The organism is Algibacter lectus (genome assembly GCF_900112395.1).
Lineage (GTDB): Bacteria > Bacteroidota > Bacteroidia > Flavobacteriales > Flavobacteriaceae > Algibacter > Algibacter lectus.
On the sequence record NZ_FOLN01000009.1, the window covers coordinates 115,343 to 173,013 of the forward strand.

48 protein-coding genes (2 of these 48 running past the window's edge) are annotated in these 57,671 nt (G+C 33.6%); 23 read left to right on the forward strand and 25 right to left on the reverse strand.

The window, feature by feature from the left end:
• Together BM246_RS15215 and BM246_RS15220 are read right to left on the reverse strand one after the other, a co-directional pair.
• On the reverse strand, window positions 1-652 hold the beginning of the coding sequence (locus tag BM246_RS15215) for a RagB/SusD family nutrient uptake outer membrane protein (RefSeq protein WP_074939010.1). Its footprint begins 914 nt before the window's first position; 652 of the gene's 1,566 nt are visible here — the first part of the coding sequence; it begins with the start codon at window positions 650-652; its stop codon lies off the left edge, out of view.
• Between the two features lie 26 nt (window positions 653-678).
• The gene (locus BM246_RS15220; RefSeq protein ID WP_083415824.1) at window positions 679-4,011 is read right to left on the reverse strand and encodes a SusC/RagA family TonB-linked outer membrane protein; all 3,333 of its coding nucleotides are present in this window, start codon (window positions 4,009-4,011) and stop codon (window positions 679-681) included.
• Window positions 4,012-4,736: 725 nt separating this feature from the next.
• Here BM246_RS15220 and BM246_RS15225 point away from each other — a divergent pair.
• The 7 genes from BM246_RS15225 to BM246_RS15255 all read left to right on the forward strand — a co-directional run bounded on the left by BM246_RS15225 (window position 4,737) and on the right by BM246_RS15255 (window position 16,307).
• The gene (locus BM246_RS15225) at window positions 4,737-5,264 is read left to right on the forward strand and encodes an RNA polymerase sigma factor (RefSeq protein ID WP_262481204.1); all 528 of its coding nucleotides are present in this window, start codon (window positions 4,737-4,739) and stop codon (window positions 5,262-5,264) included.
• A 142-nt stretch (window positions 5,265-5,406) separates the two neighbouring features.
• A complete protein-coding gene (locus BM246_RS15230; protein ID WP_074939014.1) occupies window positions 5,407-6,600 on the forward strand; it encodes a FecR family protein in 1,194 nt (397 codons plus the stop codon).
• An 88-nt stretch (window positions 6,601-6,688) separates the two neighbouring features.
• Window positions 6,689-10,354: a SusC/RagA family TonB-linked outer membrane protein gene (locus BM246_RS15235; RefSeq protein ID WP_083415826.1), complete on the forward strand. Its 3,666-nt coding sequence runs from the start codon at window positions 6,689-6,691 to the stop codon at window positions 10,352-10,354.
• A gap of 4 nt (window positions 10,355-10,358) precedes the next feature.
• A complete protein-coding gene (locus BM246_RS15240; protein ID WP_042505192.1) occupies window positions 10,359-11,813 on the forward strand; it encodes a RagB/SusD family nutrient uptake outer membrane protein in 1,455 nt (484 codons plus the stop codon).
• A 21-nt stretch (window positions 11,814-11,834) separates the two neighbouring features.
• On the forward strand, window positions 11,835-12,782 hold the full coding sequence (locus tag BM246_RS15245; RefSeq protein ID WP_042505190.1) for a substrate import-associated zinc metallohydrolase lipoprotein: 948 nt from the start codon (window positions 11,835-11,837) through the stop codon (window positions 12,780-12,782).
• A gap of 33 nt (window positions 12,783-12,815) precedes the next feature.
• Window positions 12,816-14,129 (forward strand): DUF4302 domain-containing protein, encoded by a 1,314-nt coding sequence (locus tag BM246_RS15250; RefSeq protein ID WP_042505189.1) that lies wholly within the window; start codon window positions 12,816-12,818, stop codon window positions 14,127-14,129.
• Window positions 14,130-14,330: 201 nt separating this feature from the next.
• Complete coding sequence (locus tag BM246_RS15255; RefSeq protein ID WP_074939018.1) at window positions 14,331-16,307, forward strand: putative porin; 1,977 nt, start codon at window positions 14,331-14,333, stop codon at window positions 16,305-16,307.
• Between the two features lie 40 nt (window positions 16,308-16,347).
• On the opposite strand, the gene BM246_RS15260 is transcribed toward BM246_RS15255, so the two are convergent.
• From BM246_RS15260 to BM246_RS15280, 5 genes are read right to left on the reverse strand one after another with little or no spacing between them, the layout of a single operon-like run.
• Complete coding sequence (locus BM246_RS15260) at window positions 16,348-17,838, reverse strand: cellulose synthase family protein (RefSeq protein ID WP_042505187.1); 1,491 nt, start codon at window positions 17,836-17,838, stop codon at window positions 16,348-16,350.
• Entirely contained in the window at window positions 17,835-18,527 is a 693-nt protein-coding gene (locus BM246_RS15265) for a glycosyltransferase family 2 protein (protein WP_074939020.1), read from the reverse strand. The genes BM246_RS15260 and BM246_RS15265 overlap by 4 nt, the downstream gene beginning before the upstream one ends.
• A complete protein-coding gene (locus BM246_RS15270; protein WP_074939022.1) occupies window positions 18,524-19,000 on the reverse strand; it encodes a toxin-antitoxin system YwqK family antitoxin in 477 nt (158 codons plus the stop codon). The genes BM246_RS15265 and BM246_RS15270 overlap by 4 nt, the downstream gene beginning before the upstream one ends.
• Window positions 19,000-20,622 carry a 4Fe-4S binding protein gene (locus BM246_RS15275; protein ID WP_074939024.1) on the reverse strand — a complete coding sequence of 541 codons (1,623 nt, stop codon included), beginning with the start codon at window positions 20,620-20,622 and terminating at the stop codon, window positions 19,000-19,002. The genes BM246_RS15270 and BM246_RS15275 overlap by 1 nt, the downstream gene beginning before the upstream one ends.
• A 3-nt stretch (window positions 20,623-20,625) precedes the next feature.
• Window positions 20,626-21,969 carry an NAD(P)/FAD-dependent oxidoreductase gene (locus BM246_RS15280; RefSeq protein ID WP_074939026.1) on the reverse strand — a complete coding sequence of 448 codons (1,344 nt, stop codon included), beginning with the start codon at window positions 21,967-21,969 and terminating at the stop codon, window positions 20,626-20,628.
• A 204-nt stretch (window positions 21,970-22,173) separates the two neighbouring features.
• On the opposite strand from BM246_RS15280, the gene BM246_RS15285 reads away from it, so the two are divergent.
• The 6 genes from BM246_RS15285 (at window position 22,174) to BM246_RS15310 (ending at window position 27,427) form a co-directional block, all read left to right on the forward strand.
• Window positions 22,174-22,890: a DUF547 domain-containing protein gene (locus BM246_RS15285; RefSeq protein WP_074939028.1), complete on the forward strand. Its 717-nt coding sequence runs from the start codon at window positions 22,174-22,176 to the stop codon at window positions 22,888-22,890.
• A gap of 24 nt (window positions 22,891-22,914) precedes the next feature.
• On the forward strand, window positions 22,915-23,829 hold the full coding sequence (locus tag BM246_RS15290; protein ID WP_074939030.1) for a hypothetical protein: 915 nt from the start codon (window positions 22,915-22,917) through the stop codon (window positions 23,827-23,829).
• A gap of 37 nt (window positions 23,830-23,866) precedes the next feature.
• Window positions 23,867-24,874: a glycoside hydrolase family 113 gene (locus BM246_RS15295; RefSeq protein ID WP_074939032.1), complete on the forward strand. Its 1,008-nt coding sequence runs from the start codon at window positions 23,867-23,869 to the stop codon at window positions 24,872-24,874.
• The gene (locus tag BM246_RS15300) at window positions 24,858-25,607 is read left to right on the forward strand and encodes a hypothetical protein (RefSeq protein ID WP_139221906.1); all 750 of its coding nucleotides are present in this window, start codon (window positions 24,858-24,860) and stop codon (window positions 25,605-25,607) included. Before BM246_RS15295 ends, BM246_RS15300 begins: the two co-directional genes overlap by 17 nt.
• Window positions 25,607-26,866, forward strand: a complete 1,260-nt coding sequence (locus tag BM246_RS15305; RefSeq protein WP_042505182.1) for a POTRA domain-containing protein — start codon at window positions 25,607-25,609, stop codon at window positions 26,864-26,866. The genes BM246_RS15300 and BM246_RS15305 overlap by 1 nt, the downstream gene beginning before the upstream one ends.
• A gap of 156 nt (window positions 26,867-27,022) precedes the next feature.
• Window positions 27,023-27,427: a DUF8192 domain-containing protein gene (locus BM246_RS15310; protein WP_042505181.1), complete on the forward strand. Its 405-nt coding sequence runs from the start codon at window positions 27,023-27,025 to the stop codon at window positions 27,425-27,427.
• A gap of 295 nt (window positions 27,428-27,722) precedes the next feature.
• Here BM246_RS15310 and BM246_RS19835 read toward each other — a convergent pair whose 3' ends face one another.
• Window positions 27,723-27,923, reverse strand: a complete 201-nt coding sequence (locus BM246_RS19835) for a hypothetical protein (RefSeq protein WP_139221907.1) — start codon at window positions 27,921-27,923, stop codon at window positions 27,723-27,725.
• A gap of 53 nt (window positions 27,924-27,976) precedes the next feature.
• Here BM246_RS19835 and BM246_RS15325 point away from each other — a divergent pair, with 53 nt between their 5' ends.
• Together BM246_RS15325 and BM246_RS15330 are read left to right on the forward strand one after the other, a co-directional pair.
• Window positions 27,977-28,426 carry a hypothetical protein gene (locus tag BM246_RS15325; RefSeq protein ID WP_074939038.1) on the forward strand — a complete coding sequence of 150 codons (450 nt, stop codon included), beginning with the start codon at window positions 27,977-27,979 and terminating at the stop codon, window positions 28,424-28,426.
• A 98-nt stretch (window positions 28,427-28,524) separates the two neighbouring features.
• Entirely contained in the window at window positions 28,525-29,118 is a 594-nt protein-coding gene (locus BM246_RS15330; RefSeq protein ID WP_074939040.1) for a hypothetical protein, read from the forward strand.
• 415 nt (window positions 29,119-29,533) lie between these two features.
• Here BM246_RS15330 and BM246_RS15335 read toward each other — a convergent pair whose 3' ends face one another.
• A complete protein-coding gene (locus BM246_RS15335; RefSeq protein ID WP_074939042.1) occupies window positions 29,534-32,986 on the reverse strand; it encodes a pyruvate carboxylase in 3,453 nt (1,150 codons plus the stop codon).
• 195 nt (window positions 32,987-33,181) lie between these two features.
• On the opposite strand from BM246_RS15335, the gene BM246_RS15340 reads away from it, so the two are divergent.
• A complete protein-coding gene (locus BM246_RS15340) occupies window positions 33,182-33,913 on the forward strand; it encodes a metallophosphoesterase family protein (RefSeq protein ID WP_074939044.1) in 732 nt (243 codons plus the stop codon).
• A gap of 230 nt (window positions 33,914-34,143) precedes the next feature.
• Here the strand turns inward: BM246_RS15340 and BM246_RS15345 are convergent, their stop codons facing one another.
• From BM246_RS15345 to BM246_RS15420, 16 genes are all read right to left on the reverse strand, one after another.
• Window positions 34,144-35,667, reverse strand: coding sequence for a carboxypeptidase-like regulatory domain-containing protein (locus BM246_RS15345; RefSeq protein ID WP_074939046.1), 1,524 nt, complete (start codon window positions 35,665-35,667; stop codon window positions 34,144-34,146).
• Window positions 35,668-35,858: 191 nt separating this feature from the next.
• Window positions 35,859-36,566 (reverse strand): TIGR04283 family arsenosugar biosynthesis glycosyltransferase, encoded by a 708-nt coding sequence (locus BM246_RS15350; RefSeq protein ID WP_074939048.1) that lies wholly within the window; start codon window positions 36,564-36,566, stop codon window positions 35,859-35,861.
• Window positions 36,559-37,455, reverse strand: coding sequence for a DUF547 domain-containing protein (locus BM246_RS15355; RefSeq protein WP_074939050.1), 897 nt, complete (start codon window positions 37,453-37,455; stop codon window positions 36,559-36,561). The genes BM246_RS15350 and BM246_RS15355 overlap by 8 nt, the downstream gene beginning before the upstream one ends.
• A complete protein-coding gene (locus BM246_RS15360; protein ID WP_074939053.1) occupies window positions 37,452-38,333 on the reverse strand; it encodes a sterol desaturase family protein in 882 nt (293 codons plus the stop codon). Before BM246_RS15360 ends, BM246_RS15355 begins: the two co-directional genes overlap by 4 nt.
• A 71-nt stretch (window positions 38,334-38,404) precedes the next feature.
• Window positions 38,405-38,608 (reverse strand): hypothetical protein, encoded by a 204-nt coding sequence (locus BM246_RS15365; protein ID WP_042505168.1) that lies wholly within the window; start codon window positions 38,606-38,608, stop codon window positions 38,405-38,407.
• Between the two features lies 1 nt (window position 38,609).
• Window positions 38,610-39,422, reverse strand: coding sequence for a purine-nucleoside phosphorylase (locus BM246_RS15370; RefSeq protein ID WP_042499228.1), 813 nt, complete (start codon window positions 39,420-39,422; stop codon window positions 38,610-38,612).
• The gene (locus BM246_RS15375) at window positions 39,415-40,044 is read right to left on the reverse strand and encodes a TIGR04282 family arsenosugar biosynthesis glycosyltransferase (protein ID WP_074939056.1); all 630 of its coding nucleotides are present in this window, start codon (window positions 40,042-40,044) and stop codon (window positions 39,415-39,417) included. The genes BM246_RS15370 and BM246_RS15375 overlap by 8 nt, the downstream gene beginning before the upstream one ends.
• Window positions 40,037-40,531: a rhodanese-like domain-containing protein gene (locus tag BM246_RS15380; RefSeq protein WP_074939059.1), complete on the reverse strand. Its 495-nt coding sequence runs from the start codon at window positions 40,529-40,531 to the stop codon at window positions 40,037-40,039. Before BM246_RS15380 ends, BM246_RS15375 begins: the two co-directional genes overlap by 8 nt.
• A gap of 52 nt (window positions 40,532-40,583) precedes the next feature.
• The gene (locus BM246_RS15385) at window positions 40,584-41,414 is read right to left on the reverse strand and encodes a metallophosphoesterase family protein (RefSeq protein WP_042505162.1); all 831 of its coding nucleotides are present in this window, start codon (window positions 41,412-41,414) and stop codon (window positions 40,584-40,586) included.
• Entirely contained in the window at window positions 41,399-42,742 is a 1,344-nt protein-coding gene (locus tag BM246_RS15390; RefSeq protein ID WP_394363852.1) for an SLC5/6 family protein, read from the reverse strand. Before BM246_RS15390 ends, BM246_RS15385 begins: the two co-directional genes overlap by 16 nt.
• Window positions 42,735-44,177 (reverse strand): SusD/RagB family nutrient-binding outer membrane lipoprotein, encoded by a 1,443-nt coding sequence (locus BM246_RS15395; protein ID WP_074939062.1) that lies wholly within the window; start codon window positions 44,175-44,177, stop codon window positions 42,735-42,737. Before BM246_RS15395 ends, BM246_RS15390 begins: the two co-directional genes overlap by 8 nt.
• 40 nt (window positions 44,178-44,217) lie before the next feature.
• On the reverse strand, window positions 44,218-47,409 hold the full coding sequence (locus BM246_RS15400) for a SusC/RagA family TonB-linked outer membrane protein (RefSeq protein WP_074939065.1): 3,192 nt from the start codon (window positions 47,407-47,409) through the stop codon (window positions 44,218-44,220).
• A 55-nt stretch (window positions 47,410-47,464) separates the two neighbouring features.
• Entirely contained in the window at window positions 47,465-48,154 is a 690-nt protein-coding gene (locus BM246_RS15405; RefSeq protein WP_074939068.1) for a TIGR04282 family arsenosugar biosynthesis glycosyltransferase, read from the reverse strand.
• A gap of 3 nt (window positions 48,155-48,157) precedes the next feature.
• A complete protein-coding gene (gene arsS, locus BM246_RS15410; RefSeq protein WP_074939070.1) occupies window positions 48,158-49,213 on the reverse strand; it encodes an arsenosugar biosynthesis radical SAM (seleno)protein ArsS in 1,056 nt (351 codons plus the stop codon).
• 172 nt (window positions 49,214-49,385) lie between these two features.
• Complete coding sequence (locus BM246_RS15415; RefSeq protein WP_042505157.1) at window positions 49,386-49,721, reverse strand: arsenosugar biosynthesis-associated peroxidase-like protein; 336 nt, start codon at window positions 49,719-49,721, stop codon at window positions 49,386-49,388.
• 133 nt (window positions 49,722-49,854) lie between these two features.
• Window positions 49,855-50,997, reverse strand: coding sequence for an acyl-CoA dehydrogenase (locus BM246_RS15420; RefSeq protein WP_042499239.1), 1,143 nt, complete (start codon window positions 50,995-50,997; stop codon window positions 49,855-49,857).
• Between the two features lie 96 nt (window positions 50,998-51,093).
• Here BM246_RS15420 and BM246_RS15425 point away from each other — a divergent pair, with 96 nt between their 5' ends.
• The 7 genes from BM246_RS15425 to BM246_RS15455 all read left to right on the forward strand — a co-directional run.
• The gene (locus tag BM246_RS15425; RefSeq protein ID WP_042505155.1) at window positions 51,094-52,149 is read left to right on the forward strand and encodes an anhydro-N-acetylmuramic acid kinase; all 1,056 of its coding nucleotides are present in this window, start codon (window positions 51,094-51,096) and stop codon (window positions 52,147-52,149) included.
• A 176-nt stretch (window positions 52,150-52,325) separates the two neighbouring features.
• Complete coding sequence (locus BM246_RS15430; protein WP_042505154.1) at window positions 52,326-53,552, forward strand: Glu/Leu/Phe/Val dehydrogenase dimerization domain-containing protein; 1,227 nt, start codon at window positions 52,326-52,328, stop codon at window positions 53,550-53,552.
• Between the two features lie 25 nt (window positions 53,553-53,577).
• Window positions 53,578-55,014, forward strand: a complete 1,437-nt coding sequence (nhaD, locus tag BM246_RS15435) for a sodium:proton antiporter NhaD (protein WP_074939072.1) — start codon at window positions 53,578-53,580, stop codon at window positions 55,012-55,014.
• A 176-nt stretch (window positions 55,015-55,190) separates the two neighbouring features.
• Window positions 55,191-55,880: a MotA/TolQ/ExbB proton channel family protein gene (locus tag BM246_RS15440; RefSeq protein WP_074939074.1), complete on the forward strand. Its 690-nt coding sequence runs from the start codon at window positions 55,191-55,193 to the stop codon at window positions 55,878-55,880.
• Between the two features lies 1 nt (window position 55,881).
• On the forward strand, window positions 55,882-56,274 hold the full coding sequence (locus BM246_RS15445; RefSeq protein WP_042499243.1) for an ExbD/TolR family protein: 393 nt from the start codon (window positions 55,882-55,884) through the stop codon (window positions 56,272-56,274).
• Between the two features lie 27 nt (window positions 56,275-56,301).
• On the forward strand, window positions 56,302-57,192 hold the full coding sequence (locus tag BM246_RS15450; RefSeq protein WP_074939077.1) for an energy transducer TonB: 891 nt from the start codon (window positions 56,302-56,304) through the stop codon (window positions 57,190-57,192).
• Window positions 57,193-57,195: 3 nt separating this feature from the next.
• A protein-coding gene (locus tag BM246_RS15455; RefSeq protein WP_074939079.1) for a bifunctional folylpolyglutamate synthase/dihydrofolate synthase crosses the window boundary here: on the forward strand, window positions 57,196-57,671 show its beginning. The gene runs 742 nt beyond the window's last position; only the first 476 of its 1,218 coding nucleotides appear in the window; it begins with the start codon at window positions 57,196-57,198; its stop codon lies off the right edge, out of view.

Below are 57,671 nucleotides of genomic sequence, written 5' to 3' on the forward strand. Positions count from 1 at the left end.
CATTAGCAGCTCTCACATTAAAATGATAAGACGGTACATCGTAAATAGAATCGTCAATTAAAGGTAGTCCATTTTCAATATCGGCATTTATTTTTTCATAAACTTCGGCTACAGTTCCTCTTTCGTAAGAAGGATTCAAGGTTGTTTCCGGATCTTCTAGAAAAGGAACTCCTAAATCGGTTATGCTTGATTGTTCGTTATAATGTTTACAGAACACATTTACTAGTACAAAGTGACCGTAAGCTCTAGCTACTAATGCTTCTCCTTTTTCAGGCAAAAGATTGTCTGGAGTGCCTAGTTCTTCTATGGCTGCTAAAGCTTGATTGGCATGTGCTATAGCTAAATAAGCACTTTCCCAGGCTCCAAGTGGATCATCGTTACTAGTTTCAGTAACATCTTCCCAGTATGCCATTTGGCTATCGATTCTTTCTCCGTAAGGATTGCTTGTACCTGCATCATCGACATTATCTGAAGATAGCTCTGTGTACAAAGCATGTGTAGATTCTGGATATGCGGATACTAACAGCTTTCTAATCTTTGTAGCATTGTCAAGTTCTGCTCTATTATCTGGTAATTCATCTAAGAAATCATTACAAGACACCACAAACAGCGACAAAAGCAAAGCCTGAAATAGTATTTTAATATTTTTCATTATCTTAATATGTTTTCGTTATTTTATTATAGACCTAATCTAAGTGAAAAGGTAATTTGTTTTGCTAATGGTGAAGCAACACCACCTGAGTTGAAAAATTCAGGATCTTGACCGTTTAATTTTTTATCAGAATAAAGTAAGAACAAGTTGGTAGCATTTACACTCATAGATAAGCTGCTAATTTTTAGTTTTTCGATTAAACTTTGGTCAAATTGATAGCCTAAAGTTACTTGTTTAAGTCTAATAAAATCTCCCTTCGCTATTCTAGCAGTGGAGTAGTTGTAAGCATTATAAGCAATGTCTAACTCACTACCACCATAATTGTCAACTTGTCTTGCAGAAGCAATTCTAGGTATATCTGTAAAGTTTTCATCACCAGGAGTTACCCATCTGTTTTCAAATTCTCTAGGAAAAGCAGTTAAGTCTGTATACTCATCATTAAAGATAGGGTTAAGTCTCACTACATTACCAAAAGAGTAGGAAGCAAAAACATTTAAGCTAAAACCTTTATAAGTAAATGTATTCCCTAAACCTCCAATATCTGTAGGGTCAGCAGAACCTGAGTATTCTAAAAAGTCAATATTATCTCTTTCTTGAAAGTAAATATCGCTTACAGTGGTTTCACCGTTTTCATTAGTAAATGTAGGTAATCCTTCAGAGTTTAATCCTTCAAATGGAATTGAAAATATAGACCTTACAGGGTATCCTGTTCTTGCAAAACCATTTCCTGTAATTAAATCAATTACTCTAGATCTGTTTTCTAATTCAGTAACCTCATTGGTTGTTTTAGAGTAGATGAAGTTTGTTCTCCAAGAAAAATTATCAGTTTTTATATTGGTAGATGAAATCGATAGCTCAAGTCCTTGAGAAGTCATAGAAGCTACGTTACCAAATTTTGTTGCTTCACCACCGATACCTTGGGTGTTTACAATACCTATTAAATCATAGTTATCTCTTGTGTACCAATCGAAACCTACATTTATTCTGTTGTCTATAAAGCCAGCATCAAAACCAATATTAATCTCATTTTTCTTTTCGTAAGTTAAGTCGCTGTTTTCTAAAGATTCAATGGTTAAACCACTTTCTCTTACACCAGAACTAGGTCTCCACGGGTTTACACTTCTAATATCAACGGCTGAGTTTGTAACATCAAAAGGTCCGCTATCTGCAGTTAAACTGTACGATGCTCTAACTGTGAAGTTCGATAAAACAGGATTTAAAGCCTCAAAGAAATCTTCTTCATGAGCATTCCATGCACCAGATATATTCCAAGTTGGAAGCCATCTAGATTTTGTAGATTTTCCTAATCTATTTGTTCCTTCATAACGAACAGTACCATTTATAGTGTAACGTCTTTTCCAAGAATATGTAGCATTAGAAAAGAATGCAACACCTCTATTTTTTGTGTTATTTAAACCGTAGTATAGAGAGTTTTCTTCAACTTGTTTTTTGAATAATTCATATCCATAAAAAGGAATTTCTCCTAATGAATATTGTAATCCCCAACCTGTAAAATTAGTTCTGCTTCTATCTATAGAATTTAATTGCATACCAGAATAGAAGTTTACAGTATGAATGTTGTTAAATACATTCTTGTAAGAAAATGTAGAAGTTAAATCGTATCCTAAAGATTCATAATCTGTTTTTCTATAAATACCTCCTTCTGGTAACACGCTAATAGGTGTTGCAGAGGTGTCGTCTGGATCTGTGTATAAAAATGGATTAGCATCTCTAATAGTCGCGTTTTCTGGGTAAATACCAGCTCTATATGCATTTGCTTGATTAGAAAACTCTGTAGAGTGATGCTCTTGAGTTGACGTTTGGTATTTTAAAGCACCTAAAACACTAATCTCAGTTTTTTTAGTAGGCTTGTATTTTAATTGAGCCTGAAATCTTAAATCAGTCGATTTTAAATCGATGTAATTCTCTTCCAATTCATCTAGAATATTGAAATCTGTATAATTAGCAATATAAGATTGATTTGGATCTAATGTTCTTGAAGAGTTAATTGCAAAAGAGTAAGGGTTGATGTCAAAATCTCTTCGAACCTCACCAGTAACAACATCTGTTTCTTGTGCTAAAGTACCTGGAGCTTTTTGATTTCTAAAAGACACATTACTAATAGTATTTAACTCTAATTTATCAGATAATTTGTATGAAGAATTAAAGTTAGCTGTGTATCTATTTACGTTACTAGCTTTTGTCCATCCCGGATCTAATAAAGCACTTACCGATCCATAATAAGTAGATTTCTCTGTACCAGAAGACATACTAATAGAATGGTTTTGCATTAAGCTAACATCAAATAATTGTTTAAACCAGTTTGTGTTTCTGTATTCTGCCATTCTTAAAAATTCTGCAACACCAGAGGCATCGTTTTTTACAGCAAAATTTCCACTTGAGTCAACATCATAAAATGAGTTATAAAGTTTTCCGTAAACACCAGAACTAGCAGCTGTTGATACATCTGCAGGATTTAACCAACCAGATCTTCTCATTTCTTCATAAACAGACATTTGATCTTGAGAATTCATAACATTAAAGTCATTGTAAGAAGGAATTGTTCTAAACGTAGATTCAACGCTATAGTTAATTCTGCTTACGCCTGCTTTACCTCGTTTTGTTGTTATAACAATAACCCCACCTTTAGCACGTGCACCATAGATTGAAGTTGCAGAACCATCTTTTAATACATCAAAAGTGTCAATGTCTTCAGGGTTTAATCCTGCTATAGCAGAACTTATTAATGTTGTAGCATCACCAGACGATAAATCATCTGCTGTAATTTCTACGATATCTTCAATAATAACACCGTCAATTACCCATAACGGTCTTGAACTTCCATAAATAGAAGTAGCACCTCTAATTCTAATTTTTGGTGCTGCACCAAAAGTTCCGGAGACATTTTGCACAGTAACACCTGCAGATCTACCTTCTAGTGATCTACTAATATCTGGCGTACCAGCTAATTTGATTTCGGTTGCTTTAACCGAGGAAGCAGCACCAGTAAACAAACGTTTATCTGTTGTTGTAATTCCTGTAATTACAATTTCGTCTAGACTTTCAGAACTTTCTTTTAGAACGACATTAATTGTGTTTCCTTGTGTTACTGTTTTTTCAATGGTTTCCATGCCAAGGTATCTAAATACCAGCACGTCTCCGGGTTTTGCCGAGATGGCATATACTCCGTCAAAATCGGATGTAACCCCAGTTGCAGTGTTTTTTAAGATAACCGATACACCGGGAAGTACTCCACTAGCATCAGAAACCGTTCCTGATACCGTTTTCTTTTGTGCAAAAGACATCTGCATAAAAGACACCAGGAAAAGCGTAAAAATTAAGGTAGTTTTTAATTTCATTTATAATTGATTTGAATTAGTGTTGCAATAATATTAAATTTATGTTAATAACGGGTTTATTGGTGTGATAAAAATAGAGAAATATTGATTTTGGTGATTTTTTAACAGGTTTACGATGGTAATGGTATTAAATCGGTATTTTTTTGTGTTTTTTTGAGAATAATGTATTTCCAGTTAGGTATCTCGTTTTTGTCTCGTTTAAATGGTGTGTTAGTTGTGAAAATTGGATAAAAAAAGGAATGAAAAACTCTACTAGAGTTTTATTGTTATATATTTTTTTTGAATAAAAATTCGTACAATTTTTTATAACAGATTGTCTTTTGTGATTATTGAATAATCATTAATTGTGAAATTTTAGTTGTTTTATTTTATTAAATAATATAAAAATAAGGATATAATTTAAGTAAAATCATAAAATGGTGAATGATGTATCGTTAATTATTTGAATTTGTTTGTTTCTTTAGTATTAAATTAAGAGGTTTGTTTTTGTTAGTGAAACTGTCAATTCTTTTTTAATCGTAAAATGAATTGTGTTTTGTAAAATTTAAAACTTCAATTATTTTTTATAAAAATCAGGATTAATAAAGTTTTACTAATATCCAATATACGGCATGTAAATTTCACATTAGTAAATAATCATCATCATTAAACATCAATCTAAAATAGAAAAGGAAGAAGAAATATGGTCTAAATTTGTAAGAGGTGATAAGAGTGCTTTTTCATCTATTTACAGTCTACACATCGATTCTTTATTTTCTTACGGTATGCGATTGAAACCGGATAGAGATTTTGTTAAAGATTCTATTCAAGATGTTTTTTTAGATGTTTATGAACACAGGGAAAAACTCTCTAGACCAAATAATATTAATTTTTATTTATTTAGAGCTCTCAAACGAAATATATTTAAAAAGCTTAAAAAAGAAAGGAAAACAGACGATTTTAGTGCATTGAGCACCATGGATTTTGTTACTGAGTATAATGTTGAGCATGCAACTATCGATAAAGAAATTGATAAACGTAACAAAAAAATTATTACGCAAGTAATGAAAGAGCTTACGTTTAAGCAACAGGAAATATTGTATCTAAAGTTCACAAAAGGCTTTAGCTATATTGAGATTTCTGAAATAATTGGTATAGATCATAATTCTGTACGTAAACAAGTTTATCGAGCTATCAAAAAAATACGAGAAAATCCTGTTTTTAATGTGCATACCAATATCATATTCTTTATGTTATATCCTCGGTTAAGCTAATTAATTTCTTCATTAATTTAGTGCCTCTGATATTCTTTTCAAGTCTATAATTTCATAAAAAGAAGGCTTTATTAAAAAAAAACTTAAAAAAAGTGTCCACAAAAATAAAGTTTTGAGCCCTATGTGAATATAGACCTAAATTATGAAACCTTATTCTAAATATCTTGAAGACAGCTTTTTTATAGATTGGATATACAAGCCAACGCATGAAAGTGATGTTTTTTGGGAAACCTACATTTTAAATAATCCTCAAGAGCAACAGGTAATTTCAGACTTAAAAGAAGTTTTGTTAGCGATAAAAACAAACGATTTAAATCTAACGGAAGCAGAAAAAAAGGAAATGCTGGGGAAGATTTTGGATAAAATGATGTCGTCTAAAAAAACATCTACAGAATTTAATTTATTTAAAAAATATTTTAAATATGCGGCCATGTTGTTGGTTCTGCTGGGGGTAGGTCTTTTTTTAAAAAACATGTTTAGTCAACAAAATCCTACTCTAGTCAAAAATTTAGACATGATGTCTTTGGATTCGTTAACACATACGCAACTAGTATTTAAATCAGGAGAACCACTTTTAATAAATAAAAAGGAGTCTGAAATTAAATATACTAGCTCGGGTAAAGTTGTTGTGAATGCTAATGACACTATAACTAGTGTAACCGAAGAAAAAGAAAAAGAAACTTATAATAAATTATTGGTGCCTTATGGACAACGTAGTAAGATAACTTTATCCGATGGATCTGTTGTGCATCTTAACGCAGGAACAAAATTTATTTTTCCCGAAAAATTTCTTTTAAGAGAACGTACTGTCGTTTTATCAGGTGAAGCTTTTTTTGAAGTTAAACCTAATAAAGAACGTCCGTTTATTGTGAAAACAATGGAAGAGAATTTTTCGGTTGAAGTCTTAGGTACCAAATTTAATGTGTCAGCATACCCTGCAGACGGCTGCATCTTTACAGCTTTAACAGAAGGTAAGGTTAATGTAGTGGAAAAAGGTTTTTTTAACAATAAAAAAACAGTTTTAAAGCCAGGTCAATTGGCTACATGGTCTAAAAAGAATGGTAATGTCGAGGTGAAAAATGTCGATACCGATAATTACACCTTATGGACATCAGGGCTTTTATATTTTGAAAGTGAATCTGTGATAAATATAATTAGAAAGATTGAGCGTTTTTATAACATAGACATTGTGCTGGATGAAAAATTGGATATTTATAAAATAAAAATAAGCGGGAAATTAGATTTAAATGATAAGATAGAAAAAACACTTCAAAATTTAATGTTCATAACAAAATTTAAAATAGAATTAATAGATGATAAATACATTATAAAATAAAAAAAAACAGAGAATGCGCCAACATTCTCTGAATAGAAAACTGTTAAACTAACAGCTTATTTATGCTTAATTAAAAACAATCAAACTTATGAAAAAAAATCAAAATTCTTGTAACGCCTTATTGGATTTCAGGAATAAAACTCTATTTATTATGAAGGGGCTCAGTTTCTTTTTACTTCTGTTTACATTTTATTCTTTCTCAAATTCCTATTCTCAAAACGCCAAATTGAAAATAGAGATTCAGAATGCTACATTAATGAATGTAATTAAAACTATTGAAAACCAAAGCGAATTTGTTTTTATTTATAAAGATGAAGTTTTACCTGAGTTAAGAAAAGAACTAGGTGATGTTAAAATTAAAGATAAAACGATAAACAAAGTTTTAGAAAGAGTTTTAAATACAGATATATTTAGTTACTCTATTAACGAGCGCCAGATTATTTTGGATAAAAAGGAACAAGTGTCTATCGTTAAATTTCAGTCAAGAACAATTTCAGGAACTATTACAGATGCAAACGGGGTTCCTGTTGCAGGAGTAACTATTGTTGTCGATGGTACTAATCGAGGTGTTGTCTCTGATTTTGATGGTAATTATGCTATAAAGGCGGAAAAAGGTGAAGTTCTTAAAATGAGCTTCATTGGTTTGGAAACAAAATTTATCACTGTCGGCGCTTCAGATACTATCGATGTTGTGATGTCAGAAGATGTTGAAAGCCTAGATGCTGTAGTGGTTACCGGATATCAAAAAATTGATAGAAAACTATTTACAGGTTCTGCATCTACCGTTAAATTAGAAGATGTGAAACTTGAAGGAGTTCCAGATGTTGCAAGAGCTTTACAAGGCCAAGTAGCTGGTGTGGAGATTGAAAATGCATCTGGAACTTTTGGGACGGCTCCAGTAATTAGAATTAGAGGTAACTCATCAATTAATGGTATTAATAAACCTTTATGGGTTATTGATGGCGTTGTTTTAGAAGATGCTGTAGAATTATCAAATCAGGATATAACCACAGGGAATTTAGAAACTATTTTAAGCTCGTCTACAGCAGGAATTGGACCTAACGATATTGAATCTTTTACAGTATTAAAGGATGCTTCTGCAACGGCGCAATACGGGGTGAGGGCTTTGAATGGTGTAATTGTTATTACGACTAAAAGAGGAGAAACAGGAACTCCAAGAATTAATTTTTCTAGCAGTTTAACAACAAGAACAAAACCAACTTACGGTCAATTTAATATATTAAGTTCTGGAGATGAAATGGCGATTAACCAAGAACTTTACGAAAAGGGATGGATTGATATAGCTAACTCTAATACAGCTAGAAATCACGGAGTGTTTTCTGATATGTTTTACAAAATAAGAAATAACGAAATCAATTGGGGCCCAGGAGGAACGCCTAATTACGATTATTTGCAACGTTATGCCGATGCAAATACCGATTGGTTTGATGTGTTATTTAAAAATTCATTTGTTAAAACAAATAGTTTAAGTATTAGTTCTGGTACCGAAAAATCTAAATATAGAGCATCTATTAGCTATATGGATGATGAGGGACAAACTATAGCCGATGATGCTAAAAATCTAACGGCAAATTTAAATGCCGATTTTAAAATTGCTGATAATATAAGTGTTGGGTTTAAATTAACTGGTAATGTTAGAGATCAAAGGGTTGCCGCTTCTCAAGATCGAACATTTGATGCGCTTTCTGGAGTTTTTGAAAGAAATTTTGATATTAATCCATTTAATTTTGCTTTGTATACCAGTAGAAGCATGACGCCTTATGATGAAAGTGGGGATTTACAATATTACAGAAGAAACTGGGCGCCGTTTAACATTTTACATGAAGTAGAAAATAATTATGTAGACTTAGATTTAACAGATTTGTCTTTACAAACTAGTTTCAATTGGGAAATTAATGAAGATTTTACTTTTAATACCGTTTTACAAGGTAGATGGTATGGAAGTAGAGCAGTACAAACTGTGCATGAAAACTCTAATAATGCAGCAGCATATAGAGCGGATGATCCATTATTAGTTAATAGTAATATTTTCTTATTTGATGACCCTGATGCTCCCGAATTAGATCCTTACACAGTATTGCCTAATGGTGGTTTTAGAAATACAACTAATAACACGCTTGTAAATTATTTTATGCGTAATACTCTTAATTACTCAACGCGATTTGGAGACAACCATCAAGTAGATGTTCTTGTTGGTCAAGAAGTACGATCTAGTGATAGAACTAAAGAATATGCCGAAGGGTGGGGATATTTATTTGATAAAGGAGGTCTTGTGTTAAGTGATCCTAATTTTATAAGATTCCTAGATTCTAGAGGTGATGATTATTTCGAAGTTAATGAAACTAGAAATAGAGCTTGGGGTACATTTGCAACGGGAGCATATGCTTTAAAAGGAAAATATATTGTTAACGGTACTTTTAGGTATGATGGAGACAATAGAACAGGTAATTCTAAAACAGCACGTTACTTACCAACATGGAATGTTAGTGGAGCTTGGAATATCCATCAAGAATCATTCATGGATAATGTAGATTGGATAAACCTATTAAAACTTAAGTCTACTTATGGTTTATCAGGATCTAATCCTTATGATGCTAGTGCTGGTTTAATTGTAAGTGGAGATGAGCCTTTACGTCCGCAAGCATCGGAAAGAGAAATAGCTTTAGTTATCAACCAATTGGAAAATTCAGAATTAACATTTGAGAAATTATACGAATGGAATATTGGTTTAGAAACAGCATTTTTGAATAATCGATTAGGAATTGAATTTGAATATTATAGAAGAAAATCTGAAGATTTAATAGGTTTTGTAGAAACTAACGGTGTTGGTGGTGAAGGACGAAAATTAGGTAATATTGGCGAGCTAGACCGTAATGGTTTTGAGTTTACTTTAAGAACAACCAATTTTGAAACAGAAGATTTTAGATGGACTTCAAATTTCAATTATAGTTATTCTAAAAGTGAAATTACAAATTGGCAATCTCGAGATCGTATTGGCGATGCTATCAGTAGAAATGGTGGTAACTTTGTAGGATATTCCGCTGGCTCGCTATTTTCAATTCCTTTTGCAGGATTAGATGCTAACGGTATACCAACATTTTACGATAAAGATGGAGGTGTTATTCAATATTTAAACTTGCAAGAAAGAGAAGATGTATTAGATTATGTTACTTATGAAGGGCAAACGGAACCTACCTTCTTTGGAGGTTTCAATAATACTATTTCTTATAAAAATTTAGATCTTAATTTTGGTTTTTCATATAGAGGTGGTAATAAAATCCGTTTGGACGATTTATATGATGTGCGTTTAAGTGATGGTTCTGCTAGGTTATATGATGATTTTAGTTCTCAGTCGGGCGACTTAATCAATAGATGGACATTGCCAGGTGATGAAAATGTTACTAATATCCCTGCCATACTTTCAGCTACTGCAGTTGAGGCATTAAGATCTCAAGGATTAAACCCTTTTGATTTATATAATAAAAGTGATATTCGAGTTGCAGATGGGGATTTTGTGAGGCTTAAAAACGTAAAACTTACCTATAGATTCCCTAATAGTTTTATAGATAAAACTTGGATGAAATCTGCATCAATGAGCTTATCTGCTCATAACCTTTGGTTAATCTATTCCGATGATAAATTAAATGGTGTAGATCCAGAGTTTTTTCAATCGGGTGGTGTTTCTTTACCATTAACAAAAACATACACCTTTACTCTTAATTTTAATTTTTAATGCTATGAAGAAAAGATTTATAATACTATTTACTCTAGTTTCATTTTTTTCGTGTGATTCTTATTTAGATGAGGTTCCAGATAATAGGCAGGAAGTAAAGACTTTAGATGATGTTTCAGAGTTATTGGTTTCTGCCTATTCTCGAGCAACTTATAATTTTGTTGAAGCGAAATCAGATAACGCAACGTATATTATTCAAAACACTCAATACCCTTGGATGACCGAAAATTATACTTACGTACCCGTAGTATCTAGCGAGCAACAAGATACGCCTACTTATTTTTGGGATAATACTTATAATGCAATTGCTCATGCTAATCAAGCGTTAGTTGGTTTATCTGAAATAGATGGAGGTGATGACGATTTTAGAAATTCATTAAAAGGAGAAGCCTTAGTTTCTAGAGCTTATAACCACTTTATGTTAGCTAATATATTCGCATTACATTATAGTGAAGCAAATAAAAGTGCTTTAGGTATTCCTTACATTACGGCTCCAGAAACAGAATTAAGTGTTTCTTATGAAAGGGGGACTTTAGAGGAAACATACAATTTAATTGAAAAAGATTTATTAGAAGGACTGCCTTTAATATCTGATGATTATTATGTAGGAACAGGAAAGTATCACTTTAATAAAAGTGCAGCTTACGCTTTTGCTTCTCGTTTTTATTTGTTTAAAGGAGATTACGTAAAATGTATAGAATATTCCAATAAACTTTTAGGGGAGGGCGTAGTGAGTATAAACTATATACGTGATATGGATGAAGTTTTTACAGGTACTGGTTCTGTTCAAATTGCAAATAATTTTATAGACGTATCAAAGCCAAGTAACTTGTTAGTGGTAAGAAAAGAAAGTTTCGCTGTTACTAGATATACTAGGGGATTTCAGGCAAATAGTGCTCTTCTCACTGAAATTTATGACCAAGATAATCCACAAGGATCTTCTGATTTTCGTGATTTAGGTTATGGTTTTTCATCATCATCTGCAAGAACTCCACCTAAGTACACGGAGCTCTTCGAATATACAACATCTACAACGGGGTTTGCTTACTTTATTATGCCAGAGTTGCGTAGTGAAGAGGTGCTTTTAAACAGAATGGAGGCCTATATTATGGAAAATAGATTGGAAGATGCTTTAAATGATTACAACACTATGGCTCCTTTGAGGTATAGTAACGGTGGGCAACTAACCTTAGGAGAGGTAGCTGCATATTATGGAGGTACTGAGAAAGATGCCATGTTTAGTTTGGTAATATCTGAACGTAGAAAAGAATTTCTTAGAGAAGGGTTAAGATGGTTTGATATTAAGCGTTTAGGACTGGAAGTGTATCATGTTGTTTCAACAGATGGAGACGGTAATGTTGTAACTGATGTTACATTGGCTGGTGACGATTTAAGAAAAGCTGAGCAGTTACCGGCTAAAGCAATTGCTAATGGTATTGAGGAAAACCCAGGTTACTAATTATAAAAAAAAATGAGAACAATGAAAAATACAATTAAATATTTTGCTGTTATAATACTAGCAATATTTAGTATTCAGTGCACATCTGAAGATAGTAATGCGGTATATGTACAGCCTGAATCTGGAGCGTTAACACATCCAAACGATCTTTATTTATACGATAACAATGGAGAAAGTTTGTTTGAAGAATTTAAAACAGCTACACGTTGGAGGTGGAATGATAATTTTATAGATCCATCACAAAGAGCTACACCTATCAATGCGGAATTGGTAATTCCATCCACACAATTGGTCCGTCATTTGTGGATCGAGCCTTATTCGTCGTCTGGAGAAGGTGGAGATAAATTAATTCAAGATTTATTTCCTGCAGAGTTAGTTTATATTGGGTCTTATATATATAAAGATGATGGATCTAGACTTTTAGGGTATGCTGAAGCAGGAGCTCGTGTTACCTTGTTGAATTTGAATAGTTTAGATTTCTCTAATCGAACTTGGCTAGCGAACCCAGGAGGAGGGATTTTGTCAACAGTTCATCATGAATTTTCTCATATAGTACATCAAACTTATGGTATGCCTGTTGGATTTAATACTATTTCTGAAAAATATTTAGGACAAAACTGGTCCAACGGTGTAAGTCGTGATGATGCGATTAAATTGGGAATGGTTAGAAATTACGCAACTTCAAGTGAGTTTGAAGACTTTTGCGAAATTGTATCGCATTTATTAGTTGTAGATAAAGAAACATTCGATGAAGATTTTATTACACAACAAGATTGCTCGTCATTAACAGATCTAGATGAAATTATAAATTGTAGAGAACTTAATGAAGGACGTCAATTAATTCAAAAAAAAGTAGAGTTAGTAGTAGGTTACTATAAAGACAATTTTAACATTGATTTATTAGAGGTTAGAGATATTATTCAAGAGCGATTGGATAATGTAGTGGAAAATGGAGCAATTCCAGATTAATTAAATTATAACTAACATAATAAAAATATAATAATGAAAAATATATTTAATCTTATTACAAAATTAAATTTACTCCTTCTGCTTCTTTTTGCCTTAGGTTGTACAGATAATGATGTTGAACCATTATTCGAGCAGTCGATAAAAGAGAGAACAGACGAGTTTATAGCAAATTATCAAGAAATTTTAACCAAGCCAGAAAATGGATGGGTTGGTGTTTACTCCCCAAATAACTCATTTGGGGCATATACTATGGTTATGGATTTTGATGAAAATGGTAATGTTAAAATTAATTCAGATTATGAAACAGGTGGTCAAGATAATACCATAACTTATAGATTAGACAAAACATTAAAAATTGAATTAGTTTTAGAAACTTACGCAGTTTTTCATGAAATATTTTCTTTAAATGATAATAGTAATCAAGGTGAGTTTGTATTTAATATTCTTTCTGCTACTAGTGAAGAGATAGTACTTGAAAGTAAATTAGATTATGGTGATGATATTACTATTTTTACCTTAAGGCCAGCCGCTGCCGATAGTATTAATTTTGATCAAGTTTATGAGTCTGCTGAACAAATTGAAGGAGATGGAACAGAGTCTGTATTTAGAAATATTTTATTGAATGATGAAGTTATAGCTACTTTTGATTATAATAATTCATCAAGGCTTGCAACTATAAGTTATATAAAAGAAGATGTTACAATATCTGTAAGTGCTCCCATTGCGATTACGGCAACAGGTTTTAGTTTTTTGAAACCAATTGATGTTAATGGTACTAGCTTAATTAGTTTCGAATATAATGAAACAGATAATGTTTATGAAAACATAGATCAAGGTTTAGTAATCTTGTATGATAATATACCAGGTTTACCACTAGCAACACCTGCATTTGCTGGTTATGCAAATTTGAGATATAATTATGTAGATACAGAAAGATCGAGTACTGCATTTAATGATCTTTACGCCAAAACTCAGGAAGATTTCACTAATGCTAATGGTGGTAGAACTATTTATAGATTTTACTTATACAATATATTGCCAGATGCAACAGGAGATCCTTATCTTTCTATACAGTACTTAAGCGGAAGTTCAAGTTACAGTATGAATTACTATTTAGAACGTCAAATTGTTGATGGTAAAATGTATTTTGAGGTTACAGGGCAGAGTGGTAATGCAGATAGTAGAGGTGCAACAGTAGTTGAACTTGTAGATGCTATTGTAACAAGTGCTTCTGGTTTTTATATGAAATATGATGGAACCTTTTCTACTTATACTAATCCTACAGTAACGATGATTAATGGTGATAATACTAAATATGCTATTAATTATTATCAATGGGGGTCTTAATTTTTTAGCATAAATAATATGCGTGTTAAAAAGCCAACTTCTAAGTTTTTAGAAGTTGGCTTTTTAGGTTTATAGAACTGAATGTTTTTTTATATTGATTCTTAAATAATTCTCAGCATTTTTCAGCGTTATCATATTTTGTCTTTACATTTGCAACGGTAATATTTGTAAAAGTAAAACCAAAGCAAGATTTTTGTATTTATGAATAAAATAGTTCTATCATTCTTTTGTTTGCTGTTGTTTAATGCGTTAAACGCACAAAATACGCCGCGTGAATTACCCGAGAGCAAGGCACCTAAAACAGAGGAGCAAGATAGTTTGAAGCCTCAAAGTAAACTGTCTAAAGCTGTTTTTGGGAAAGATAAAGAAGACGAGAAGCCTAAAATTCAGGACTATCTTATTATATCTCATGAAAATGATACCACTTTTGTAGATACTACATTGTCTGTGAAAAAAGATTATAAATTCAATTATTTAAGAAAAGATAATTTCGGATTGATAGCCTTTTCAAACTTAGGTCAAACATATAATAGCTTAACTTACAATTTCCAAAGTACCGATTTGGTGCCAAACTTGGGTGCGCGTGCTAGGCATTTCAATTACATGGAAATTGAAGATATTAATTACTACCGCGTACCAACACCGCTGACAGAATTAATGTATAAAACAGCTTTTGAGCAAGGGCAGTTACTCGATGCGTTTTTTACTGTAAATACAAGTCCACGTTTTAATTTTTCCATAGCCTATAAAGGCATGCGTTCCATTGGTAAATACCAACACATTATTACAAGTACGGGTAACTTTAGATTTACATCAAATTATCGGTCTGAGAATGATAGATACCAAGCACGCGGCCATATTGTAACCCAAGATTTATACAACGAGGAAAACGGAGGGCTTCAAGATGAGAGTATTGAGTATTTTGAGTCTGGTGATGAGGAATTTATAGATCGATCTATTCTAGAAGTGAACTTCGAAGATGCCGAAAGTATGCTGAAAGCAAAGCGTTTTCATTTAGAACACAGCTATGCTTTTATAAATCAAAAAGACTCATTGTCTCGTAATAATTTAAGTTTAGGTCAAGTTGTTTCGTTTGAAGATAAGTATTTTGAATACAGCCAATCTAGTGCCGAAACCGATATTTTTGGTGAAGCTTTTAAGAGTTCAAGTTTACAAGATCGTGCAACTTTAGAACATTTTCACAATCAATTTCAATTAAATTATAGCAACAATATTCTTGGCGATGTACAGTTCGATTTAGGTTATGATAATTATAATTACGGTTATGATAAAATCGTTGTTCTAAACGGAACAACAATAACAAACCGTCTTAAAGGTGATATTCTATCGGCTGGTGGAAAATACCACAAGGAATACAAAGGTTTCGATCTTTTAGGTGAAGTAGGATTAAACGTGTCTGGAGATTTCGATGGAAACTTTTTGAAGGCTCAGGCTAGTTTCAAATTAAACGATGATATCAAAGCTATTGCATCGCTTAATCATAGCTCTAAAGCGCCAAATTTCAACTTCTTGCTGTTTCAAAGTGATTATTTAAACTACAACTGGATAAATAATTTCAATAATACAGAAACACAACAATTGGCATTCGAATTAAAATCAGATAAACTAGTTAACTTGAGTGTCGATTATTCTACCATTAGTGACTATGCTTATTTTCATTTAGATGAAACAACTCAGTTGGTCGCGCCAACTCAATACAGCGGCACTATAAATTATTTAAGAGCTAAACTAGATAAGGAAATTAAAGTCGGAAAGTTCGCTTTAAACAATACCTTTATGTACCAAAATGTTACAAATGGTGAAGGTGTTTTAAATGTGCCTGAATTAAACTTACGTAGCACACTCTATTATTCTAGCCATTTGTTTAAAAAGGCGTTGTTTCTTCAAACAGGTGTAACCTTAAATTATTTCTCAAAGTACAACATGAATGCTTACGATCCTGTTTTAGCGGAGTTTTATGTGCAAAACGAACAAGAGATAGGGGAGTTTCCTAGGTTAGATTTCTTCTTAAATGCTAAAATACGTCAAACTCGAATCTATTTAAAAGCAGAACATTTTAATGCAGCCTTTACAGGGTACGATTATTATTCGGCACCTAATTATCCGTATCGAGATTTCTCAATACGTTTTGGTGTGGTTTGGAATTTCTTTTTATAGGAAAGGTTTATCGTTATAAGATTTCAGCTAAAGCTTAAAATTAAACTTTAGAAACTAACGATTTTATAAACACAAATCCGAAGCCTAAAAATAGCATCAGGTGAAAAGGGAAGAGTCCAAAATCGCCTCCTTGGTTACCAACAATAAAAGCACTGTACATACCAAAACCGAAGTAAGCCATAAGCAGACCTTCAAAAATAACGTTGATAGATACTGTTTTCTTTATGTATTGGTTTGTTTTTAAGTTGTCTTTAAACTTACTAATGTTGAATTTTGGTGTACGTACAAATTCACTTTTTTTACCAATATGACCTTCAATTACAGCAATGGTATTGTGTAGTGAAAAACCCATAGCTATTGAGAAAAAGACAAAGAACATGGCTATATAATTTACAAAGTTCTTTACGCCGCCACCATAGATGTTTTTATACATTACCCAATAGCAGATAAAGAATATTAGTGTGCTTATCACAAAGAAACTCATTACAATAAAATACGTTTTTAAGTGCGCGTATTCATTTTTTATGTAAAGCATTGGTATACTCAAAATAGCAACTAATAAAATATTTAAAAACATGGTGCTGTTCAGTAAATGCAACAAGCCATGTATTTTTGTTTTAGTTGAAATGTTTTTACTTTTAAGAACACGCCATTTCATTTTCTTAAAATTTTCTGCTCCACCTTTATTCCATCTAAACTGTTGCGAACGTGCGGCACTAATAACAACTGGAAGTTCTGCAGGAGTTTCTACATCTTCTAAATACTTGAATTTCCAGTTTTTAAGTTGTGCACGGTAACTTAAATCTAGATCTTCAGTCAAGGTATCACCTTCCCAGTTTCCTGCGTCGAGAATGCAAGCTTTACGCCATAAACCAGCGGTACCATTAAAATTTATAAAATGTCCTTTACTGTTTCGTCCTACTTGTTCTAGGGTAAAATGCGCATCTAGAGCAAAGGCTTGTATTTTAGTAAGTATAGAGTAATTTCTATTGATGTGTCCCCAACGGGTTTGCACAACACCAATTTCAGAATCTTTAAAATAAGGAACCGTTTGTTTTAACCAGTCTTTTTTAGGAAGAAAATCGGAATCGAAAATGGCAATAAATTCACCTTTAGCAATCTCTAAACCTTCTTTTAAAGCACCTGCTTTAAACCCAACTCTATTTGTACGGGTAATGTGCTTAATATCCAAACCTGTTGCTTTAAGTACTTCTACTTGAGCTCTTGTAGTCTCTATGGTTTCATCTGTAGAATCGTCTAAAACCTGAATCTCTAATTTGTCATTTGGATAATCAATTTCTGCTATATTATCCAGTAACCGTTGCATAACATACATTTCATTGTAAACAGGAAGTTGTATGGTAACAAAAGGAATTTCATCTGGATTGGATAAATCGAATTTTACAGATTTATCGGTTTTTCTTTTCGCCGATAAGTAATTGAAAAGTAAGTTAAGTTGTGCCAATGCATACATTAAAATAAGTAGTAATGCAATGGTGTAAATTGTAATTATTATGCTCTCTAAAATCATTTCTTTATGCTGTATTTAAAAATCCATCCCAAGATTTTTGCGCCTGCAAATATAGCCCCTTTTACCGTACCAGACACTTTTGAGACGCCTATTCTGTTTCTATAATTAACAGGGACTTCTGTGTAAGATAATTTTTGCTTTAAAGCCTTTAGTTGCATCTCTACAGTCCAACCATAAGTTTTATCCTCCATGTTAAGAGCTAGTAACTTATTGTATTTTATGGCTCTAAATGGTCCAAGATCTGTAAATTTAGCGTTAAAAAACAAGCTCATTAAGGTTGTTGCTAGCCAATTCCCAAAAATTTGTGGCATAGTCATCGACCCAGCTTCTCTTAATTCTTTTACACGGGCTCCAATAACAAAATCTAAATTATCATTAATTATAGGTGAAACTATTTTAGTAAGCTCTTCGGGGTAATCGCTATAATCACCATCTAGAAACACAATAATATCTGGTTTTTTAGTTTGGTTAGCAATATACTCCATGCCTTTTAAACAAGCATATCCATAACCTTTATTTGTTTCTTTTAAAACGGTAGCACCTGCATTTCTGGCATTAATTTCTGTATCGTCGGTAGAGTTGTTGCTTACCACAATAACTTCGTTAACAATGTCAGGAATGGCTTTAATAACATGTGTAATGGAATCTGCTTCGTTGTATGCAGGAATTATGACTTTTATTTGGGTCATCTTAAATTAAGTAGGTTGTTTTCTTTTTTAAAATCTTTTAGGTTGTACCATTCTTTAATTTTTTTACCCGCATTGTATTTGCTAGCAGAAATAATATCGCCGTTTTTATACTTTAAACAATATCCGTTTTTCTGATTAAATTTAAGTTGACACTTGTGGCTAACCTGTCCTGAATGGTCATAAAACACCCACCAATTTGTTTTTTTTCCGTTAACAAAGTGGCCTTCGCTTTCTTTTAATCCATTTGGGGCGTAAAAATACCAATATTCTATAGGATTATTGTTTGAAAAGTGACCTTCTTTTTTAATTTGGCCATTATCGTAGTAAAATTTCCAATAATCTTCTTTTTTATCCTGCTTAATCCAGCCTTCAGATTCTAAACTTCCGTTTTCGTAAAATGTTTTTACATAAGTCTCATTGTCAAAACTATTGAAAGACATAGAAACTAAAAGCAGGTAGCAGATATATTTCATTATTTTTTATTTACTAAATCCATTAAATCAACATCGTTACCAAGTAAAACATCTGTTGGATTTATACGGCCTTCTTCTGGTCCGTTTTCTAATTTTAAAACTCCTCTTGGGCAAACTGCAGAACAAACTCCACAACCTACACAACTAGAGCGTACAATATTTTCTCCTTTTTGTGCATAAGCTCTAACATCAATACCTTGCTCACAGTAAGTAGAACAGTTTCCACAAGAAATACATTGCCCTCCATTTGTTGTAATTCTAAATCTAGATTTAAAACGTTGTACAAAACCTAAATATGCAGCTAAAGGGCATCCAAAACGACACCAAACACGGTTACCGAAAATAGGGTAGAAGCCCGTACCAATTACACCAGCAAAAATAGAACCGATTAAAAAGCCATATATATCTTGTATGGTTTGTGTTTTAATACCTAATACTTGGCCTTCACCAGAAAAGAAAGTGTACAGAGCAAAACCCGTCATGACTAAAACAAATATCAAAACAGAATGGATTATAATACGTTCTACTCTCCAAGATAATAATGTTTTACTAGAAAGTTGTCTGTATGGATCTCCTAATGTTTCGGCTAAACCTCCACAGCCGCAAACCCAAGAACAATACCATCTTTTTCCGAAGAAGTAAACCATTACCGGTACTACTATAATAGTTAAAACAACTCCCCAAACTAATATGAATAAGCCAAAAGCACCACTAGCAAGAAGTTCTTCTAAATTCCATTTAAAGAAAAAATCGTAATCTAAAGGGAACGCATTTTTAAAATCGTACCAAGGTTTCTCAAAACGCACTAGAATTTCTGGAATTAAGAAAGCAAATACAATTTGAAAAAATAAAACAGATGTCGTTCTTAATATTTGATATTTGTTATGGCGGTATTTAATATACATTCTAACAGCCATTACCGACATTACTGTACAGTATAGAAAGCCATATAAAAACCATTGACTTGCAGGATTTCCGCTTATAGATTTGCTAATAGGGTCTACTAAATATACCCAGTTTACAATATAATCAGGAAAGAAATAAAGTAGAATGTAGAATGTAACTAAAAAGATAAATGCAAACCAACCAATCCAACCGCGGTTTGTGGCAGCATTCAGAAAAACACCATTGTTTTTAATACCAGGTTTTCCTAGTAAAATAACATCCGGAACTATATACATAAGTGCTCCAATAATAGCTAAGCCAAACGTTAGAAACCACATAAGGCCAGTACTATCTGGAGCAGGACCTTTTCCTGCTGATTTAGCTAGTGAAAAACTTAAACTATGCGGTTTTCCTGAGATTTTATATTGAAATTGTTTTCCTTTTTCGTCCCAATTTTTTTCAGCATCATACTTCTTAATAAGATTGTCATAATGATTGTTAGATGCAGCATATGCATTTCTAACCGCATTAGAAAACTGAAAAATGTTTAAATCGTTAGTGGTAACAACAGCTTTTTGTAGAGCTTCACCTATAACTTCGCTTTTATAATTTTGCTCTTTTAAAAACGTATCTAACTCAGCTTGTTTTAAACTGAAAGAACCTGTGAAAATGGTTCCTATGAAAATGGCAAGTCCTAATAGAAAAAGGACTAAACCGGTTTGTTTTATTGCTTTCATATCTTATGCTTTGCTAAAAATACGTTTCCAGCTTTTCTTTTTTAATTGAATGTTAGTGTTGTTCTCTTGGTTGAATTTTGCAACGATTTCCTTTTCGTGAAGTTTGTAAAATTCAGGATCGAAATTAGCATCGGCTAAGTGTTCTAAAACATAATCTACCGTGCGCTTTTCATTTAAAACCTTGTCGAAAAATTCGTGACGCATTCGTATTCCGAAGTTGTTAATACCAATAAATTCTCGAGTGGTTTTATCGTAATTAATATGAATACATTTTTTACCATCTTCATGTTCCCAATAAAAACGTGATTCATGGTCTTTAGCTTGTGCCCAAACCCAACCATAAGTTTGGTATTCTATATCGATAAATTTGGCAGAATTAAACCAATGCCCAGGTTTGTATTGTGTTTTATTATCGCAAATAGTTTGTGCTAAAGTTTCTCCCATCATACGGCCCGTATACCAAACGGCTTCAATAGGGCGACGTTGGTCAATACCTTCATGTTGCTCGGCACAATCACCAATAGCATAAACATCTTCTACATTAGTTTCTAGGTAACGATTCACTTTTACGCCTCGACCTATTTCAATACCAGAATCTCTTAAAAAATCTATATTTGGAGCAACTCCTGCGGTTAATCCAACCACATTACAAGGAAGTTCTTCTCCTGTTTCATCAATAATAACCGATTTAACATTGCCGTTTTCATCAGCAACTATCTCTTTTAAGTTGGTAGAAAGGCGTAAATCTATACCGCTACTTAAAATTTCACGGTTTATCATGTTGCTTTCACCTTCTGGTAATACACCATTCCAAAAACTATTTTCTCTTACTAAAAATGTTACCGGAATATGGCGAGAGTGTAGCATTTCGGCCATTTCAATACCAATTAATCCGCCTCCCACAATTACGGCACGTTTACACACTTTGTTATTTGGAGCATATTTTTCTAGATTTTCTAAATCTTGTTTATGGTACATGCCCATAACGCCATCTAGATCTTGACCAGGCCAACCAAATTTGTTTGGTTTACTTCCGGTAGCTATAATAAGCTTGTCGTAGGTTAAAGAATCTCCATCTGCAAAGTGAAGCGTTTTATTTTCAGTCTCAACTGTTTTAACAAAAGCCTTTTTTAATTCTATTCTATTCTTTTTCCAAAACCAATTTTCATAGGGTTGAGTATGTTCAAACGTCATGTGCCCCATGTATACATACATAAGTGCTGTTCGAGAGAAAAAATATTCGGTTTCAGACGATATAATAGTAATTTTTTTATCAGAAAGTTTTCTAATGTGTCGCGCTGCGGTAACACCCGAAATTCCATTCCCGATTATAACAATATGTTCCATAATTTTTAGAATTGTGATTCTTTAGGTCGTTTTAAAGATAAGAACTTAACTTGGTGTATTAATTTAGAATAGATTTAAATAAAGAGGGGCTCTGTAAGGCAAAGCTTAATTATCAGACTTTTCAAAAAACTTTTTTAAAGTGTAAGTTGGCTAACAAATAAAAAGCAAGAGGAAGTTTTACTTTGTATCATTAAAATTTATAAAATGAAAAAACATATTATCATAGTATTTACCATGAGCTTATTATCGGTTACGAGTTTTGCTCAAAACACAAACGAATTCTTTTCTAAAGCCGATGCTTTTTTTAAAACCTATGTAGTTAATGGTAAAGTAGATTATTCTAAAATACACAACGAACCTAAAACTTTAGATGAGGTTTTAAAATTAGCCGAAGGTATTTCGGTATCAAAAACAGATGCTAGTGTTTACCAAGCATTTTGGATAAACGCTTATAACTTATCAGTAATAAAAGGGATTGTAGATAACTATCCGCTAAACTCTCCTCTAGATAAAAAAGGCTTTTTTGATAAAACAACATATGCTTTAGGTGGTAAAAACACAACGTTAAATAATATAGAACATAAACTTTTACGAGAGGTTTTCAATGATGCTAGATTTCACTTTGTACTTGTTTGTGGCGCTGTAGGTTGCCCTCCATTAATAAGTAAAGCATATTTGCCTAAAACAGTAGATAGCCAAATGACGAAGCAAACTAAAATTGCCCTTAATGGAAGATTTTTAAAGGTGAATGCTAAAAAGAAACGTGTTGAGGCTTCTCAAATTATGGAATGGTATAAAGGTGATTTTACAATGAATGGGACTACTGAAATTGATTTCATTAATACTTACAGAACAGAAAAAATCCCAACCAATTTTAAACTAAGCTACTTTCCATACAACTGGAAAACTAACACACTATAAAACGTACAATAAAACAATTTAAAGATGAAAAAAATACTAACGGCATTCTTGCTAACACTTTCTTTTACAGGCTTTGCTCAGCAAGACGATTCAATAGAAAACAAAAAAAGTAATATCCAAACTTACACACCTTCCAAGTTACTAAGTAGCGGGCAATGGGATATAAAATGGTTTAATAATTTATATACGGAAACCAAAGATTTATTTGGAGAAAATGGGGCAAAACAAGATAAGGATAGAGAAACCTTTTTCACGTCTACATTGGATGTTTTTACAGGGGTTTCCGCAAATAGTAAATTTAATGTTGGTTTGTTATTGGAGTTTCGTTCCAATGTTATTGGAGGACGCGATGCTCTAGATGTTTTTAAGTTTGATGGAGAAACAAATACGGCACGTTCTGGTTTAACATCTTTTGCTCCGGCCATAAAATTTAACCCTATTAAAGGTGTGGGTAACTTTACCATTCAAACCGCTTTTCATATTCCGTTAATAGATAATGAAAAGGAAAATGGCGTGTTTTTAGATCAAAAAGGATTTATATTTCAAAACCGTTTTTTCTATGATTACAGTTTTTCTGGCGGAAAATGGCAATTGTTTTCAGAGCTTAATTCAGAATTCAACTTTGGTAAAAAATTAGAAAGAGATAGCTCTGGAACTCAAATAGGAGGGAGTTTTGCAAACAATAGTTTGCGCTTAACGCCAGGAGTGTTTTTAAGTTATTTCCCAAGTTCTAAATTTACTGTATTAGGGTTGATACAACACTCACAATTAATTGATGCTGGAAATGATTTCTCTCAAGATTTTACAGCACTTGGTGGTGGTTTAAAATATCAATTAACAGATGTTCTCAATGTAGAAACCCTTTATACAGGCTTTGTGAGAGGTAATGATACAGGGCTAGGGCAATCTTTTAACATAGGTTTAAGAGCTTTGTTTTAATGTTTAGTAGTAAATTAGGAGCAAAAAAACTTTTTTAATGAGAAGAAATATATTCCTAGTTTTACTTACCCTGTTTATTTTACAGAGTTGTAATGCCCAACCAAAAAAAATAAATGGTGTTAGTTTTGTAGCCTCTCGAGAAGCTATTTCTCAAAAAAATGTAATGCCAGTAATTAATATAAATGCCAATTTTGCGGCAGTTATGCCTTTTGGTTTTATTAGAGATATTACGCATCCCGAAATTGCTTTTAATACACAAAGGCAGTGGTTAGGCGAAACTAAAAATGGTGCACAGCAATATGCCGTAGAACTTCAAAAGCACGGTATAAAAATAATGATAAAACCTCAAATTTGGGTGAGTCATGGCGTGTATACTGGGCATATAGAAATGGCTACGGAAGCAAACTGGAAAGTTTTCGAACAATCGTACTCTAAATTTATTTTAGAATATGCCAAGTTAGCCGAAGAGGTGAATGCCGATATATTTTGTATTGGTACAGAACTAGAAAAGTTTGTTGCAAACAGACCAGAATACTGGAACAATTTAATTGTAGAAATTAAAAAGATTTATAACGGTAAATTCACTTACGCTGCCAATTGGGATGAGTTTAAACGTACTCCCTTTTGGGCGCAAATGGATTATATAGGTATAGATGCTTATTTTCCGGTTAGCGAAACCAAAACACCAACAGTTGCGGAGTGTATGGCTAATTGGGGCACGCATAAAGCGGTTATTAAAAGTACATCGGAAACTTATAAAAAGCCGATACTATTTACAGAATTTGGTTACCGAAGTGTCGATTTTACGGGTAAAGAACCTTGGCGAAGCGATAGAGCTATGGATTCCGTAAACCTAGAAGCACAGACTAATACGTCTGAAGCTTTGTTTAAAACCTTTTGGAAGGAAGATTGGTTTGCTGGAGGGTTTATTTGGAAATGGTTTCATAACCATGAAAAATCAGGTGGAGAAAATAACTCGAGGTTTACGCCACAAAATAAACCTGTAGAACAGTTAATAAAATCTCATTATGAGGCTTATAAGTAATTTAAAACTTTTAATAATATGCTTGTTTATTAGCGCTTGCGATAGCGATGATGGTGCTGAGTTGCTTTTAAATAATAATACCATTTTATCTGAAGTTTTAAGCGTTAATATCTACGAAGAAGATGCCGTTATAGCTTGTGCGGCTAGCACAGATTATGATGCTAATTTGGTTAATGTTTATTTTTATCCGGAAGCAGGAGCGGAATCTTTTAAATTATATGAAACCGATGTCTTTACAGTAAATGGTGAAGATTTTTCAGAATACAATTTTATTGATTTAGAAACCAAACCACTTTTTAATGGCGCTTTGCGCTTTTTCGAAACTACATCTAATGCGGCTTGGTTTACGGTGGTTTATCAGGTGGGTGATGTTATAAAAGTTGCAACACCTGTTCGGAATAAAAAAAGCAGTCAACCATCGCAGTGGACCGATGAGGTGCTTATTAATCAACAGCAATCAGGAATGCCAATTTTTTCATGGGATGTGCTTTCCGAAGAAAACAATGCTATTTTCTTTGAAGTTTTAACTACAGAGAGTTCCGATTTAATCTCAGGAACCTATACCTATAACAATCAATTTCAATATTATAAACTCGATAATGTGGTGCTAAATATTACTCCAGATACACCGCCAAATTTAATATCGGGAAATAATTATATATTTACAGTAATGGACGTGAGCTTGGATAATTGGGTAAACCAAGTGATTATGACGCCATTTACTGTAGAATAATGAAAAAAACTTTACTTTTTATTTTATTAATAACCTTTGCTCATGGTGTGGCTCAAAACCATATGGTGGCCGATTTAAAAATTCAGGGGAATAATAAATTAAAAACATCTTTCATTAAAAGTTTAGCGTCTATAAAAGGTGGTAGCATTTTAGATTCAACCATTATAGAGCAAGATATTAAACGATTAAAGCGTTTGCCGTCGGTTGCTCATGCGTATTATCAAGTTTTTTTGTCAGATGATGGTGCTTACAATGTGTTTTATGGCATTGAAGAAAACTTTACCCTTATTCCTTCACTTAATATTTACACTACCGATAACGATGAGTTTGCCTACCGCGTAGGTTTGGCAGAATTTAATGCTTTGGGCAGAAATATTGCCGTTGGTGGTTTTTATCAAAAAGATGTTTTTAATAGTTATGCTTTAAACTTTAGAGCGCCTTATTTGTTTTCTAAACGGTTTGGTTTGGCTTTTAACCTGCAAAGTTTAACGACTCTAGAACCTGTGTTTTTCAATAATACATCGGCTAATTATAGGTATAATAATAAGTCTGTAGAAATCTCTGGTTTGTACGAGTTTAATTTTAGTAATAAGCTCGAAATTGGATTAAATAGTTTTGAGGAAGATTACCAATACCAAAGTGGTGAAACTAGCGAAAATGTGCCGCTAGAACTCAATATACCTAAGTGGCTTATAAAGGGTATTTACGATTATAATACGTTAGATTATTTTTATCAATACATTTCCGGATTCCGAAGTCAGTTTAATTTTCAGTTTGTAACCTCTAATCAAGATGGGGTTGATGATTTCTATATAGGCTGGAACGATTTTTTTATTTTCAAACGCGTTGGCGAAAAAGGGAATTGGGCAAATAGAGTTCGGTTGGGTTTAGCATCTAACAACGATACGCCTTTTGCACCGTTTTCTGTAGATAACAATGTTAATATACGTGGCGTAGGGAATACCATAGATAGAGGTACCGGAGTTATTGTTGTGAATACCGAATATCGCCAAACACTTTTCGAGAAAGATTGGTTTGTTCTACAAGGTAATGCCTTTATAGATGCTGGTTCTTGGCGAAATCCTGGTGGCGAACTATCCGATTTTAGTAGAAGTAAAAATATGAAACTTTACCCAGGCATTGGGTTGCGGTTTTTTCATAAGAAGATCTATAATGCTGTTTTTAGAATAGATTACGGCTATGGTGTTTCTAAAAATGCCACGCAAGGTTTAGTATTTGGTATTGGTCAGTACTTTTAATTTTTTGATACTTTACCGTTATTTTTTTAATTGCTGAAGTTGTTTTACGTAAAAAAAACTTATTTTTATTCGGAAGAAAATTCTTTCAGTATAGAGAGGTGGGATATTTCTATGAATCATATACCTTAGTTACCTGCAAGCTGAAAAACAGAACTTATGAAAAAAATCGGAACATTAATTTTACTGTTAATTTCCTCAAATATATTTGGACAAAACCTCTCTGAATGTGGAATTGACAATAACCCGAAACTCACTCAAGTGGAGTCTGAATATCTGAACGCATATCTGAATGAAAAACTAAACGGATTTGACTTTAAGGACAAAAAAGTGATTTTCAGAACTGGGAATAGCGGTAACCGAATTGGAACTAAAAAGGAATATTTTGAGCACATACAAAAGTGGGATGAGAAAAACTCTAAAGTAGCGACTGGTATTGATATTCTGACTAATGAGCAAAAATCGGAATCTGGCGGATACGATGTTATTGTAACTTATTGGGTCAAGGTTTTGACAGAAAAACGGAAAAATAAAATATTAATAGGAATAAAAGCCAGCAGGTAACATTGTATAAAAACAATGCTTAGTTTAGTGCTTAATCAAAGGTCGTTGTTATTTTGTTACGTAAACGTTATTATACTTTAAGCTTTTTAATACTCTCGAAAAATGATAAAAAGAAATTTAGCTTCAATATTTGTAATAGCCTCTTGCGTTTTGGGTATATTAAATATTGATTTTTCAAACATTTCAGACCCCAACGAATATTGGCTTTTGATTTTTTCATCGTTAATTATTTTAGCATCTATAATATTCACTTTAAATACGGAATCAAAATTTAATAAAAACAAATAAATATGAATTATATAAAAACAGGATTAATCATTTCGACAATTATTATTTTTCTTTCTATGGTGTTTTTAGAGTATGATGTGCTAACTGTTAATACCATTAAAGATGTTTTTGTAATTCCTGCATTCATTATTAATGTAGCTTTGATCTTTAAGGTTTTTAAGAAGAATAAACAAAATAGCGATGTTGTGTAGGCTAATTTAATAAACATCCAAACGCAACCTTTTTATCAAAATTTCATCTACAAAGCAAAATCTACATCTGATGAAAAACTTCCATTTACTTTTAGTATACGTTGCATTAATTTTCCAAAGTTGTAAAAGCGATGATTGTGGAGATTGCTTTACGCCACCTAATAGTTTTATTTTCGAAATTGTAGACAAAGCGAGTGGCGAAAACGTATTTACGAATGGTACCTATGTGGCTGGTGATATCGAAATAACAGACCGTTTGAATGATAATGAACGTATTGAGTTTATGTTTATTTCAGAAGATAATATAAATCAAATTCAAATTGGTTCAATAGGTTGGGATACAGAAATTGTAAATTTAAAAGTGAGTATTTCGGGTCATGAAATTTTTAATCTTTATGTGGATGCCGAAAGAAAAATGGGTGAGTGCTGTAGTTATACAGAATACAACGCAATCACGATTATAGATGCTGAATTTGAATTGGATGCTGAAACTGGTATTTATAAAATACTTGTGGATTAGAAACTATTTCCTAAGTAGTTGTCTAAATAAATGTTATTGGAAAAAATTAGGTTGAACTGATTTTTGAATTTTATAAAAATAGTATCTTGGGTAAATTTATGGAACGATATATAATTATAATAAGCCTGATTAGTTGCAATTTTGTGAGTGCTCAATTCTTCGGTAATAAAGCCTTTTATTCATCTGGTGAATTAAATTTTGGAAATTACATTGGTGTTGATTTAAATTTAAATTATGTTTATAAAGAAAAGTATTCATTTATAATTGGATATACGGGTAACATTCGCAAGCCTAAATCACAGCCCAGTGATTATTCTTCGGGAATAGTCGGAGTGTTTTCTTTTGGTTTGGCTAATCCTCATGACCAAATGGAGAACTATAAAATAGGCGTTGGGAAAATCTATAAGCTCAATGAAAGCGGTACCATTAGGGTTAATATGTCTGTTGGAGTAGCTTACACTACGATAAGAGAACCTGAGAATTGGCAAACAAAATCTGATACTTTTTTTGTAGAGAATTATACATGGAACTATAAAGCTCAAAATACATTGAGTTTAATTCTTAATCCTAAAATAGAATTTCCGTTTACGAGGTATTATGGGTTAACAATTTCTCCTATGGTGCAAATAAATAAAGACCGTACATATTTTGGAATAGGAGTAGGACAAATGATTGGGTTGTTAAGGCCTTAAAAAAAATATGATTTCTATAATACATAACACATTGATTTTACCCCAAAATGATGCAAAATTAACAGATAAATAAGCATACAAATACATCAATTTCAGTGTTTTGAAAAATGGATGATGACTATACCTTTGTAGTGTAAAATATTGCAAAAAAGAACAAGTCCAAATCTTAATATTATGTTTATATCTCAAGCTTACCAATGTTATCAAGTATTACACGAAGAAAAGAGTTCAATTTCAAAAACGAGTAAACAAACAAATACGGATGTTAGTTTTTCTCAAAAATTAAAACAACTTTTCAGTGTTAAAAAGCGTGTATTCCAATCGTAATAAATAGTATAATATATAATGCCCAAATTAAACTGTATGTGTAAAATACAGTTTAATTTGGGCATTATTTTATTAAATAATGTTGTGTTTATTCTAGAACAACAACAAGATCTTCTGAGTTTACCATATAGCCAGTTTTTAAAACAATTTTCTTAACGGTAGCATCGGTATTTGCTGTAATTGTTGTTTCCATTTTCATGGCTTCAATAATAAATAATGGCTGATTTTTACTCACTTTTTCGCCTTTTTTAACCAAAATAGTAGAAAGCATACCTTGTAATGGCGCTCCAATTTCGTTATCATCGTTTTTATCGGCTTTCATGTTTTCAACTTTATCAACTTTGATAGCGGTGTCTTTTATTTCAACACTTCGACCTTGGCCATTCACTTTAAAATAAACGGTTACAATACCATCTTCATTAGCTTTACCTATGGAATCTAAAGTAATAAGTAACGTTTTTCCTTTATCGAGCTCAACAATGGTTTCTTCACCAATTTCCATTCCGTAGAAAAAATTCTTGGTCGGTAAATTCATGAGGTTATCGTATTTTAAATGCTTATTGAAAGCATCTGTAAAAACCTTAGGGTAGAGTTGATAAGATAGAAAATCGGTATAGTCTATAGTTCTGCTTAAATCGTGTTCAAATATTTTTTTGAAATCCTTGTATTCCTGATCTAGATCTAATGGCGGAATATGCGCATTTGGTCTGTCCGTATAAGGTTTTTGGTCTTTTAAAATTAATTTTTGCAACGCTTCCGGGAAACCGCCAACAGGTTGGCCAAGTTCGCCTTTAAATAAATCTACAACCGATTGTGGAAACGAAATACTATCGCCGCGCTCAATAACATCTTGTATGGTTAAATTGTTGCTCACTAAGTATTGTGCCATATCTCCAACTACTTTGGAGCTCGGTGTTACTTTTACAATATCGCCAAAAAGGGTGTTTACTTCGCCGTACATTTTAGTAATTTCATGAAAACGACTTTCTAAACCTAATGCCTGTGCTTGTGGTTTTAAGTTTGAATATTGCCCGCCAGGGATTTCATGTTTAAAGACTTCGCCAGATCCGGCTTTTAAGCCCGATTCAAATGGGTAGTAATAATCTCTAACGGTTTCCCAATAGTTAGAATATTCATTTAGAGAATCAATATTTATACTGCTGGCTCTATCTTGAAACTTCATCATCTCTACCACGGAGTTAAAGTTTGGTTGAGATGTTAATCCGGATAAACCACCAAGTGCCACATCTACAACATCTACACCAGCTTCAATAGCTTTTAAATAAGTGGCAGATTGTATTGATGAGGTATCATGTGTATGTAAATGGATAGGGATTTTAAGTTCAGATTTTAATGCTGAAATTAATTCGTAGGCTGCATAAGGTTTTAGTAAACCAGCCATATCTTTCACGCCTAAAATATGTGCGCCTGCATTTTCAATTTCTTTGGCAAGATTAACGTAGTATTTTAAGTTGTATTTTGTGTTTTCTGGATTTAAAATATCATTGGTGTAGCAAATAGAACCTTCGGCTAAACCGTTTGTTCTCGTGCGTACATGCTCGATACATGGGCCAAGAGATTTCATCCAGTTAAGTGAATCGAAAATTCTAAAAACATCCACGCCATTTTCCCAGGCTTGTTCTACAAATTCACCAATTAAATTATCAGAATATGCTTTGTAGCCCACACCATTAGATCCGCGAATAAGCATTTGTAGTAAAAGGTTTGGCATCGCTTTGCGTAGCATGCGTAAACGTTCCCAAGGGTTTTCTTGTAAAAAACGTAAGCAAACATCAAAGGTGGCACCACCCCAAACTTCCATACTAAAAATATCAGGATGATTTTTGGCATAACCTTCGGCAACCTTTAGCATATCGTAAGTTCGCATACGCGTGGCTAATAAACTTTGGTGTGCATCGCGCATGGTAGTATCGGTGAAATGAACTTTTTTTTCATTCATTAACCATTGAGAAAATTTTTCAGGACCAAGTTTTGAAAGCAAATCCTTTGTGCCTTCAGGAAAACGAGCATCTGGATCAAATTTTGGAACTTTTGGTTTTATAAACGTTTTAGAATGATCTATTTTTTTAACATCAGGATTTCCGTTTACAATAACATCACCTAAATAAGTAATGAGTTTTGTAGCTCTATTTCTAGGTGCTTTAAATATGAATAAATCCGGATTGGCTTTAATAAAGTTAACAGTAACCTTACCTTGCCTAAAAGTATCATGTTTTAAAATATTGTCTAGAAAAGGCATATTGGTTTTTACACCGCGAATTCTAAACTCTGCCAAGGCTCTACGTATTTTTCTACTTGCACCATCTAACGTTCTACTATTCGCTGTTACTTTAACTAGCATAGAATCAAAAAATGGCGAAATAGTAGCACCTTGATAAATACTTCCGGCATCTAAGCGAATACCAAAACCAGAAGCGCTCCTGTAGGCAGATACCGTGCCGTAATCGGGTTTAAAATCATTTTGTGGGTCTTCGGTTGTAATTCGGCATTGCAACGCATAACCGTTTATTTGAATAGATTCTTGATTTGGTATTTTTATTTGCTCATCGGCCAGTTTATAACCGCCAGCAATAAATATTTGTGTTTTTATTAAATCGATGTTTGTAATAACCTCCGTAACGGTGTGCTCTACTTGTACACGCGGGTTTACTTCAATAAAGTAAATAGAATCATCATCGTCTACTAAAAACTCAACCGTACCAATGTTATTATAGTTTACGGCTTTACAAATTTTAATGGCGTAATTGTATAGGGCTTGTTTGGTTTCATCTTTTAAACCGTAAGATGGTGCAAACTCGATTACCTTTTGGTAGCGTCTTTGTACGGAGCAATCGCGCTCAAATAAATGCACGGTATTGCCATAGCTATCGGCAACAATTTGAATTTCGATATGCTTAGGGTTTTCTACAAATTTTTCAAGAAAAACGGTATCGTCTCCAAAAGCATTTAAGGCTTCGCGTTTACTTTCATTAAAAGCTCCTTTAAGTTCGTCTTCTTTTCTAATAACGCGCATACCACGACCACCACCGCCAGAAGCCGCTTTTAGCATAATTGGGTAACCTATTTTTGTTGCTTCGGAAAGTGCTACATTAATATCTGTCAAAGGTTTTTCATTACTTTGAATAATAGGAATATTGTTTTCTACAGCCACTGTTTTGGCTGTGATTTTATCACCTAAAGCTTTTAAAACAGAAACTTTTGGACCAATAAAAATAATGCCGTTATCTTCACAAGCTTGAGCGAAATCAGCATTTTCAGATAAAAAACCATAGCCAGGATGTATGGCATCGGCTCCATTTTTTAATGCTATTTTTATAATAGCATCAATATTTAAATATGGTTTTAAAGGCTCGTTGTCTTCTCCAATTTGGTAAGATTCGTCTGCTTTGTATCGGTGTAAAGAGTAGCGGTCTTCAAAAGTATAAATTCCTACTGTTTTTATACTTATTTCGGTACAAGCTCTAAAAATTCTAATTGCAATTTCACCTCTATTGGCTACTAGTATTTTTTTTATTTTCAAGGTTGTTTCGTGTTTAGTTTGTTTGGTATTAAATATAGCTAAATTATTTGTAATATATTTCTTTGATATGCCTTATAATTAATACAAAACAAGAGTTTTAGGTAGAAAACCGTTAGATAATTTTTAATCTAAATTTAATCTTACAATTTTTTAAATAATTTATATTCCGTTAGCTTTGCTTAAAAAGGAAAATACATGCGTACAATAGCAATTGGAGATATTCACGGTGGGTTAAAAGGTTTGGTTCAACTTTTAAATAAGTTAGAGGTTAGAGATGAAGATGAACTTATTTTTATGGGCGACTATGTAGATGGTTGGAGTGAGTCGGCTCAGGTTGTACAGTTTTTAATTGAATTGTCACAAAAAATAGAATGTGTTTTTATTAGAGGAAATCATGATGTTTGGTGTGAAGAATGGTTGGAAACTGGAGAGGTGAACATGACGTGGTATATACATGGAGGCATGGAAACGATGGCGAGTTATGATGATTTTTCAGATGAAGAAAAGAAAGAGCACCTTGCCTTCTTTAGAAAACTTAAATTATATCATTTAGACGATCAAAACCGATTGTTTTTGCACGCCGGATTTACATCTATGCATGGCGTAGAGAAAGAAGTGCATAAACCTACGCTTTATTTCGATAGAACACTTTGGGAACTTGCTTTGGCCATGGATAATAACTTAGATACTAAATCGTATTTCTACCCAAATAGATTAAAACATTATCATGAAATTTATATAGGGCACACACCAACAACTAATTTTAAATGTGATATTCCAATGAATGCTATAAACATCTGGAATGTAGATACCGGAGCGGCTTTTAAAGGTAGAATTACAGGTATGGATATTGAAACTAAAACGTTTTTACAAAGTGATCCTGTTTACACCTTATACCCAAATGAAAAGGGACGTAATAAGGATTAGTTATTACACCCTTTTTTGAAAAATAGTTATGTTATGCCGACAAAGGAGACATCGCATAATATTGACTTTCATTATAAATGTAGAAGAAATCAACAGCGAAGAACATTGCAGTATATAGTTCTGTTATTTGTTATAAAAGTCATGTCGACAAAGGAGACAACACATAACGGTGGTTTTAATTCCTCATGAGATGTTTCCTTTGTCGACATGACAAAAAGATTTTTATTTTTTTACTCTAAACTTTTAAAATCTTTAATAGCTTGGTTAGGCTCAATAACATTATAACCTTTCCAGAATTCCGGATCGTATTTTGGTAAATACACGGGTTTTACTTCTGGTTTTTCTTTAAAGTCGTTAAAAACAACTTCTGTTATTTGTTCGTTTTCAAAAACAACTAATTCGCTTTTTTCCTTAATGGCCATTATAAAATGAATATCAGTATCCAATTCGTTTTGTTTACGTCTGCCTTTAACGTGTTTGTTTTTTTCAATAATGGTTAATGGGCGTTTAATTCCAAATTGGCTGCCTTCTTCAACTTCGGCATATTTTAAAGTATATTTTTCGGCTTCGTTTTTAGAATAAATAAGCGTTCCTTTTTTTAGGTTTCTTGTGTGCGATAAGCCAAATAATTTAAAACTATTAAGCACTTTTACGTTTTCATAATCTATTCTAACAATCGCAAAATCATCAGTGTTTACATAAATTGTTCCTTTAAAATCTTCTTTTCGTTTTGGTGTAAAAGTTATTTTATAAACAAACTCATCATTTAAAAAACTATAATCTTCCACTTTAAACTCAAAACGATTTTGTTTTTCTAAAAAGTTTAAATAACTGTCTTCAAAAATAAAACTACCATGTTCAAGTTTCGCAATAGCCGATTTACGGTAATTAGCAAAATCTTTTTTGCGTTCAGCTTCTTTCTTCTTTTCTTCTGCGAGCATGGCTTCGGTTTTTTCAACCTCTTTCTTTTGCTCACCGTAATCAAAAGCGGTAGAGTCTATATCTGTTTTTACGCCAAATAAGCCCGATTTAATTTTGAAATATGAATCACGTTTTACATTTTCTTTTAAAATAGTATTTAGTTTTTCTTCGTAGGTCTCAAAACTCATTTCTGCGCTTTTATCATATAGATGCGATGCCTTAATAATATCTATTTTTTGCTTATCCCTTTTACCTGGTATGCCGTATGAGTTTGCTAAAAGTTCAGTGTAATCGTCTGCGTTTTTCGGTATGGCAGCAATTAAACTATCTATAAATTGTTGATTAAATTCAGGAATAGTCGATTCGTTAACCTCAACATCACTTTTTATTAAATTTTGAAATGATGAAGCGCGGTAAAATAATTTTCTTTTAATAAAATTATAATCATAATTGTTTGCTAAGTTTTCTTGTACTTTTTCAATAATTTCCTCAGGAGTATAATTTTTGTTAGAAACTAAAACCTCATCCAATTCCATAGCTTTTGTGCTTAGAAAAACAATGCTGTCTTTAAAGTTTTTAGCGAGAAATTGTTTGGTTTCGTAACCTAAACATCTAATTTTTAAAGAATCTTGCTTGGCCGATTTTTTATTCAAATAAATAAGAAAATCTCCATTGGCATTACTAATAACACCCGAGTTATCATTAATAGAAATAGTAGCATACGGAATAGGTTCTTGCGTAAGAGAATCTAAAATTTTGGCACTAAGCGATTCTTGTGAGTGGCTGTAAATTGATAGTAAACCGATGGCAATAAAAATGTAGAAATGTTTCATGTATCTTGTTGTTTCTTATAAAAGTAGACGAATTACCGAATCATTTGTAACATTTAATTTTTCTTTAAGTGAATTTTATAAGTTTTTAACACGGTATTAAAACTCTGTTAAACAAGATGGTATAACAAGATTTAACCTTATTTTATTTTGAAATAAAAAATGAAATTAGAATCAATTAAAAATGAATTTACCTAATTATTCTGTGCCGCAATATACTTTAAGTAGTAGCGGTTTAGTTTTTCTGGAGAAGCACCAAGGCGCTTTTTTAAATGAATGGCCCAGAAATGAAATTGAAGGTTGAAGATACCATGATTGTTGTATTTTCTAGCTGAGGTTGTTAGCCAGTCTTGCAGCACAACAAATTGCTTACGTTGGTATAATTTGGAAATAAAATCATTGTCTTCGTAAATGGTGAAATTTTCATCAAAGCCACCAATATCTTTAAAAAGAGCATGTGTAATAAATAAGCTCTGGTCGCCACCTCGACACACTTGCCAATTAAACTGCGTAAACCAACTCGCTAATTTTAACCACCAATGCTTGGAGTCAAATTTCATTTTAAAACAACCAGAAGCGTTGCCGTTTTCTATAGCCGATAATATAAGTTGATCGTATCTATTTGGCGGGAAAGAATCGGCATGTAGAAAGTATAGAATATTACCTTTAGCCTCACTTGCTCCAAGATTCATTTGTTTGGCACGACCTTTTTCAGAGTTTAAAACTTTAATATTTAATCCTAAGTTTTTAATTATTGGTATCGTGCCATCGGTACTGCCACCATCGACCACAATAATTTCTGAAATATTGTTTAAAGCAGAACAATCTATAAGATGAAACAACAAGTTTTCAATCGTCTCAGCTTCATTTAAAACAGGAATTATAATGGAGATTTTATTCATTTAAATTCCAGTTATAGTCTTTGTAGCTTTTTTTCGCTTTCGCGGAAATGTCTACGTTACTGTATTGATTTAGAAAGTCTATTATGTCTCCATCTTGTTTAAAATCTTTAGAAAACCACTGAAATATTTTTGAGATTTTAATGCTGTTTTCCGAAAGTTCGTTACGTTCCGGATCACTTAAAAACTCTTTAGTAGCGTTGGTAAGTTGAGTTTCTAGATTTGAAGCAGTAAACGCAGTGTTTTGTAATTTAGGACAAGACACGGAGGCACAAACTATAGCAAAATGGATACGTGGTTCGTCCATTTTACGCAGTATTTCATGCTCAATATCACTTAAATTAAACCATTTGTCTCCTAGTTTCCAAAAACGTTGATCCCATGGTTTATCAATATCTTTTATACTTTTTAAAGGGTAGTTTTTTAGAATTAAATCTACCGTTAATGCATTGTATGCATTTATCCAAAAGGCAAGTGTTTCTTCTCTAGAAAGTGATGTAAAGCTAGCGTCAGTATAAATAAGGTTTAAAACTTGTATATAACTCAGTAGTTTCGCTTTATCCGTTTTAAAGGCTTTGTAGTTTACCTGTCCAGCACCCGAAACATGTTTTTGTAATAAGTCATTCCATAATGTGTGAGTCGCTACTATTTCTTTTTTAGTAATTTCTTCAATAATATCGGTTTGGCTTACTGTTTCTTGGGGAGTGTTAATAGCAGGAGTTTCTGCTTCGCTACTTTCTTTAATAAGTTTTGTTTCTTCTATCTTTTCCGGTTCAGTGTTTATTGCTGGTAGGGTAGAAGGAGTGGTTTGTTCTGGTGCTTTGGTAACAGCTTTATTAGCGCTGCAAGCGAGCAAAAAAAAACTAAAACTGAAGTAAATTAAGTATTTCATTTTTTTAACGGATAAAGTTCTTGACTTAAAAAATCTTTCGGGAACTTCTCATCATCCTCAAAACCTAATTCAATATCTCTGCCATCGTGAGGGATATAGTCGGTTTTAAAAATGTAGTCCCAAATACTTAACGTTAGTCCGTAATTAACACCAAACCTAACATCTTTTGGTAAGCTTTTAACATGGTGCCAAATGTGCATTTTGGGGTTGTTAAACACGTATTTTAAAACACCATAATCCCAACCTAAATTGGCGTGATTTAAATGACCAATAGCAATGCTGAAAAAATAAACAATAGCAACATCTTGCGCGCTGTAATTGGCTATTAATGCCAAAGGAATATAGAGTAACGATTTGTAAACCACTGGCTCCATCCAATGATAACGGAGGTGTGCGGCAAAGCCCATTTCTTTTACTGAATGATGGACTTTATGGAAATTCCAAAAGAATTCAAAACGGTGCAGTAATCTATGTGTGTTCCATTGCACAAAATCGGAAACTAGAAAGAAAATAATCAATCCGAGCCATTTTGGTAAATCTTCAGCATCAAAAATCTGCAAATCTTTTAGAGATAAGCCTATCATTTTTAGAGTATCATTTAAAAACTCTGCGGCCGTATTAGAGAGGGCCATTAAAATAATGAGGTTTAAAAGAAAGAAATTGAAGAACATGTAAAACGTATCTAACCAAAAGTCTTTTCTAAAAATAGATTGATTTTTCCGCCAAGGAAAAACAATTTCTAATACCCAAACAATAAGAGAAATGGCTATTAAGCCATAAAAATAATTATCCCAGTTGTTTTGAAAGAGAATCTCGTTTTTAAGATAATTCCAATAACCAGAATAGGCGTTTTTTATTATGTCTAGGTATTTATTCATATAAAACTAAATAATCTAATCTTGATTATTAAAGTAAATCAAACTCATTTCAAACAGAGCATTAAAGGCAACTATATGCCAAATTGCTTTTTGTCTTTGTATATTTTAAATAAATTATAAGCAAATGATACACCAGCTATAATCCATATACCTCTATAAAGCCAAATGTTTATTTTTATATCGAAAAGTACGCCGTATTTTTCGTCTAATAGAAAACTAGTTAGTACTTTATATATGGATAAAGCGAGTATAATTACGGGGATTAATATTTTCAATTTAGAGTGTTTTTATCAATTCTTTAAAAAGTGTAATCATTTCTGGTTCAGCTTTGGCAGCCATAGCTATAATTTCACTAATATCTACAGGTTGCAAGTTGTTTGGGTCGCACTCATCGGTTAGTACCGAAATAGCTGCAGCTTTTAAGCCTAAATGGTTAGCAACAATAATTTCTGGAACGGTGCTCATACCAACAGCATCGGCACCAAGAATTTTTAACATGCGGTATTCTGCGCGTGTTTCTAATTGCGGTCCAACTACACTGGCGTAAACACCTTCGTGAAGTTTTATGTTGTTAGCTTTAGCAATGGCTTTAAATTTGTTGTTAATAGCAACATCGTAGGGTAGACTCATATCAGCAAAACGTTCACCTAGCAATTCAACACCTTTAAATGCTAAAGGAGAACTACCTTGTAAGTTTAAATGGTCGTCGATAAGCATAAGCTCACCCTTTTTGTAATCTAAGTTTATAGCGCCCGATGCATTAGAAACCAATAAGGTTTTTATGCCTAATTTTTCCATTATACGCACAGGATATGTTACATCTTGTAACGAGTAACCTTCGTATATATGAAAACGGCCTTGCATTATAATAACCTTTTTGCCTTCTAATTCTCCATAAATTAGTTTGCCTTTATGAAACTCTACTGTAGCAGTCGGGAAATTTGGAATGTGATTATAGCTTACTTCTTTTATGATGGTTATTTCATTTACAAGCTGGCCTAATCCCGTGCCAAGAATAATACCTATTTCTGGGCTTTCAAATCCTTTTCCTTTTAAGTAATCTACCGTTTCTTCTATAAATTTAATCATGTAATTGTTTTAGTTTTTCTTGTAATTCCGTGTTAGACTGATAAAATTTTGAAGCTATTAAATCTTCAAAAGTATCAATGTCATTTAAGGTCTCTAAAGTACTAAAACTTACTCGGTTTTCTTTTAATTCGTTAAGCGTTTCTTCTAATAAATTATCTTGACTCCATGGCTTGTTTTGAAATACAAAATCGTGGAATTTAGAAAAACCAACAAGATAGTAACCACCATCTTCAGCTGGGCCAAAAACGACTTCATTACTCTTTAATGCTTGTAATCCGGCGTTAATTTGAGACTCGGTAATATCTGGTAAATCGGAACCAATTAGTACAATTCTATCATAGCCATCTTCAAAACCTTGTTTAAAAGCATGACTCATACGGTCTCCTAAACTTTCGCCTTGTTGTACGGCTTTAACGTTGTTTTTCCATGTGTTTTCTACTACCGCTTCAGAAAAATAAATACGCTTATCTGCTTTAATAGTTTTAATAGCTTTTTCTGTAACATCTACCAATTGGGTATACACATCAAAAGCACCTTGATTGCCAATTGTAGCTGCAAGCCTGGTTTTTACTTTGCCTAGTTTTATGTTTTTTACAAAAACAATAACGAGTTCTTTATTCATATACTTTTATTCCTTTTTGTAGCCACTTGCTCCATGTTTTATTGAAGGTATGGATACTATCTGTTTCTTTTTCTTGTTTATTATAAACGGGGAAATCGTTGCTTTTCCACTCAAAAATACCGCCGTATAAATTTTCTACATGTTTATATCCTGCTTTTTTAAGACTGTCGGCAATGGATTCCGATCGAATACCAACGGAGCAATACACCACTATTTTGGTGTCTTTATTCGGTACTTTTTTGTAAACACTATCTATTTTAAAATGATCGTAACCAACGTGAATAGCATTTTTTAAGTGGCTGGTTTCATATTCTTCTAGTTCTCTAGAATCGAGAATTATAGCATTGTTTTTTGGCATAGCTAATTCCTGTACACTTATGTAAGGCACACTATTATCGTTGTATTGTTTTAATAGTTTGTCAATTGATTTTTGAGCAAACATAGAAAACCCATGCAGAATTAATAATAAGAATAAGCTTTGTTTCATGTTGATTTAGTCTCTCAAATTTAATAAAATTACATTTGGTGGTGATTTTGATTTAAATAATCTGAACTCCAAAACCTTGTAAGCCACTTTCTATAGCTGGTAAAATCTCGGTGTTGTCCCAAATACCGGTAACAATAGTTCTTGCATATTCTTTTGGAAGCGAATCGTTTAACATGAGTTTGTTTGTTAATCTGTAATTGTAATTTAAACTATAATGTTTAAAACTGAATGTGTTTTGCGAATCGTCTAAAATTGCATACCACACATTTGGACTTCCGTCGTTTGCAGGCATGCCAATAACACCTGGGTTTAACCATAGTTTATTGTCGTGCTTATCTTGAAAAGGTAATCCGCAATGACCACCAATAACAACATCAAATTCATTGCCGTTAAAACTTGGTGCTTTGGCATCCCAAGGCGTGGATTTGAAAATAAATTCTGATGTATTTTCAAAAGAACCATGAACGACTAAAACCTTCCGGTTCGCATAATTAAAGGTAATATGATCGGGTATGGAGCTAATGAAGCTTAGCGAATCTTTAGAAAGTTTACTTTGTGCATAAGGATACCATTGTTGAGAAAATCCATCGCATCGAGATCCTTTTCTAAAATCGCAACCACAATCTGTCGCGCCTTCGCTAAGTTGTACTTCCACATTACCCGCAATACTTTTGGCATTCCATATTTTAAAAAGCTGTACGGTTTCTTCGGGCTGTGCACAATAACCAACAATATCTCCGGTACAGATACAACGCTCTGGCGGGATATTTTCTTTCTCTGCAATTTGCTTTAGCGCTTCTAGGGCTTGAAGGTTGCTGTAAACACCTCCAAAAAGTAAAACTTTACCAGAAATTTGACCTAATTCTTCTATTTTTTTATCCATTTTGGAATAATATATAATGTGATACAACTTAAAACGCCCCAGAAATTAATCCAAAGTAAATCGGCATATTTTCCTTTAGTGAAAATGAGTGATTCTGGAAATATGTTTAATACTAAAATGATACCGAAAACTAATCCACAACTTACGCTGAGGTAATAACTTATTTTAGGAACATTTATATTCCAGAATAGAAATACAGGTGTTAAACCAATAACCATAGTTCCTGATATGGTTGTAGCCGATAATATTTCAGCATCTAAAAACACAGGAATTGTGCCTAAAACAGCTATGATTATCATAGAAAGACGACCGAAGGTTACATTTTTTCCTAAGTTTAAATCAATGGATAATAACTTTGAAAAGGATGAAAACGTAGAGTCTAAAGTAGAAGCAGCCGAGGTAATCATAATGAAATTTATAATGAGTAAAATGAATACTCCAAATATTTTACCGACTTCTACAGCGGCTTGCCCTTGTATATTTTGAGTTTGGGCATAAACGCCAATGATACTAAATAAAATAATGCAAAGCGCACCCAAAACACTAGCGATTAAAAAGCTTCTTCTTGTAACTTTAGGGGAACTTATAAAAGCTCTATCTGTAAGAACGGGATCGTGAAATGGATAACTAAAAGATTGAATGATGGCTGCGAAAAATAAGTTTAAACCTAGCTCAAAACTCCATGTTCCAGATGATACAATATCTTGAGTTGAAAAGTCTTCGATTGAAAATATATGATACAAAATAATGAATAGTAACACCGAAAATAACCCCATTTGTATAACATCGGTAAAAATAGAACTACTCAATCCGCCTTTTAAAGCGTAAGCTAAGGTTAGTAGCGTAAATAGAAGTATGGACCAATAATACGGAGAACTTCCTGTTTCGCCAAAGTAGCTGCCAATAACCATGGTGTTGCTCCATACTTCGTTAAAAAGTCTAAAAGCAATTAAAATTGAAAAAATGGCCATGGCACCTTTTCCAAATTTTGTAGTTAAAAAGTGGTGAATACTCTCAAAACCACCCTTAACTCTTAACTGATAAAGTAAAATACCTGCAACAGCAAAAGATAGATAATACCCAGCATAGGCCACACCACCAACTAAACCAAATTGCAAACCAAGGTTTGCTGCATTGGTAATACTTTTAGCAAAAATCCAAGAAATTATAAGGCTTCCCGTTAAAACTACGGTGCCTGGTTTTTTTAACCTTTTGGTAGCTTTAAAAAACTGATCTGTGGTTTTAGCAAAGGGCGATAAAAAAAATAATATCAAACTCGATGTTATAATTAATCCCCATTGCCATGTTATTGTGTCTATATTATTCATTCCACCATACGGGTATGTTAATGCTGTTGTTATCAGTGTTTATTGCGGCTTTTGCGTAATGTTCTGCATTTAAAGTTTCTTCTTCTGCGGGGTAAGGCATGCGTACAGGAATCAGGTTATTGTTTAAACTAGCCGAAATTGTTTTTAATTCAGGAAATCCGGTTCGGTTATATTCAATCCAACCTTCATACCCGTTTATAATATTTGCAATCCACTTTTGAGTTATTATTTGCTCTAAAGGCGTTTTGTCGGTATTATAATAAGCGGCTTGCTCTGTGAGGTAATTGACTGGTAAGGCTGTGTTCCAATATTCGAAAGCTAAAGCGACACCATGGTTATAAAGCTGTTCTGCATCGGCTGTAATTAAATTCTTTTCAGCAGCTTCGGCTAGAGCAAATTTCACTTCCCAAGCGGTTATAAAATTAGCCTCTAAAGTTGAGGTGTCGTCTCTAAAAGCGGTTCCTGCTAAAGAGTAATCTGCTAGTTTTGGTGATGTTGAGGTCGCGTCAATTCCATTTAGTAATCCGTTAAATTCACTGGATTTTGAGTTTGAAAAAGGTTGGAACAAAGTACTTATACGTGTATCATTCAAATCAATTAGGATATCTTTCATAGTTTCAGAAAGCACAAAGTTTGTGAAATCTCCAATTCTTAATTGTGCCAATCTAAAGCTATTTGGGTCGGAATTTGTGAAGTTGAAAATGGCGTTTTCTGAATTTTCTTTGATATACTTATCAGCATCATAAATCGCTTGTAATTCCGCAGAAACATCTTCTTTATTTGAAATACGTATCAGGTGTTTAATTTTTAAGGAATTTGCAAAGCGTACCCAGCCTTGTAAATCACCATGGAATAAAATATCACCTTCTAATGAAATAACATCTGTATAATTTTCAATTGCAGCAATACCTTTGTCTAGATTATCTAGAATACCACCTTCGCTTAGGTAAATATCTTCTTGATTATCATAACTTGGCGTTACGGTAATAGTCGTGCCATTGAAAGCTTCAAAATAGGGTGCATCACCAAATAAATCGGTTAAGCCAGCTGCCATATAGGCTTTTAGAATAAGCGCTGGGCCTTCGTAAATTTTAAAAGCATTAACGGTTCTAGACTGATTTAAAATAATTTCATTGTCCCGTAAATTGGTGTAAAATATAGACCATGGGTTGCCTCCTAATTGGGGTGATTTAAGCGCATGTCTATCGAATAAATTAAAGCCTAAGGCTGTTCTGTGTTGCGATAATAAATCACCAGCAACAAAACCTTCATAACTCATTTCTTCGCCATAATTATAAATAACTTGGCGCAACAATAAACTTGGTTGTACCGAAACAGGCGCGTTTGGGTTTGTATTAATATTTTGAAAGTCGTTCGTACAGCTAGCTATAGTTAGTAGACTTAAAAAGGATAATATATATAGTATGTTTTTCATGAATAATATTTTAAATTTCCGTTAAAACGAAAATGTGCTTTTAAAAATCAATGCCCACTTTTAAACCAAAACTTCGGGTTGTGGCATAACTTAAATCTTCAACACCATTAACAAAACCATTGCCTTGTACGGCAAGTTGTTCTGGATCGAAATGTGGGTTTTCAGTAATAGCAAATAGATTATTTCCTGTAAAAGAAAGTGTTAATGCGGCACCGTTAGTAAGCCCTAGAACTCCTTCGTTTAGTTTAAAACTGTACCCCAAAGCAAATTGGCGTAGTTTTAGAAAGGAGGCATCATATACATTATTTTCTTCGTGATTTCTGTTGTAAAATTGTCTGTAATAACTTTCAGCAGTAAGGGCAACGGTGTTGGGTAAACCTGTATTGATATTTACACCTTGGGCTACAATGCCTGCTTCTGGTCTAAATACTGTTTCGGATAGTTGACCGCCAACGTTTCCTAAAGCCCGAGTTCGTGAAACAATTTCTCCGCCTTGTCTCCAATCGAGTAAGAAACTCATATTCCAATTCTTGTAGTTGAAGTTGTTGTGCCAACCTAAAGTGAAATCAGGATTGTAATTGCCTAATTTTTTTAAGGTGTTATCTTCAATGAAATCGCCACTATCACTAATAATAAATTCACCATTTTCATTTTTGGAATATCCCGTTCCGTAGAAATCACCTAAACGCCCACCTTCTTCAACTTGAAACCAAACAGTTTGGTTTGCGCTATCGTAAATTCGGCTAAAGGCTAGTGTTAATCTGCCATCATTTTGTGGTAAATCTTTAACGGTAGATTTATTTGTTGCAAAATTAAAGGTAGAATGCCATGTGAAATTTTCAGTTTTAATCGGTGTTATGCCAAGTACAATTTCAACACCTTTACTATTTACAGTTCCTCCGTTTACTACTTGCTCATTATAGCCTGATGAGGTTGCAATAGGAAGTGAAATAATTTGATCTTTAGTATCTGCATTGTAATAAGTGAAATCGAAATTTAATCGGTCTTTAAAGAAACGGAGGTCTGTACCAATTTCAAAACTTGTGGTTTGTTCTGGTTTTAAGTTGGCATTAGGTATAAAGTTTTGATCACTAAAAGTCGGCTCACCATTAAAAGTGGTTTGCGAAACAAACGTTCCTGAGGTTTGGTATGGATTCGTGTCATTTCCTACTTGAGCAAGACTCGCCCGTATTTTTGCGAAAGATATGGCATGAGGTAGTTTTACTACATTAGATAAAATAAAACTAGTAGAAACCGATGGGTAGAAAAACGATGTTCCATCTACAGAAAAAGGAGTGGCTAATGCGCTAGACCAATCGTTTCTGCCGGTAACATCTAAGTATAAATAGTTTTTGTAGCCTAATTTAGCAATACTATAAAGCGAGTTAATACGCTTTTCGCTTTTAAATTGAAAAACTTCAATAGGAGAAGCAGCATTATTAAGACTGAAAATTCCTGGTTGCGCTAAATTAACCGTTTGCGACTGTTTGGTAGATGCCGTTTGATTTAAGCGATTACCACCAGCTGAAAAATCAAAGGAGAAATCTCCAAATTCATTGTTGTAATTAATTAAGAAATCGGTATTAACTTCTCTGTATGTAACATCATGTTCTGCATAAGCACCATTTTGAAAGCGATTACTACTGAAGTTTCTAATCAGTTGGCGCGTTTCACTACTGTAATCCATACCTGTTCTAAGCGACACGCTTAAATGATTGGTTAGTTCCTGTTTTATGGCAATATTCCCGAAAATTCGATCACGCTGAAAAGCATTTTTGTTTTCATATAAAATAAAATAAGGATTATCGAAAAAGGCATAGTTAAACGCGTATTGTTGCACACCTTCTAAACCGGGTTGCCAATAGTTTTTTAAATTATCGATGTTGAGCGAACGTGGGCCCCAAGCCACTAAAGAATAATTCACGTTTTCGCTACCGTAACCATTAGATGGTCTATTATTGCTGCTAGAGTTTACATAGCTAAAAGAACTGTTAATCTCCGTTTTATCGCTAGGTTTAAAATTGAGTTTTGTAGCAACAGTTTGGCGATCTAAATTTACACCCGGAATAATAGATTCACTTCTTAAATCGGTGAATGATAATCTATAGCTACCATTATCAAAACCATTTGAAATTGAAATGTTATTCGTGGTAGTAACTCCTGTTTTATAGAAGTCTTTTAGATTGTCTGGGTTAGAGTTAAACGGTGTCGCAGTTATAGGTAACCCGCTGTATAACGATGTGTCGCCTCCTCTTACGAAACTACCATCAGGAAGTTGTACGGGGCTATCAAATTGAGGTATTAAAATACCTGCATCTAATTTGGGTCCCCAAGAATAAGTTAAGTTATCACTTGTTCCGCCACCTAAACCATCTACAAATTCAAACTGTCCAGATTGTCCTTGTCCGTATGTGTTTTGAAATTCAGGAAGTTTAAAAGCAGAATCTAAAGTTACCGATGTATTTAAACTCACTCTAAAACCTTTTTGCTTGTTTCCGTCTTTGGTTTTTATTACTATAACACCGTTTGCAGCCCGTGTGCCATAAAGTGCGGCAGCATTTGCGCCTTTTAAAACAGTAACCGATTCTATATCGTCTGGGTTAACTTCCATGGCGCCATTTCCAAAATCTATTTCTTGAAAACCCGCCGCAGCTTGGTTGGTGAAATTAAAAACGGTTTGATTATTAATAGGCGTGCCATCAACAACAAAAAGCGGATTGTTATTAGAGAAAGATGCTTCGCCTCTAATAGTGATTTTAGAAGTAGATCCAACTCCAGTTGCGCCTTGTGTAACCGTAACTCCTGCTAATTTGCCTTGTAGGTTATCTAGAAAATTAACCGTTTTCACTTCTGTTAAGTCATTAGATTTAATAGCTTGTACCGAATAACCTAGCGCTTTGGTATTTCGTTTTATACCTAAGGCGGTTATAACAACTTCGTTGAGCGCGGCGGCATCTTCGGCTAAACTAACGTTTATAATCGTTTTGTTTTCGGTTGAAATTGTTTCGGTTTTATACCCTAAAAATGAAAATTGTAATGTTTTTGTTTCTGTTGAAATTTCAATAGAGTAATTTCCGTTTTCGTCGGTAATTGTACCTGTTGTGTTGCTAGTTATATTTACAAAGGGTAAAGGCTCATTGTTTTCCTTGTCTGTAACACGACCAGTTATCGTCGTTTGTGCATGCGTAATACCGTATATGGTAAATAGCATGCATAGTAAAATATGCTTCATTTAATTGAATAAAAGTTAGATAAACCTTCGGGAAGATTTAAAAGAATAATAAGATTTATTGTAAATGAAGTAGAGCGGGGGAGCCCTTGTTGTGTTGCCTTTTTAAGATGAAGTTATTAAAGGCTGAAATATGGTAAGCTATTAGTTTAGTTGAAATTGAAATAGACTGAAGTAAAATAGATTTAATAGCAGCCGAAATGCTTTTGAAGCTATTTAAAACACGTTCTATATCGGAAGCATTATCAATATCTGTTAATACTTCTAAATAATGAATTTTGGTGTTGTTGGAAGCTAAAGCTTTCGATATGCTTCTATTTAAACTAGTTGTTTGCCAAGGTAAATTTAAAAAAGCGTCTTTGTTAAACAGTTGCTTTTTTAAGCCCATTAAATAAAAACCACCATCTGTAGAAGGACCTAAAACAACATGATTATGTTTTAGCTTCTCGGCAGTTTTTAAAATATGTTTTGCAGTTAAATGTGGCGTATCATTCCCAATAGTAATAATGGCCTGGTACCCTTTGTTGTAAATAGATTGAATGGCGTTTGTAAAACGTTCGCCAAAATTTGCTCCAACTTGTTGGTTTTCGCTTAGATGGAAATAAGGTAAGCCTGTTTTTTTTGCAATGTTTATAGTTTGAAGGTTTAACGCTTCAAACAAACCGCTTGTTGAGGATAATGGTTTTGATACCATCTCCTTTTCAGCAGAGTTCGCAAAAATTAATATGGCTACTTTATGGTTTTTCATTGGTTATGCAACAACGCCTTGGCAGCTACTTCCTGCACCTGCGGTACACCCGTAACAATGTTGAGAAATTACAATGTTTCTGCCTTCTAAAAGTTCTTCATTGTATTCGCTAATGTGTTTTGCTTTGCTATTTACGGGTAAATTAAGCATTTGATTAAAATCGCAATCAAATAAATAACCATCCCAACTTACAGATAATGTATTGGTACACATTACGTTTTCTACAGCAGATGGATTATAAGCTTCTACTAAAGAATACATATAATCTTCATAATTTTCCGAAGCAATAAGGTAATCTAAAAACCTTGCGATTGGTAAATTTGTAATTGCGAATAAATTATGAAAATCAATATCGAAATCTTCTTTTAAAGCTTTTTTGAAATCTTTTTCCATAGCCGTTTGATCACCTGGTAAAAAAGCTCCCGACGGATTGTAAACTAAATCTAAACGTAAATCACTGCCTGGCATACCGTAACCAATAGCGTTTAAATCTTGCAGTGCTCTAATAGATTTATCGAAAACACCATCACCACGTTGTTTGTCTGTTTTTCCACGTGTCCAGTGTGGCATAGAACTCACCACGTGTACATTGTGTTTTTTAAAGAATTCTGGTAAATCGTAGTATTTTTTGTTGGCTCTAATTATGGTTAGGTTAGAGCGCACAATAAAATCTTTAATGCCTGCTTTTGCAGCTTCTTCTACAAACCATCGAAAATCAGGATTCATTTCTGGAGCGCCACCCGTTAAATCTAAAGTGTGTGCACCGGTGTTTTTAATAACCTCTAAACACTCTCGCATGGTATCACGCGTCATGATTTCTTTACGATCTGGGCCGGCATCTACATGGCAGTGATCGCAAACTTGGTTACACATGTAGCCTACGTTTATTTGTAGAATTTCTAATTTTTTCGCTTTAAGCGGAAATTGGCCGGTTTCGGAAATTTTATCTTTAAAGGTTGGTAATTCTCCATTTTTGAAAATACCATTCGATAAAATATCGAGTTGCTTATTGCTATTTGCTAAGTCGCTTTCGCGTTTTTTTAGAGACTTTGTTGCCATTAATAGTTTTTATAAATTAAGATACTGTTTGCTTTGTGAAAACAGTACTTGGCGGATGGGTGCGTTAGGGATTGAGGCATTTGTTGAAGCTCTTTTTGTGTTGTTGCGCTTATGCAACACAAAAAAGCGACTGCCGAAAGCCCGACCCTTTTCGGGTAACGCCCAAAAAATTCTATCCGTCTAATTTGTTTACTTTATTCATCATTTGTACGCCGTGCACTAGTGTTGCACCACTTTTTATGGCTGCGCCTACGTGTATAGCTTCCATCATTTCTTCTTTAGTTACGCCACGTTGCAAGCCATCTTTTGTGTAAGCGTCTATACAATATGGACATTGCTCGGTGTGAGCAACGGCAAGCGCGATAAGTGATTTTTCACGAGCTGTTAACGCGCCTTCTTCGAAAACTTTTCCGTAATACTCAAAAAATTTCTCGCCTAAATCTTTGCTCCATTCGGTGATTTTTCCAAATTTTCTTAAATCGGCTGGGTCGTAATATGTTTTTGACATGATTTTATTTTTTTACGAAATAATGAAATCTATTTGTAATTGTCGAGGACTTTCGTGATTCTTAACAAAAAAAGACTCAAATATTTTGAGCCTTTTTTTATAATTAGTGATTTTATATTGTAATAAGGTGTTGTTATTCCTTAATCAAGCTTCTAGAAATAACGATTTTTTGTATTTCTGAAGTGCCTTCGTAAATCTGTGTTATTTTGGCATCACGCATTAAGCGTTCTACGTGATAATCTTTTACAAAACCGTTGCCACCGTGTATTTGTACAGCTTCTACGGTGTGTTCCATAGCGACTTTACTAGCGTATAGTTTTGCCATGGCACTAGATTTATCGTAATTAAGGCCTTGGTCTTTATCCCAAGCGGCTTTCATAACAAGCATACGTGCCGCTTCAATATCGGTATACATATCTGCTAATTTGAATGCTATGGCTTGGTGGTTGCAAATTTCGGTACCAAATGCTTTACGTTGTTTGGAGTACTTTAATGCAAGTTCATAAGCACCAGAAGCGATACCTAAGGCTTGTGCAGCAATGCCTATTCGTCCGCCAGAAAGCGTTTTCATGGCAAAACGGAAACCAGAACCATTAACACCAATACGGTTTTCTTTAGAGACTTTCACATCGTTAAATTGAAGTGTATGCGTGTCGCTACCGCGAATACCAAGCTTATCTTCTTTTGGTCCAATATGGAAACCTTCCGTACCTTTTTCAACTATAAAAGCGTTTATACCATGCGAGCCTTTGTCGCGATCGGTTTGTGCTATTACTATATATACATCGGCACGACCGCCGTTTGTAATCCAGTTTTTTGTACCGTTAATTATATAATAATCACCATGATCTATAGCTGTTGTTGCTTGCGATGTGGCATCACTGCCAGCTTCGGGCTCACTCAGGCAAAAAGCGCCTACAAATTCACCTGTAGCTAGTTTTGTTAAGTATTTTTGTTTTTGTTCTTCACTACCATAAGCTTCTAGGCCGTAACAAACTAAAGAGTTATTTACGGAAACTATTACAGAGGCCGAGGCGTCTATTTTAGATAGTTCTTCCATAATTAACACATACGAAATGGCATCCATACCGCTTCCACCGTATTTTGGATCTACCATAATGCCTAAAAAGCCTAATTCACCCATTTTTTTAACGAGAGATTGCGGGAATTCTTGTTTGTTGTCGCGTTCAATTACGCCAGGAAGTAATTCGGTTTGAGCAAAATCGCGAGCAGCGTCGCGTATCATAATATGTTCTTCTGAGAGTTTAAAATCCATAATTCGTAATTAAAAGGTGTTAAAAATGTAAAAAATGTTTTCAAATATAGGTTTTTAGTGTGAATATTTCAATGGGTATTGTTATTTTTACATCCGATGGAAAAAAAAGAATATCATGTTGTCGGCGTAATGTCCGGAACATCTCTTGATGGCATAGATTTAGTTGAAGCCAAATTTGTTTTTAATGGTACATGGCATTTTGAAATTATTTGTGCCGAAACAATTAGTTATTCTCAGGCTTGGCACACGAAGTTGAAAGGCTTGGTGGATTGCTCTTTAGAAACTTTGAAGTTAATTGATGGCGATTATACTGTTTTATTGGCTGAGGTTATAAAAACCTTTATCTCAAAAAATAATATTAAAAATATTGATGCAGTTTGTTCTCACGGACACACGGCTTTACATAGACCCGAAAATAAATTAACCTATCAAATAGGAAATAAACCTATTTTGGCAAAACTTATAAACGAAAAGGTGGTTTGCGATTTTAGAGTGGAGGATGTTGAGCTTGGTGGGCAAGGTGCTCCTTTAGTGCCTATTGGGGATCAATTATTGTTTCCTGAATACGATTTTTGCTTAAACCTTGGTGGTTTTGCTAATATTTCTACCCAAATAAAAACGGAACGTATCGCTTATGATATTTGTCCGGTTAATATTGTACTTAATATATATGCGCAAAAACTAGGTTTTAATTATGACGATGGCGGAAAAATTGCAGCATCGGGTAATTATATGTCCGATTTGGGTAATCAGCTTAATCATTTAGAGTTTTATAAAGAAACTCCTCCAAAATCTTTAGGCTTAGAATGGGTTAATAAAAATGTACTCCCTTTAACTGAAGCATCTCAAGCTAGTGAAAAAGATATTTTGCGTACATGTTCTGACCATATCGCAGAACAAATATCGAATGTAATAAAGTCTGGAGCAAGAGTTTTGGTGACGGGTGGTGGTGCTTATAACGATTATATTATTTCGAAAATTAAATCTAATATTGGAGCCGAAATTATTATTCCGAATGCCGATTTAGTGGAGTTTAAAGAGGCGTTAATTTTTGGTTTTCTAGGTATATTAAAACTTCGGAATGAAGTGAATTGCTTACAATCGGTTACAGGAGCATCAAAAAACCATAGTTCTGGGAGAATTTATTCATAAAATAACGAAAATTTAATCTCACAAGATTTCTAGTTTTTTTATATTTGTTACTTATCATTAATAATTTAAAATTTTACATAAAATGAATCAACTTTAGCTACAGATATCGAAGAACTACTCGTAGAGCGTAAGCTAAAAAGAATATAATTTATTGAAATTTTAAAACATACAAATTAATGAAAGCATTACTAAAAAAGTACGAAGATAAAGCACCTGAAATAGTATTTAACTGGAAAGACTCTGAAACCGAAGCAGAAGGTTGGGTTGTAATAAACTCATTGCGAGGTGGAGCAGCCGGTGGGGGAACACGAATGAGGAAAGGGTTGGATATGAACGAGGTATTGTCTTTGGCAAAAACCATGGAGATTAAATTTACCGTTTCTGGTCCTGCAATTGGCGGAGCCAAATCGGGAATTAATTTCGATCCAAAAGATCCAAGAAAAAAAGGTGTTTTAGAGCGTTGGTACGCTGTGGTTTCTCCTTTGCTTAAAAGTTATTACGGAACTGGAGGCGATTTAAATGTAGATGAAATACATGAAGTTATTCCAATAACCGAGCAAAGTGGTGTTTGGCATCCGCAAGAAGGTGTTTTTAACGGACACTTTAAACCTACGGAAGCTGATAAAATAAATAGAATAGGACAATTAAGACAGGGGGTAATAAAGGTTATTGAAAATCCCGATTTTTCACCAAGTGTCTCAAGAAAATATACCATAGCCGACATGATTACTGGTTTTGGCGTTGCCGAAGCTGTAAAACAATACTACACTATTTACGGTGGATCTGTAAAAGGAAAACGTGCTGTAATTCAGGGTTTTGGGAATGTTGGAGCAGCAGCTGCATTTTATTTGTCTCAAATGGGTGCAAAAGTGGTTGGAATTATCGATATTGCAGGTGGTTTAATTAATGAAGAAGGTTTTACTTTTGAAGAGATAACAAAGTTGTTTTTAGCCAAAACAGGGAACACCCTAGAGGCCGAGAATTTAATACCTTTCGAGACGATAAACCAAGACATTTGGAAGTTACAAACTGAGATATTCGCACCTTGTGCAGCATCACGATTAATCACTCAAAATCAAATTGATGAGATGATAAATAGTGGGTTGGAGGTGATTTCTTGTGGGGCTAATGTTCCTTTTGCAGATAAAGAAATATTTTTCGGTTCCATTATGGAGCACACCGATAGTCGCGTAAGTTTAATACCCGATTTTATTTCTAACTGCGGTATGGCAAGAGTGTTTGCTTATTTTATGGAACGCCGCGTACAAATGACAGATGAGGCTATTTTTAATGATACCTCTGATAAAATTAGAGAAGCGATAGAAAAAGTATATTTAAAAAATAAATCTAAAACAGAAATAAGCGCTACGGCTTTCGAGCTTGCGTTAAGTCAATTAATCTAAAAGAAAATCAATTTTAATATTTAATATGGAAGCAGCAATTATTTTAGTATTTGTTTTTGGCTATTTAGCCATAACGATGGAGCATAGTATCAAAATAGATAAATTAATACCGGCCTTAGTCATGATGGCTATTTGTTGGGCTTTAATTGCTTTAGGGCTAGATGAATTTACTCAGTGGTTCGATTCTGCTAACCATAGCTTAATGGAAAATTTTGGAGGTTTACCTTTAAATGATGTTTTAGATGAAAGTGGCCATGTGGTGACTTCTGGTAAAATGAGTTTAATGGAAAACACGTTGTTGCACCACTTAGGTAAAACTTGTGAGATTTTGGTTTTCCTTTTAGGGGCGATGACAATTGTTGAAATTATTGATTATTTCGATGGTTTTTCAACTATTAAAGATTTTATCAAAACAAAGAAGAAAAGTAAAATCCTTTGGATTTTTGCTATTCTAGCATTTATTTTATCTGCAATTATTGATAACTTAACTGCTACTATTGTTTTAATTTCAATTCTTCAAAAAATTGTTAAAGATAGAAGTGTACGTATTTGGTATGCAGGTTTAATTATTATTGCAGCTAATGCTGGAGGTGCTTGGTCTCCTATTGGAGATGTAACAACTACTATGTTATGGATTGGTAAAAAAGTATCAACAGGGCATTTAGTAGGTTATCTATTATTACCATCATTTTTATGTATGGCAGTTCCAACGTTTATCGCATCATTTCTACCAGCGTTTAGAGGAGATTTAGATGTAGAAGAAGTTGTAGAGAAACCAAAATCTAAATTTAGTGGTAAAATGCTTTACTTAGGTTTAGGTGCTATTGTATTTGTTCCAATTTTTAAAATGGTTACACACTTACCTCCTTATGTTGGTATGATGTTATCTTTAGCAGTTGTTGCTATTTTTGCTGAAATATATAGTAATGCTAAGTTTAGCATGACGGATCATGATTCTGAAGAGAGCGAAGCTGCTGCACACCATAGCCCAGTTCACCATTCATTATCTAAAATTGAATTACCAAGTATTTTATTCTTCTTAGGTATTTTAATGGCTGTTGCCGCTTTAGAATCTTTAGGTATCTTATTCAATTTTGCTGGATCTTTACAAGATTCTATGCCAATGTTAGGAACAGAAATTCACCCAGGTGGACACGAAGGTGTTTCCGATTTAGTAGTATTATTATTAGGTGTAGGTTCTGCGGTTATCGATAACGTGCCATTAGTAGCGGCTAGTTTGGGTATGTTTCATGAACCAATGGATAATGAACTTTGGCATTTTATTGCCTATTCAGCAGGAACAGGTGGTAGTATGTTAATTATTGGTTCTGCAGCAGGTGTAGTAGCAATGGGAATGGAGAAAATTGATTTTTTCTGGTACCTTAAAAAGATTGCTTGGTTAGCCTTAATTGGTTTCTTAGTAGGAGCTGTAGCCTTTATGTTTACAAGAACTTTATTTTAATATATAGTTATTTCGCTTGCGCGGAAAAGTGGCACACATGTTGATTATAGTGTCGTCTATATGATAGATTTTTAAACAAAGTGCGGAGGTTTTTGCACTTTGTTTAAAATAGTATTAGGACGACTATAATTTAATATCAAAATAGACGTTATAAAGTTGCAATAAATTAAGATTATATGCTAAACACAATATTACAAAACGTACCAGACGGTGCAGAGGGAGAACCAGTTGAAAAAACGCTCTCGATAATAGAATTAATTAGTAGCGGTGGTTTCGCCGGGCAAATTATTATTGCTATTCTATTTTTATTATTAGTAGCTGCCATTTATATTTATTTCGAACGTTTGTTTGCTATTAAAGCAGCATCGCAAGTCGATGCTAACTTTATGAATCAAATAAAAGATCATGTAAGTAATGGTAAAATAGAATCGGCACAAGCACTTTGTACACAAGTGAATTCTCCGGTTTCTCGTTTAATAGGAAAAGGGATTTCAAGAATAGGAAAACCTTTAGCTGATATTAATACGGCAATTGAAAATGCGGGACGTTTAGAAATTTATGGCCTTGAGAAAAACGTAAGTGTATTAGCAACTATTTCTGGTGCTGCACCAATGATTGGTTTCTTAGGAACTGTTGTTGGTATGATCTTGGCGATTTTTGAACTTGCAAATGCTGGAGGAAGTATTCAAATGGATGTTTTGGCTAGCGGACTTTACACAGCCATGACAACTACGGTTGCTGGTTTAATTGTAGGTATTGTTGCTTATATTACTTATAACCATTTAGTGGTTAAAACTGATAAAGTAGTGTATCAAATGGAAGCAAATTCCTTAGAGTTTTTAGACCATTTAAACGAACCTTCTTAATATGAATTTTAGAGGAAGAAATAAAGTTACGCCGGAGTTTAATATGTCGTCTATGACGGATATTGTATTTCTGCTACTTATCTTTTTTATGATTGCTTCCACCTTGGTAACCACCAACGCAATTGATATTTTACTACCAAAAGCGAGTGGTAAAACCGAGAATAAAAAGTCGATAGCAGTTAGTATTAAAAAAGATTTAACTTACTATATAGATCAAAGTAGGGTAGGCGAAAGCGTGCTAGAATCTGAGTTAATTGCGGCTTTATCTAAAAAAGAGCAACCAACCATTGTTTTACGAGCAGAGAAATCTGTACCAGTAGAGCATGTGGTGAAGGTTATGGATATAGCGAATAGAAATAAGTTTAAAGTTATTTTGGCTGTTCAGCCTAACTAATGACTTAAATTAGGTACTGCGTTTACTATGAAATATTTCAAAACCAAACATGAAAAAGATTCAGCAAAAATAACCACTTTGATAATGGTTATTATTTTGTTGCTACTCTTTGTTGTGGGGCCTCCGTATATGGATCCACCTGAAGAATATGGCGTTGCTGTAAATTTTGGAACTACAGATTTTGGTAAGGGAGACGTGCAACCTAAAGCACCTATAAAATCTGAACCGCGTGAAGTTGAAGAACTTCCTGAGCCAGAACCGGAAGCGGTTCCTGAGCAAGCAGAAGCTGCAAAACCAGCAGAAACAAAAGAAGAGGTTTTAACAGCAGATAATGCGGAAGAGATTGCTATAAAAAAACAAAAAGCAGCTGAAAAAGCTAAAGCACAGGCCGAGGCGAAAGCCAAAGCAGATGCTAAAAAGAAAGCTGAAGCTATCGCTAAAGCGGAAGCTGAACGAGTTGCTAAAGAAAAACGCGAACAGGAAGAAAAGAAAAGAAAATTAGATGCTTTAATTGGAGGTGTTAGTAAATCTGAAGGAACAGAATCTGGAGGAGAAGGAGATGATAATAAGGCTGGTGATAAAGGTCAGTTAGATGGTAATCCATATGCACCAAGTTACTTCGGGTCTGGATCAGGAAGTGGTGGTGTTGGTTACGGTCTTAATGGGCGTGGTCGAGCATCTTTCAATACGGTGAAACAAGATTGTAATGAGTCAGGGTTAGTGATTGTGAAAATCATTGTAAACCAAAGTGGACAAGTTATAGAAGCTGAGCCAGGAGTAAAAGGAACTACTAATACGGCACAATGTTTATTAGAACCAGCAAAAAAAATAGCGCTTTCTCATAGATGGCCTGCAGATTCTAAAGCACCAGCAAAACAAATAGGTTTTGTAAAAGTAAACTTCAAATTGGGGCAATAAAACATGACATATAGCGATACTTTAGATTGGATGTTTTCTCAACTGCCAATGTATCAGAGGCAGGGTAAATCGGCATATAAAGTCGATTTGAGTAACACAGTTTCACTTATAAATCATTTAAATTATCCACACCGAAATTTTAAAACCATACACGTAGCAGGTACCAACGGAAAAGGTTCTTCTAGTCATATGTTAGCTTCTGTTTTACAAGAGGCAGGTTATAAGGTGGGGTTGTATACTTCGCCTCATTTAAAAGATTTTAGAGAGCGTATTAAAATAAACGGTAAAGAAGTAAGTAAAACATTTGTAACAGGCTTTATTGAGCGTAATAAATCGTTTTTTGAGACTAATCAGTTGTCGTTTTTTGAAATGACTGTTGGTATGGCATTCGAATATTTCTCTGAAGAAAAAGTAGATGTCGCTGTTATTGAAGTAGGTTTGGGTGGCCGATTAGATTCTACAAATATTATTACACCAGA

What these genes read in the sequence shown, in the direction of transcription:
- BM246_RS15330 (WP_074939040.1), top strand. Translation starts at nt 28,525, where the DNA reads ATGGAACGATATATAATTATAATAAGCCTGATTAGTTGCAATTTTGTG.
- BM246_RS15445 (WP_042499243.1), top strand. Translation starts at nt 55,882, where the DNA reads ATGAATTTTAGAGGAAGAAATAAAGTTACGCCGGAGTTTAATATGTCG.
- BM246_RS15285 (WP_074939028.1), top strand. Translation starts at nt 22,174, where the DNA reads ATGAAAAAACATATTATCATAGTATTTACCATGAGCTTATTATCGGTT.
- BM246_RS15300 (WP_139221906.1), top strand. Translation starts at nt 24,858, where the DNA reads ATGAGGCTTATAAGTAATTTAAAACTTTTAATAATATGCTTGTTTATT.
- BM246_RS15400 (WP_074939065.1), bottom strand. Translation starts at nt 47,409, where the DNA reads ATGAAGCATATTTTACTATGCATGCTATTTACCATATACGGTATTACG.
- BM246_RS15430 (WP_042505154.1), top strand. Translation starts at nt 52,326, where the DNA reads ATGAAAGCATTACTAAAAAAGTACGAAGATAAAGCACCTGAAATAGTA.
- BM246_RS15255 (WP_074939018.1), top strand. Translation starts at nt 14,331, where the DNA reads ATGAATAAAATAGTTCTATCATTCTTTTGTTTGCTGTTGTTTAATGCG.
- BM246_RS15360 (WP_074939053.1), bottom strand. Translation starts at nt 38,333, where the DNA reads ATGAATAAATACCTAGACATAATAAAAAACGCCTATTCTGGTTATTGG.
- BM246_RS15250 (WP_042505189.1), top strand. Translation starts at nt 12,816, where the DNA reads ATGAAAAATATATTTAATCTTATTACAAAATTAAATTTACTCCTTCTG.
- BM246_RS15405 (WP_074939068.1), bottom strand. Translation starts at nt 48,154, where the DNA reads ATGAAAAACCATAAAGTAGCCATATTAATTTTTGCGAACTCTGCTGAA.
- BM246_RS15235 (WP_083415826.1), top strand. Translation starts at nt 6,689, where the DNA reads ATGAAAAAAAATCAAAATTCTTGTAACGCCTTATTGGATTTCAGGAAT.
- BM246_RS15355 (WP_074939050.1), bottom strand. Translation starts at nt 37,455, where the DNA reads ATGAAATACTTAATTTACTTCAGTTTTAGTTTTTTTTTGCTCGCTTGC.
- BM246_RS15345 (WP_074939046.1), bottom strand. Translation starts at nt 35,667, where the DNA reads ATGAAACATTTCTACATTTTTATTGCCATCGGTTTACTATCAATTTAC.
- BM246_RS15420 (WP_042499239.1), bottom strand. Translation starts at nt 50,997, where the DNA reads ATGGATTTTAAACTCTCAGAAGAACATATTATGATACGCGACGCTGCT.
- BM246_RS15370 (WP_042499228.1), bottom strand. Translation starts at nt 39,422, where the DNA reads ATGATTAAATTTATAGAAGAAACGGTAGATTACTTAAAAGGAAAAGGA.
- nhaD (WP_074939072.1), top strand. Translation starts at nt 53,578, where the DNA reads ATGGAAGCAGCAATTATTTTAGTATTTGTTTTTGGCTATTTAGCCATA.
- BM246_RS15220 (WP_083415824.1), bottom strand. Translation starts at nt 4,011, where the DNA reads ATGAAATTAAAAACTACCTTAATTTTTACGCTTTTCCTGGTGTCTTTT.
- BM246_RS15230 (WP_074939014.1), top strand. Translation starts at nt 5,407, where the DNA reads ATGAAACCTTATTCTAAATATCTTGAAGACAGCTTTTTTATAGATTGG.
- BM246_RS15350 (WP_074939048.1), bottom strand. Translation starts at nt 36,566, where the DNA reads ATGAATAAAATCTCCATTATAATTCCTGTTTTAAATGAAGCTGAGACG.
- BM246_RS15425 (WP_042505155.1), top strand. Translation starts at nt 51,094, where the DNA reads ATGGAAAAAAAAGAATATCATGTTGTCGGCGTAATGTCCGGAACATCT.
- BM246_RS15270 (WP_074939022.1), bottom strand. Translation starts at nt 19,000, where the DNA reads ATGAAATATATCTGCTACCTGCTTTTAGTTTCTATGTCTTTCAATAGT.
- BM246_RS15245 (WP_042505190.1), top strand. Translation starts at nt 11,835, where the DNA reads ATGAAAAATACAATTAAATATTTTGCTGTTATAATACTAGCAATATTT.
- BM246_RS15265 (WP_074939020.1), bottom strand. Translation starts at nt 18,527, where the DNA reads ATGACCCAAATAAAAGTCATAATTCCTGCATACAACGAAGCAGATTCC.
- BM246_RS15305 (WP_042505182.1), top strand. Translation starts at nt 25,607, where the DNA reads ATGAAAAAAACTTTACTTTTTATTTTATTAATAACCTTTGCTCATGGT.
- BM246_RS15260 (WP_042505187.1), bottom strand. Translation starts at nt 17,838, where the DNA reads ATGATTTTAGAGAGCATAATAATTACAATTTACACCATTGCATTACTA.
- arsS (WP_074939070.1), bottom strand. Translation starts at nt 49,213, where the DNA reads ATGGCAACAAAGTCTCTAAAAAAACGCGAAAGCGACTTAGCAAATAGC.
- BM246_RS15275 (WP_074939024.1), bottom strand. Translation starts at nt 20,622, where the DNA reads ATGAAAGCAATAAAACAAACCGGTTTAGTCCTTTTTCTATTAGGACTT.
- BM246_RS15340 (WP_074939044.1), top strand. Translation starts at nt 33,182, where the DNA reads ATGCGTACAATAGCAATTGGAGATATTCACGGTGGGTTAAAAGGTTTG.
- BM246_RS15440 (WP_074939074.1), top strand. Translation starts at nt 55,191, where the DNA reads ATGCTAAACACAATATTACAAAACGTACCAGACGGTGCAGAGGGAGAA.
- BM246_RS15280 (WP_074939026.1), bottom strand. Translation starts at nt 21,969, where the DNA reads ATGGAACATATTGTTATAATCGGGAATGGAATTTCGGGTGTTACCGCA.
- BM246_RS15380 (WP_074939059.1), bottom strand. Translation starts at nt 40,531, where the DNA reads ATGAAACAAAGCTTATTCTTATTATTAATTCTGCATGGGTTTTCTATG.
- BM246_RS15290 (WP_074939030.1), top strand. Translation starts at nt 22,915, where the DNA reads ATGAAAAAAATACTAACGGCATTCTTGCTAACACTTTCTTTTACAGGC.
- BM246_RS15390 (WP_394363852.1), bottom strand. Translation starts at nt 42,742, where the DNA reads ATGAATAATATAGACACAATAACATGGCAATGGGGATTAATTATAACA.
- BM246_RS15415 (WP_042505157.1), bottom strand. Translation starts at nt 49,721, where the DNA reads ATGTCAAAAACATATTACGACCCAGCCGATTTAAGAAAATTTGGAAAA.
- BM246_RS15295 (WP_074939032.1), top strand. Translation starts at nt 23,867, where the DNA reads ATGAGAAGAAATATATTCCTAGTTTTACTTACCCTGTTTATTTTACAG.
- BM246_RS15385 (WP_042505162.1), bottom strand. Translation starts at nt 41,414, where the DNA reads ATGGATAAAAAAATAGAAGAATTAGGTCAAATTTCTGGTAAAGTTTTA.
- BM246_RS15395 (WP_074939062.1), bottom strand. Translation starts at nt 44,177, where the DNA reads ATGAAAAACATACTATATATATTATCCTTTTTAAGTCTACTAACTATA.
- BM246_RS15325 (WP_074939038.1), top strand. Translation starts at nt 27,977, where the DNA reads ATGAAAAACTTCCATTTACTTTTAGTATACGTTGCATTAATTTTCCAA.
- BM246_RS15450 (WP_074939077.1), top strand. Translation starts at nt 56,302, where the DNA reads ATGAAATATTTCAAAACCAAACATGAAAAAGATTCAGCAAAAATAACC.
- BM246_RS15310 (WP_042505181.1), top strand. Translation starts at nt 27,023, where the DNA reads ATGAAAAAAATCGGAACATTAATTTTACTGTTAATTTCCTCAAATATA.
- BM246_RS15375 (WP_074939056.1), bottom strand. Translation starts at nt 40,044, where the DNA reads ATGAATAAAGAACTCGTTATTGTTTTTGTAAAAAACATAAAACTAGGC.
- BM246_RS15240 (WP_042505192.1), top strand. Translation starts at nt 10,359, where the DNA reads ATGAAGAAAAGATTTATAATACTATTTACTCTAGTTTCATTTTTTTCG.
- BM246_RS19835 (WP_139221907.1), bottom strand. Translation starts at nt 27,923, where the DNA reads ATGTTTATTAAATTAGCCTACACAACATCGCTATTTTGTTTATTCTTC.